General features: G+C 37.5%; 34 protein-coding genes. 15 read left to right on the top strand and 19 right to left on the bottom strand.

The annotated features are described in order from the left end of the window. Nucleotides 1-553: 553 nt before the first annotated feature. The 3 genes from G530_RS0114985 to G530_RS0114975 form a co-directional block, all read right to left on the bottom strand. Nucleotides 554-2,527 carry a putative porin gene (locus G530_RS0114985; protein ID WP_026935304.1) on the bottom strand — a complete coding sequence of 658 codons (1,974 nt, stop codon included), beginning with the start codon at nucleotides 2,525-2,527 and terminating at the stop codon, nucleotides 554-556. A 112-nt stretch (nucleotides 2,528-2,639) separates the two neighbouring features. Continuing rightward, on the bottom strand, nucleotides 2,640-4,034 hold the full coding sequence (locus G530_RS0114980) for a RagB/SusD family nutrient uptake outer membrane protein (RefSeq protein ID WP_026935303.1): 1,395 nt from the start codon (nucleotides 4,032-4,034) through the stop codon (nucleotides 2,640-2,642). Between the two features lie 11 nt (nucleotides 4,035-4,045). Continuing rightward, nucleotides 4,046-7,024 (bottom strand): SusC/RagA family TonB-linked outer membrane protein, encoded by a 2,979-nt coding sequence (locus tag G530_RS0114975; RefSeq protein ID WP_035716580.1) that lies wholly within the window; start codon nucleotides 7,022-7,024, stop codon nucleotides 4,046-4,048. Between the two features lie 171 nt (nucleotides 7,025-7,195). Here G530_RS0114975 and G530_RS0114970 point away from each other — a divergent pair, with 171 nt between their 5' ends. From G530_RS0114970 to G530_RS0114960, 3 genes are all read left to right on the top strand, one after another. Next, complete coding sequence (locus G530_RS0114970; RefSeq protein ID WP_026935301.1) at nucleotides 7,196-7,792, top strand: ribonuclease HII; 597 nt, start codon at nucleotides 7,196-7,198, stop codon at nucleotides 7,790-7,792. 37 nt (nucleotides 7,793-7,829) lie between these two features. Further along, nucleotides 7,830-10,265, top strand: coding sequence for a DUF3352 domain-containing protein (locus G530_RS0114965; RefSeq protein ID WP_026935300.1), 2,436 nt, complete (start codon nucleotides 7,830-7,832; stop codon nucleotides 10,263-10,265). Nucleotides 10,266-10,350: 85 nt separating this feature from the next. Beyond that, nucleotides 10,351-10,752: a hypothetical protein gene (locus G530_RS0114960; RefSeq protein WP_026935299.1), complete on the top strand. Its 402-nt coding sequence runs from the start codon at nucleotides 10,351-10,353 to the stop codon at nucleotides 10,750-10,752. 22 nt (nucleotides 10,753-10,774) lie between these two features. On the opposite strand, the gene lipB is transcribed toward G530_RS0114960, so the two are convergent. Together lipB and G530_RS17555 are read right to left on the bottom strand one after the other, a co-directional pair. Further along, nucleotides 10,775-11,482: a lipoyl(octanoyl) transferase LipB gene (gene lipB / locus G530_RS0114955; protein ID WP_026935298.1), complete on the bottom strand. Its 708-nt coding sequence runs from the start codon at nucleotides 11,480-11,482 to the stop codon at nucleotides 10,775-10,777. Between the two features lie 3 nt (nucleotides 11,483-11,485). Continuing rightward, nucleotides 11,486-11,644 (bottom strand): YqaE/Pmp3 family membrane protein, encoded by a 159-nt coding sequence (locus tag G530_RS17555; RefSeq protein ID WP_084519480.1) that lies wholly within the window; start codon nucleotides 11,642-11,644, stop codon nucleotides 11,486-11,488. A 121-nt stretch (nucleotides 11,645-11,765) separates the two neighbouring features. Here G530_RS17555 and lysS point away from each other — a divergent pair, with 121 nt between their 5' ends. Continuing rightward, a complete protein-coding gene (gene lysS, locus G530_RS0114945) occupies nucleotides 11,766-13,457 on the top strand; it encodes a lysine--tRNA ligase (RefSeq protein WP_240472176.1) in 1,692 nt (563 codons plus the stop codon). A gap of 87 nt (nucleotides 13,458-13,544) precedes the next feature. Here lysS and G530_RS0114940 read toward each other — a convergent pair whose 3' ends face one another. After that, nucleotides 13,545-13,754, bottom strand: a complete 210-nt coding sequence (locus G530_RS0114940) for a DUF2267 domain-containing protein (protein WP_026935296.1) — start codon at nucleotides 13,752-13,754, stop codon at nucleotides 13,545-13,547. Nucleotides 13,755-13,958: 204 nt separating this feature from the next. On the opposite strand from G530_RS0114940, the gene G530_RS0114935 reads away from it, so the two are divergent. The 3 genes from G530_RS0114935 (at nucleotide 13,959) to G530_RS0114925 (ending at nucleotide 17,594) form a co-directional block, all read left to right on the top strand. Next, nucleotides 13,959-16,457 carry a zinc-dependent metalloprotease gene (locus tag G530_RS0114935; RefSeq protein WP_026935295.1) on the top strand — a complete coding sequence of 833 codons (2,499 nt, stop codon included), beginning with the start codon at nucleotides 13,959-13,961 and terminating at the stop codon, nucleotides 16,455-16,457. Between the two features lie 130 nt (nucleotides 16,458-16,587). Continuing rightward, complete coding sequence (locus G530_RS0114930; protein ID WP_026935294.1) at nucleotides 16,588-17,082, top strand: hypothetical protein; 495 nt, start codon at nucleotides 16,588-16,590, stop codon at nucleotides 17,080-17,082. 107 nt (nucleotides 17,083-17,189) lie between these two features. Continuing rightward, on the top strand, nucleotides 17,190-17,594 hold the full coding sequence (locus tag G530_RS0114925) for a hypothetical protein (RefSeq protein WP_026935293.1): 405 nt from the start codon (nucleotides 17,190-17,192) through the stop codon (nucleotides 17,592-17,594). A gap of 106 nt (nucleotides 17,595-17,700) precedes the next feature. Here the strand turns inward: G530_RS0114925 and G530_RS0114920 are convergent, their stop codons facing one another. The 10 genes from G530_RS0114920 to G530_RS0114875 all read right to left on the bottom strand — a co-directional run bounded on the left by G530_RS0114920 (nucleotide 17,701) and on the right by G530_RS0114875 (nucleotide 31,090). Further along, complete coding sequence (locus tag G530_RS0114920; RefSeq protein WP_026935292.1) at nucleotides 17,701-20,433, bottom strand: heavy metal translocating P-type ATPase; 2,733 nt, start codon at nucleotides 20,431-20,433, stop codon at nucleotides 17,701-17,703. A gap of 158 nt (nucleotides 20,434-20,591) precedes the next feature. Next, entirely contained in the window at nucleotides 20,592-20,912 is a 321-nt protein-coding gene (locus tag G530_RS0114915; RefSeq protein WP_026935291.1) for a four-helix bundle copper-binding protein, read from the bottom strand. Between the two features lie 115 nt (nucleotides 20,913-21,027). Next, nucleotides 21,028-22,032 carry a potassium channel family protein gene (locus G530_RS0114910; protein ID WP_026935290.1) on the bottom strand — a complete coding sequence of 335 codons (1,005 nt, stop codon included), beginning with the start codon at nucleotides 22,030-22,032 and terminating at the stop codon, nucleotides 21,028-21,030. A gap of 82 nt (nucleotides 22,033-22,114) precedes the next feature. After that, entirely contained in the window at nucleotides 22,115-22,681 is a 567-nt protein-coding gene (locus tag G530_RS0114905; RefSeq protein ID WP_026935289.1) for a helix-turn-helix domain-containing protein, read from the bottom strand. Nucleotides 22,682-22,742: 61 nt separating this feature from the next. Continuing rightward, nucleotides 22,743-23,312, bottom strand: a complete 570-nt coding sequence (locus G530_RS0114900) for a DUF3347 domain-containing protein (RefSeq protein ID WP_084519478.1) — start codon at nucleotides 23,310-23,312, stop codon at nucleotides 22,743-22,745. A gap of 47 nt (nucleotides 23,313-23,359) precedes the next feature. Then, a complete protein-coding gene (locus tag G530_RS0114895; RefSeq protein WP_026935287.1) occupies nucleotides 23,360-23,848 on the bottom strand; it encodes a DUF305 domain-containing protein in 489 nt (162 codons plus the stop codon). A gap of 33 nt (nucleotides 23,849-23,881) precedes the next feature. Further along, nucleotides 23,882-25,570 (bottom strand): efflux RND transporter periplasmic adaptor subunit, encoded by a 1,689-nt coding sequence (locus G530_RS0114890; protein WP_026935286.1) that lies wholly within the window; start codon nucleotides 25,568-25,570, stop codon nucleotides 23,882-23,884. A 4-nt stretch (nucleotides 25,571-25,574) separates the two neighbouring features. Further along, nucleotides 25,575-26,780: a TolC family protein gene (locus tag G530_RS0114885; protein WP_035716574.1), complete on the bottom strand. Its 1,206-nt coding sequence runs from the start codon at nucleotides 26,778-26,780 to the stop codon at nucleotides 25,575-25,577. A gap of 82 nt (nucleotides 26,781-26,862) precedes the next feature. Beyond that, nucleotides 26,863-30,609, bottom strand: a complete 3,747-nt coding sequence (locus G530_RS0114880; RefSeq protein ID WP_026935284.1) for an efflux RND transporter permease subunit — start codon at nucleotides 30,607-30,609, stop codon at nucleotides 26,863-26,865. A gap of 88 nt (nucleotides 30,610-30,697) precedes the next feature. After that, nucleotides 30,698-31,090, bottom strand: coding sequence for an HYC_CC_PP family protein (locus G530_RS0114875; protein ID WP_026935283.1), 393 nt, complete (start codon nucleotides 31,088-31,090; stop codon nucleotides 30,698-30,700). Nucleotides 31,091-31,275: 185 nt separating this feature from the next. On the opposite strand from G530_RS0114875, the gene G530_RS0114870 reads away from it, so the two are divergent. After that, a complete protein-coding gene (locus G530_RS0114870; protein WP_026935282.1) occupies nucleotides 31,276-32,223 on the top strand; it encodes an NmrA/HSCARG family protein in 948 nt (315 codons plus the stop codon). Here the strand turns inward: G530_RS0114870 and G530_RS0114865 are convergent. Beyond that, nucleotides 32,220-32,681, bottom strand: a complete 462-nt coding sequence (locus tag G530_RS0114865) for an exosortase F system-associated membrane protein (RefSeq protein ID WP_026935281.1) — start codon at nucleotides 32,679-32,681, stop codon at nucleotides 32,220-32,222. The genes G530_RS0114870 and G530_RS0114865 overlap by 4 nt on opposite strands. Continuing rightward, nucleotides 32,666-33,214 carry an exosortase family protein XrtF gene (gene xrtF / locus G530_RS0114860; RefSeq protein ID WP_026935280.1) on the bottom strand — a complete coding sequence of 183 codons (549 nt, stop codon included), beginning with the start codon at nucleotides 33,212-33,214 and terminating at the stop codon, nucleotides 32,666-32,668. The genes G530_RS0114865 and xrtF overlap by 16 nt, the downstream gene beginning before the upstream one ends. Nucleotides 33,215-33,301: 87 nt before the next feature. On the opposite strand from xrtF, the gene G530_RS0114855 reads away from it, so the two are divergent. Further along, complete coding sequence (locus tag G530_RS0114855; RefSeq protein WP_026935279.1) at nucleotides 33,302-33,757, top strand: GAF domain-containing protein; 456 nt, start codon at nucleotides 33,302-33,304, stop codon at nucleotides 33,755-33,757. 319 nt (nucleotides 33,758-34,076) lie between these two features. Here G530_RS0114855 and G530_RS0114845 read toward each other — a convergent pair whose 3' ends face one another. Next, nucleotides 34,077-35,333 carry an ABC transporter permease gene (locus G530_RS0114845; RefSeq protein ID WP_026935278.1) on the bottom strand — a complete coding sequence of 419 codons (1,257 nt, stop codon included), beginning with the start codon at nucleotides 35,331-35,333 and terminating at the stop codon, nucleotides 34,077-34,079. A 231-nt stretch (nucleotides 35,334-35,564) separates the two neighbouring features. Between G530_RS0114845 and purH the strand changes: the two genes are divergently transcribed. Genes purH through rodA form a run of 6 tightly spaced genes read left to right on the top strand, consistent with a single transcriptional unit; the run spans nucleotide 35,565 to nucleotide 42,615 of the window. Beyond that, entirely contained in the window at nucleotides 35,565-37,097 is a 1,533-nt protein-coding gene (gene purH, locus G530_RS0114840) for a bifunctional phosphoribosylaminoimidazolecarboxamide formyltransferase/IMP cyclohydrolase (protein ID WP_026935277.1), read from the top strand. A gap of 41 nt (nucleotides 37,098-37,138) precedes the next feature. Then, nucleotides 37,139-38,167 (top strand): rod shape-determining protein, encoded by a 1,029-nt coding sequence (locus G530_RS0114835; protein WP_026935276.1) that lies wholly within the window; start codon nucleotides 37,139-37,141, stop codon nucleotides 38,165-38,167. Nucleotides 38,168-38,181: 14 nt separating this feature from the next. After that, on the top strand, nucleotides 38,182-39,006 hold the full coding sequence (gene mreC / locus G530_RS0114830; protein WP_026935275.1) for a rod shape-determining protein MreC: 825 nt from the start codon (nucleotides 38,182-38,184) through the stop codon (nucleotides 39,004-39,006). Further along, nucleotides 38,996-39,502, top strand: a complete 507-nt coding sequence (locus G530_RS0114825) for a hypothetical protein (RefSeq protein WP_026935274.1) — start codon at nucleotides 38,996-38,998, stop codon at nucleotides 39,500-39,502. The genes mreC and G530_RS0114825 overlap by 11 nt, the downstream gene beginning before the upstream one ends. Further along, a complete protein-coding gene (mrdA, locus tag G530_RS0114820) occupies nucleotides 39,499-41,367 on the top strand; it encodes a penicillin-binding protein 2 (protein WP_026935273.1) in 1,869 nt (622 codons plus the stop codon). The genes G530_RS0114825 and mrdA overlap by 4 nt, the downstream gene beginning before the upstream one ends. Continuing rightward, nucleotides 41,368-42,615 carry a rod shape-determining protein RodA gene (rodA, locus tag G530_RS0114815; RefSeq protein WP_026935272.1) on the top strand — a complete coding sequence of 416 codons (1,248 nt, stop codon included), beginning with the start codon at nucleotides 41,368-41,370 and terminating at the stop codon, nucleotides 42,613-42,615. Nucleotides 42,616-42,721 lie beyond the last annotated feature (106 nt).

The raw sequence follows: 42,721 nt of genomic DNA, 5'->3' as shown, positions 1-42,721 counted from the left end.
AACTTTTTTGATAAAAATTTTAGTTTCTTTTAAAAGCCTTAAAGTCAATTTGATAACTCCTCTTCTTTAAATGAACATCGCTTCGTTTCCAAAGCGGGTGCAAATATAAAACGACTTATCCTCTCCAACCAAATAAAAAACAATCTTTTTTTATTTAATTCTCGAAGGACGTTTCTACCTGTATCCCCCATCTCCAGTACTTCCAGTGAACGTATCGCCTTGCTCTCAAAGCGGGTGCAAACATACAACGACTTTTCCTCTCCAACCAAATTAAAAGTGAATTATTTTAATTTAATTTTTGAAGGCCGTTTTATGCGGTATCCCCCTCTATCAGTAGCCTCAGTGAACATACGCCTCGTTTCCTAAGCGGCTGCAAATATACACCTGTATTTTGATTGCACAATAGTTTTCTTAAACTTTAGTTACTTTTATGTTAATTCGATCTTTGCAGTCAAAAAACTTCTGAATCGATACCATTTACTCCAGAAGGTTACAGAATAATTCATCTAAAAAGAGAATAAGAAAAGAATCCAGCAATGGATAACTCCAGAATTTAAAGAAAAAGATCCCAAACAATACCAAAACGGACTAAAAAATCGGTGTATGGATAGCCGGGAGCAGAAAAATTATTGTTCCCATCTATAAGATCATTCAAGTGTTGAAGCTTAAAAAAGATCCTCGCCTTATCTACTTTCGCATTAAAGAAATAGTCGACAACGGGAAATCCTCCCAGCTCTTGTGTATTCTGAACATAAAATTCAGCCAATACTGGATCATATGCATTCATCTCATATTTGGTGAAATATTTAAAAGTAAATCCTGTTTGCAGATAAAGTGCCTTATCAAACCAATGGTCTTTATAATATATGGAGTTTCTGGTAGTGAACTCTGGGAGATTCAAAACCCCTGCTCCTTCCAACACATTTTGATACATTATGGTATTATATGAACCAAACAACCCAAAGTCGAACTCCTTTTCAGCTTTTAGCTTTAAGTATCTAACCTGATTCCCCGCTTGAAATGGCTTTACAGCTCCACCTTCATTAAATGCGAAATAGGTGTAATTTTCAATTTGGGACAGGCTTGCATATAAATCGAATATCTTTTCAGATCTAAAATCAGCAAATAATTGCTGGGCAATTTCATTATCGAAATTATTCTGCCAGTTATAATTTAAATAATCACTTTGATAAAGAAGAAAATTAAAATTTGGAGCACTACTATTCTGATTTATCCCGAAGCGAATCCAATTCTGCTGATCAAATTCATAAGAAGCTGTTGCGGCAAGATAATTCCCGGTAAAATCATCGGCCAGGTTTAATCTTGCATCAGCTTCAACCCTGAAACCTCCAATTTGTTTTATATAAGAACCACCTACGTGAAGAAAATTTCCATTTAAACGATTACCAATGGTGTCCCCGGGACGTATATATACCGAGTTATAACCGTAATCATAATTAGTATGACCTGCTTTAAAGGAAATTTCGCCAGCTAAACTATTTGCATATTTAACTGAAGCTTCATTATATAAAACTTCCAGCCTGGTTTGATCCCTTAATTGTGTAGCTTCAAAAGATTGCCCGAAAATTTCATTTTCCGCCGACTCCTGTTTAAAATCAAATTTCTTATAACTATAATCAAACGTATGACCAATACTTAAACTATTTGTAGAGTCTGAAGGCCTGGTTAGTTTAAACTCATGATCCAGGAAAAACCGTTTTCCAAAAAGAGTACTCTCTGAATTTTCAAAATTCACGTCGAGAACAGATCTATCATCAAACTCTGGCTCCTTATTAATATATTGAGTGATGGATAAACTATCCAGGCCACCATTTTCCTCATTAAGGAGATCCTGAGAAACAAAATGAGCCTTTGCATGATACCTATTATTATCTGAATCATAACTGAAGCCCATTCTCAAATTACCAGTACTGGTTAGAATATTCTGATACCTACCCAAAGCTCTAGTCCCTTTATAAGCTATGAACATGTTAAGATTTTTAGAAGTATTGATAGTAAAAGATGCGTCAAGCTGCTGACCCTGCTCAGGTACGGTTTTAAAATATAACTGAGTCCACGGAGTAGGAACATGATAATAATCTACATCCTCTATTTCCATAAAATTGAAATGTCTTGCTCTGGCACCAAATCCAGGAAAGGCCCTACGATAATCTTTTCTAAGACTAAGTTCATTATAGGTTTGTGCGGTATTGGAAAATGGCAATAACTCGAAATTATCTTTTCTAAGGTAATTGAAATTATAGTCTTTTAGAATCGTAAGTGTCGTATCTAAATAGGTAGTATCATTCTTAACAGATATGATCTTATAAAGATCTATATCTGGCATACTATCCTTTTCCTTTGAATTCAGTGATTCACTCCTATCATCACTTCTTTCTCCACTTTCTGAAGGCGAAGGTCTATTTGGCCTTTCTGAAGGTAATGGTTTTTGAGGCCTATCGGGCTCCTGACTAAACGCATTAAAAGTACAGCCTAAGATTAATACCAGAAAAAATAAGTTTTTCATATAAGAAGTAATTCCCAACAAAAATATAATAATTAAACAAAGGGCGCAGAAGTTTCTAAAAACAAAAAAACCACCCGAATTGGGTGGTTTTTCTATTTAAAGACTAAAAAAATTAGTATCCAGGATTCTGAGTTAAATTCTCATTTAAATCAATCTCTCTACTTGGAATAGGGAAAATTGTTTTTTGATCACCAGGATTTGATTTTTCTACGTTTGGCATACCAGGTCTTCTAAGAGGTAATTGAATCCTTAAAAGATCCATTCTTCTATGACCTTCAAAAGCTAATTCTTTTCTTCTTTCTTCAAGAATTTGATCTACAGAAGAAATAGAATTTAGTTCAGATAAACCAGCTCGCTTTCTTAGTTCATTAATATCATTAAGTGGCGTATCACCAATTGAAGTACCTTCTCTAAAGTTCGATTCTGCACGAGTTAAATACATTTCTGTAATACGAAGCACTGGAGCATTATCAGCATTTGTAATCCCGTCAGGATACTTACTTGTAAATATTCTTTCATCTCCGTTGGCATCGTTTCCAATCTGAGTTAATTCAGTAAATCTTTTATCAGAAGTATCCATACCACCATAAGCTTCAATTAGATTATCTGTGAAAGGAGCATCACCTCTACCATCTGGTACTGGATTATACAGACCTGAAAAACCTTCACCAGAATCCTGTCCATCAGCAGCTGAATTCAATAGAGTAAACATAAATTCACTATCTGTTGTATTGTAAAAAGAATAATCTGAAGCTAAAGAATATGCTGAATTTTGAATTACATTATCTGCATATTCAGCAGCTAGATCATACTGACCTTTATATAAATAAAGTCTAGATAAAAGTCCTTCAGCAGCTCCTTTAGTAGCTCTTGAATTGTCCGAATCGCCTAGAACAGCTGCTGCGTCTAAAAGATCTGCCTCAACTTGATCGTAAACTGCACCTAAAGTAGCTCTAGATGGAAATTGCACCTCTGCATCAAACGGTTCAGTTACTAAAGGCACCGCAGGAGTATCTCCGTTAGTAATACTATAAGGCTGAGCATAAATATTAGCCATGTTAAAATAGATCAAAGCTCTTAGAAATTTAGCTTCAGCAACTGCTATAGCTTTCTCTTCATCAGTAAAAGCTACATCCTCAACAGTTGGAATATACTTTATCACAAGGTTTGTTGCTCCGATGGTTTCATAATTATCATCCCAACCAGCTTCAATTGAAGTGTTATTAGAAAGTTGATTGAATTGGCTTATAGCCTGGAAAGTTGGGAAAGAACCAACAAAATCAACATTGTCTGCCATATAATCTGCATACGCCTGTCTGGTTCCGTTCAACACATCATCTTGCTGTGCAGCACTATATGCACCCGTAAGAACCCCTAAAGAAGTTTCTTTATTTGAAAATGAAACATCCAGGGTAAGCTGATCTTCTGGCTGTAAATTCAGCTCGTCGTCGCAAGAGACAACGAAAACTGAAAGAAAAATTAAAATTAGTTTATTATATATTTTCATTGCGCTTTTTTTTAAAAGTTAAATCTAACACCAAATAAATATGTTTTAGACTGCGGAGGCGTAAAGAAGGTTTCACCCTGTCCTAGGGCTCCTACAGTATCTGTTACTTCAGGATCGATTCCATCTAGATCATCACCTTTAATAGTAAGTAGATTATTTGCAGTTGCATAAATTCTTACTCCATCAAGGAAACCGATCTGGTCAAGAACACCCTCTCCAAATGTATATCCTAATGTAAGATTTTTCAATCTAGCAAAAGAACCATCTCTCAACTGTAGGGTAGACCTTTGTGCAAATGTTGCAAAAGTAGGACTGTCAAAACCTGGGACATAAGCATTATCTCCTGGTTGTCTCCATACATCTAGCAAATCAGTTCGAAGATTGAAGTTACCATTTGGATTATCTGTAAATCTTAATCCTTCAATCATAATGTCATTTCCATAACTAAAGTTAAAGAATACATTCAAATCGAAATTCTTATACTTAAAAGTATTTCTTAAACCTCCAACAAAATCAGGGTTTGCATCTCCAACAATTACCCTGTCATTAGCGGTAGGAGAAGTAGTTCTTTCTCCGTCTGCAGTTAACCATTCAGCATCACCAGTTTCTGGATTTACACCTGCATATCTTATTAGGTAAAAAGTATTTACAGATTCGCCTACAATTGCTCTCTGCGCCGGAGATCCTTCAACAAATTGTCTTCCCTGATTATCCACACTAGCTCCAGGAAGAGATAATACTTCGTTTTCGTTTATACCAACATTTAAATTGGTACTCCAAGAAAAATCTCCTGAAGCAATATTGATTGTATTTAGAGAGATATCGAAACCTCTGTTCTCCATAGAACCAACATTAGAGGTAATAGAATTAATACCACCATTAGTATAAGGAATTGGCACATTTAGAATAAGATCATCTGTCTGTTTTTTATAGTATTCTACAGTTAATGCCACACGGTCATTAAAGAAACCTGTATTTAACCCAAGATTGAAAGCTTTTGATCTCTCCCATTTAAGATCTGGGTTTGGAGCTGATAATTGTCTAAGACCAGAAGCCCCATTGTAGTTAGAAATAGCACCACCTTCAAAACTCTCTAAAGATGCAAAGTTTCCAATCCTATCGTTACCAGAAGTACCATAAGAAGCAGTTAACTTAAGTAAACTTAACCAATCTCCAGTACCACCCATAAAGGCTTCATCACTTACAACCCAACCTCCGGCCACAGACCAGAAAGTACCATATTGATTGTTCAAACCAAATCTAGAAGATCCATCTCTTCTTACAGACCCTTCAACTATGTATCTTTGGTCATAATTATAACCTGCTCTACCAAAAACCCCAAATAATCTACTTCCAGCTCCTTCTGAACTTGTAGTAGAGAATTCTGATGCAGAAGTTACGTTAATAAGATCATCAGATAAAAATCCTGTTCCTTCTACGTCAATTCCCCTAGTATCAGTTTGCTCGTAGCTCATACCAGCTACAGCATTTATATTATGTACATCATTAAAAGAACGATTAAATTTCAGACTATTCGTTAAAATCCATTTGTTCTGCTGATCTACTGAATTATATGCATAACCACCTGGTGAGTTGATCTCAAATGATCTTTCTTGCTGCTCTAGAAGATATCTATCTGCACCGAAATCTGTTCTAAAAGTCAAACCTTCAAGGCCTAGTTTTGCTTCAGCATAAACATTACCAATAAACCTTGAAGTCTTTGCATCATTAATATCAAGATCTTCGATTGCAATTACGTTGGCAATGAAACCAGTATTACGGTAATTCCCATTTTCATCATAAGGCTCCACCCAGGGAGACTGAAGATAAGCTGAAGTTAGTGGAGCAAAAGTTGAGTTTTCAGCTCCAACTCTATCATTATTGATATAAGAATATTGGATTGAAGCTCCAACATTAAGCCAGTCAGTAGCTTCATGATTAAGATTCAATCTAACACTTCTTCTTTCTAATTCGTTTCCAATAATGAAACCTTCCTGATCAGAAAATGTAGTACCTAAATAAAAACCAGTTTTTTCACTACCTCCTCTCACAGAAGCGTCAACATTTTGAGAATATCCAGTTCTCACCACAGCATCAGGCCAGTTGAAACTTCCCTGAGGAAGATCTGTAACCGAATCTACGCGACCTTTCTCTACGCTAAACTGTCTAAGCTGGTCTGCGTTCATCATATTAAACCTATCGGTGCTTTCACTAAAAGACGTCGAAAGATCTAAAGAAACTCTAGTAGCTTCACCTTTCTTACCAGTTTTTGTAGTAATAAGCACAACACCATTTGAACCTCTAGAACCGTACACCGCAGTAGCCGCCGCATCCTTAAGCACAGTCATTGACTCAATATCATTTGGGTTTATATCATTCAAAGGGTTAAGTGCCTGCCCACCTTGTGCTGTTGTTTGGTTAGCATCATTCAATGGCACACCATCTACTACGAATAAAGGTCTACTTCCAGAAGAAATAGAATTTACACCACGAATTTTCACTGTAGGCGCAGAACCTAGAATCCCAGAAGAATTTACTACCTGCACACCGGCAGCCTGACCTTGTAAAAGATCTTGCGGGCCTGCTGCTGGAATATCCTCTAATTGCTCAGAGTCTACCTTAGATAAACTTTGAAGTAAAGTTTTCTTATTCTGAGTACCATAAGCTACAACTACCACTTCATCAAGCGCTGCTGCATCTACAGTCATAGTTACATCTATAACACTTGATGCACCTACTGTAATTTCGTTTGGCACAAAACCTACATAACTAAAAGTTAGCACAGCTCCCTGACTAGTACGTATAGAATAGTTACCATCAAAATCAGTTTGTGTACCATTATTAGTTCCTTTTTCAATCACATTTACCCCTGGTAGAGGTAAACCTTCTTGATCCACCACCGTTCCTGTAACGATTTTTTCCTGTGCAAAAGCAATCTGCACCACTAACACCAGTAAAAGTGTCAGCATTTTTTGTAATCTTCTTTTCATTATTTCGTTAAATTTGAATTAGCCAGCGCCAAAAATCATAATAAAATCTAAATAAACCAAACGTATATTGACTTTAACCCATTAATTCTTTAACAGAATAAACAGATTCCTTAAAATTTAACTATTGTTAGGGTTAAAAAAGTACTTTTAAAATCTTAAACTGCCCCAGAAATGTTAAGCTTTTATAATCCCAAAATTATCATCGCCGGCACAGATGAAGCCGGAAGAGGTTGCCTCGCAGGACCTGTTACTGCAGCCGCTGTAATACTCCCCCGTCATTTTAAAAATAAAATTTTAAATGATTCTAAAATCTTAAGTCTCAGGAATAGAAATGAGTTAAAGGCATTTATTGAACATAACGCCACCGCATATGGAATTGAACATATCTTTATGGAAGAGATAGATAAAATAAATATTTTGAATGCTTCGATCTTAGGAATGCATAAAGCTTTGGATAAATTACGTACTACTCCCCAGTGTATTATCGTAGATGGCAATAAATTTAAAGAGTATAAAGGAATCCCGCATGAATGTATAATTAAAGGAGATGGTAAATACCAAAGTATTGCTGCTGCATCGGTATTAGCTAAAACCTACAGGGATGCGTATATGGAGGAAATCCATGAAGAATTTCCCATGTATAACTGGAAAAAAAATAAAGGCTATCCTACAAAAGAGCACCGAGCGGCAATCGAAAAGTTCGGAATTACCAAATATCATCGAAAAAGCTTTAAACTCCTTCCAGATCAATTGAAGATTGATTTCTAAGTTTTTCTATTTTTGCCCAAATCCTGAATTCTAACCAATGAAAAGATTCATATTAGTTCTACTAATAGTCACTATATCCTCCTGTTCTAAAAAAGCAGAACTAGATTTCCAGATTCAAGATCATATTCCTGAAAATTCAGAGGTATTTTTACTATCACCAGATCTTGAACAATTTCTGAGGGAAGTTCGAGGTAACAAATTTTTGAGCCAGAGCAAATTCGCTTTAAAAAAGAATATAACAGGGCAATTAGAACACCTTTCTATATTGAACTTAAAGAATGAGACTGGCATAAGTTTTTCCAACCTTTCCACTGAAACTCCTATTTATACTATAATTACCATTAGAGATTCCAGTCTAATACCACTTGATTCGGCACGAAATAGGTCGATAGAAACATTTAAAGAAGGTAATCTTAAATATAAACGAGTAAATCTCAACGAGAATAAATTCTTCCTATTAGAAACAGGGAATACGGTGATAATAAGCAATTCAAAACAAAACATTCTCAACTCCGGAAACCAGGAAAAACTTCTAAATTCTCCAACTTTTAATAAAGCCTGGAACGCATCAGACAGAAATAAAACCTCCATTTTCCTGAATCATGCTTTAATTCAAACAAAACTTTCGGATATTTTTCAGCCTTTAAAGTTTCCCGGAATTAAAAGTTTTGCAGAATGGAGTGTGCTAGACATCGATATCTCAGAATCTAACATAAAGCTAAATGGAATAAGCCTGAATAGCAACGATGATAATATTCTCAATAGATTTAAGAATATTGATCCACAGCAGTCTGAAATCGGAAAAATTTGTCCAGGTAATTTCATAAGCTTTTATTCAGTAGGATATTCAGACTTCGACATGCTTTATAAAAATGGGCGAAGTTTAAAGCAGGATTCTATTCCTTCTGATTATCCAGGTATTCTGAAACATGCGAGAGAATCAGCATCTATTGTTTTAACTAATGGAAATATTCTGGCATTAAACATTAATGAAATGGAGTCGGCAAAAGAAACCCTGGCCGGATTAGGCATTGTTTCTGAAGATTTTAGAGGATCTGCCATTATAGAACTTAATGAAGACATAAATTTTCAAAAATTCTTTCCAGGTTTAATGACACTAGAAATTGCTAAGTTCTATACAGTTCTGGAAAATTTTGTGATCTTTTCATCTAACCCCGAGGTTCTTAAATCTATGATCACTGCTTTTCAAAACAGTGACACGTTAAATAACAAACAATATTTTACAGATTTGATGACCTCTCTTTCATCAGATACCTCTATGTTATTCGTGGTGAATTCTTCGGATTTTGCAAAAAAATTGGACAATGGAGAGAGTACCCATGAATTCAAATTCAACAAGAATAGTCTCGCTGCATTACAGGTAATTAATGAAGTTGATTATGCTCATTTACATGTGGTCTTATCTAATTCAGAGAAAGCAGCGAAAAGCAATGGCGCAGAGCAAAGCTCATCCATAAAAATAGATTCGCCTATTTCAAAGGCACCGGTATTCTTTAAAAACCATAGAACAGATCAAATGGATATTGCCGTTCAAGATGAGAATAATGAGCTGTATTTAATTTCGAATAAAGGAAATGTGTTTTGGAAAAAAAGTATGGATAGCCAGATCACAAGTCCCATTTATCAGGTAGATCTTTTTAAAAATGGAAATCAGCAAATGGCATTTTCTACAGGTTATCATATGGAAGTCCTGGATAGAACCGGGAAAAAATTAAAAGGTTACCCTATAAAATTCAACCAACTACTTACCCAACCCCTGTCGGTTTTCGATTATGATAATAATCGCACATACAGGTTTGTCTTAACCCAAAACAAAAAGGTTTATATGGTAGGGCCAAAAGGGAACGCAATTAAAGGATTCAGTTTTGAAAATGCAGGAAGTGAAATAAGCAAAGCTCCAAAACATATCAGGCTGGGTACCAAAGATTATATTCTTATCGCAGAAGAGACAGGAAAACTCCATATTTTGAGCAGACAGGGTACAATACGAGTACCAGTAAGTGAAAAAATAGATTTTTCTGAGAATGAATGGTTTGGATATCAGAACAGTTTTGTTTCTACAAATCCCGAGCAAAACCTTATTAAGATCTCTCAAAACGGAACCGTATCTTCTACAGATCTTGGTCTGGCTGAGAATAACAGGATAGTAGCCAATAGGAATAATCTTGTTTACCTGAACGAGAATGAACTTTCTATAAATTCGAAAACAATAGATCTGGATTTCGGCCTGTATACAGACCCGCAACTCTTCACGGTAAGAAACCGTACTCTAATTGCCATTACTGATACTCAGACCCAGAAGGTTTATATATTTAACGATAAGGCTGAACTCCTGGAAGGCTTCCCTGTTTATGGGACTTCCCAGGTTGACATTGCCAATGCCGATCTTGATTCTAAATTAGAATTATTAGTAAAAGGTGAGGATGATGAGATCCTGCTTTATGAATTCTAAATCTTAAGTTTTACAGGCAGCCCCTTATCAAAAATCATTTAAGAGTGACCTAACTTTGTAAACTAATAACTATCAATGCGTAGTTATGTATTTAAGGTTATTCTTTCTTCTACTCTTTTTTTGCTTTTCTTCAGATCTATTTTCTCAAAAGAAGCTAAACCGACCTTCGAAAATTGTTGGATTAGAGCATATTGATTCTATTGTAACACATTCTTTTGATCTCTATGACCTACTTTTTGAATACGAAAAATGCATGGAAGGAGATGCAGTATTTTGTGAGGAAGATATTCATGCTTTAGAAAATATTCTAGCTGAGTCTCATAGTATTATTCAAAAGGCAATTGAAGCCAAAGCAACTTTTCAAAGTGAAAGTTTATTAACCCGAACCAGGGCTACCATTCAATTAGAAAAAGCAAAAAGAGCAGTTTATCACTCCAGAAAGATCAGTGAAGAAATACTTCTGGCGCAAAATGTACAAATTGAGTAATAAGGAACCGTTTAATATAACTTTATTCCGAAACTAGTAATTCTGCCTCAAACAAATCCCCAAAATGCTTCATCAGTTTTTGCTGAACTTCTTCCATTTCCACTTCTTTCTTACCTAATTCCACGTTCAATGAAGTAACAGCTTTACCTTTTATTCCGCAGGGAATGATATTATCAAAATAACCAAGATCAGCATTTACATTTAGTGCAAAACCATGCATGGTCACCCACCTGCTGGCTCTAACACCCAGTGCGCAGATCTTTCGGGCAAACGGAGTGCCAACATCAAGCCATACGCCGGTCTCTCCCGGGCTTCTTTCAGTTTTCAGGCCGTATTCAGCTAGGGTAAGTATCACTGCTTCCTCCAGAAACCGAAGGTATTTATGTATATCTGTAAAAAAATTATCAAGATCCAGAATGGGATATCCCACAAGTTGCCCAGGGCCATGATAAGTTATATCTCCACCCCTGTTTATTTTATAATAAGTGGCATTTTTTGCTTCTAGTTCAGCTTCAGAAATAAGAAGGTTTTCAATATCGCCACTTTTCCCTAAAGTATATACATGGGGGTGCTCTACAAAAAGCAGGTAATTTTCGGTTGGAATATCTAATTCTTCCCGCCGATTCCTGATCTTAAGATCCAGAGTTTTCTTAAAGAGCTCCTCCTGGTAATCCCAGGTGTCTTTATAATCTTTCACTCCTAAATTCTGTACTTCAACTTTCTTATTCATCGTCTAGGACTTTGGGTTATTAAGAATAATGAGCGCAGCTATGACTCCCGGGATCCATCCCAAAAGGGTAAGTATAAGAACTATTAAAATAGAACCGCAACCTTTATCATAAACAGCTAACGGGGGAAAAAGTACAGATAGAATAACTCTCCAAACACTCATTAAAAAGCAAATTTTGATGCAAAGATAGAATTATTATTTCGGCTTTTAATTGCGTTGTGTGGCAGGCTGATAGTCACTATATTTGCATCCGCATTTTTGTTGAATGCATAAAAAAAATTATATGCAGCAGTTATCAGAACAGGAACAGATAAGAAGAGAAAAATTAACGGCCATAAGAAAAGCCGGTATCAATCCATATCCAGCTGACCTTTACCCAGTAGATCATTTAACTTCAGAAATCAAAACGAATTTCGAAGAAGGAAAGAAAGTAGTGATCGCAGGTAGATTAATGTCCCGAAGAATCCAGGGAAAGGCCTCTTTTGCTGAATTGCAGGATTCAAAAGGCAGAATTCAGGTGTACTTTAATCGTGATGAGATCTGTACTGGTGAAGACAAAGCAAAATATAACGATGTATATAAAAAGCTACTTGATATAGGAGATTTTATTGGTATCGAAGGTGAATTATTCAAGACTCAGGTTGGAGAAATGACCGTAATGGTGAAAGACTTCCATTTATTGAGTAAGTCTATTCGTCCGCTTCCTCTTCCTAAAACTGATAAAGAAGGAAACACGCATGATGGTTTTAATGATCCTGAACAGAGATATCGCCAGCGTTATGCAGATCTTGCCGTGAATCCTAAGGTTAAAGAAGTTTTTGTAAAACGAACAAAGTTGTTCAATGCCATGCGAAATTTCTTTAATGAGAGAGAATATTTTGAGGTTGAAACACCAATTCTTCAGTCTATTCCAGGTGGTGCTGCAGCAAGACCTTTCGTAACCCATCATAATGCTCTGGACATTCCTCTATACTTAAGAATTGCCAATGAACTTTATCTAAAGAGACTTATCGTTGGTGGTTTTGATGGTGTTTATGAATTCTCCAAAAACTTCAGAAATGAAGGAATGGACAGAACTCATAACCCTGAGTTTACAGCCATGGAGATCTATGTTGCCTATAAGGATTACAACTGGATGATGGATTTCACCGAGCAATTATTAGAACATTGCGCAATGGCGGTAAATGGAACAACAGATGCCACTTTTGGTGAACATAAGATCAACTTCAAAGCACCGTATAAGCGTCTTAGTATGACAGACGCTATTATAGAATATACAGGTTTTGATATTACCGGAAAATCTGAAAAAGAACTTTACGAAGCTGCAAAAAACATGGGTATTGATGTTGATGATACCATGGGTAAAGGAAAACTGATCGATGAGATCTTTGGTGAGAAATGTGAAGGAAACTTTATTCAGCCAACCTTTATTACAGATTATCCTAAAGAGATGAGTCCGCTTTGTAAAGAGCACCGTGACAACCCTGAACTAACCGAAAGATTCGAGCTAATGGTTTGCGGTAAGGAAATCGCCAATGCTTATTCAGAGCTTAATGATCCATTAGATCAAAGAGAACGTTTTGAGGAGCAATTAAAACTTTCAGAAAAAGGAGATGATGAGGCCATGTTTATAGATAACGACTTCCTTCGTGCTCTGGAATACGGAATGCCTCCAACATCTGGCCTGGGAATAGGGATGGATAGATTGATCATGTTTTTAACCAATAAACAATCTATTCAGGAAGTATTGTTCTTCCCTCAAATGAAACCAGAAAAGAAAGCTGTTGACTTAAGCGAAGAAGAAAAAGCTGTTTTCAATTTGCTGAAAGGCGGAGAAGTTATGGAACTGGATTCGGTTAAAGAGCAATCTGGCCTTAGTAATAAGAAATGGGATAAGGCGGTAAAAGGTCTTAGAAAACATAAAATGATAGACGTTTTCAAGGAAGGTGAAATTCTAAAAATCAAAGCTTCCTAGTTTTAAATTCCAGATCATTAATTTCATTATAAAAGCCTGGATTCCTGATTGGAATTCAGGCTTTTTCCTTTGCAATACTTCGAGGTTCTATTTCTTCCCGAATATTCCGCCGAGTTTTCCCGCCATGTCGCTAAGGTTGCCGGCATCACCTTCTCCTTTAAGGTAAGAATCTACGTGACTTGCCATCGCATCTGGCATCCTGTCTTTTAAGATCCCGGAAACTACCTGTACGGCAATTTTTGCCTGTCCTTCAGTTATCCCGGCTTTTTCAGCTACCATTTTTACAATTTCATCCATTTTCTTGAAAATTTTATATTATCACATAAGATAGTAAAAATTGACGGTAAAGGAAACGGGAGAAACCAGACCGAAATATTTAAGTGAATTTTAAACCTTTTATATATTTCCCAGTCAAAGCCTTGACAAACCGGTAGTTCTTTTATTTTTACATACAATTACTACCAAATTAATTCTCTTATTAATCAAATAATTACTTTTTTTATGATCAAGAAACAAGGTCTCAGGCTTATGCTTGTAGCACTTTCTTTGTCTGTTTCCAGCTGTGCGGTATTTCAGCCGAACGCTAAAAAATCTGGAACTGCTCAAAGTGAGAAAGACGGAGACAAGAAAGACGGAGACTTAAAGCCCTACGCTAAAGTCATTACCAAAGATGCTAAATCAGACGAAGGTCTGTTTACGGTACATAGAGTAGATGATAATTATTTCTACGAAATACCAGACAGTCTTTTTAATCGCGAGATGCTTACGGTAACTCGAATTGCAAAAACAGCCAATGGTATTGGCTTTGGTGGCGGAAAACAAAATACTCAGGTTCATCGCTGGCAAAGGAAAGGTGATAAAGTACTACTACGCGTAGTATCTTATGAAGTATTTGCAGCAGATTCTTTACCAGTTCACGAGGCGGTAAGAAATTCTAATTTCGAACCAATTATTCAATCTTTTGATGTGAAAACAGTAGGTAAAGATTCTATTAACAAAACTACTGTTATTGATGTAACCGACCTTTACACAAAAGATGTTCAGGCTTTAGGTTTACCTGACGGAACAAGAAAAAGATTCAAAGTTTCCAGGTTGGATGAAAGCAGGTCTTATATAGATACCATTAGAAGTTATCCTGAAAATATCGAAATAAGACACGTAAAAACATATAATGCAGGTGAACCACCATCCAATTCAAGTACTGGTTCTATTTCATTAGAATTCAGCAACTCTATGATCCTGCTTCCAGAAGTTCCTATGGAAAGAAGATATTTTGATGAGCGTGTGGGCTGGTTTACTACAGAACAAACTGATTATGGTTTAGCTGCTCAAAAAAGTGAAACGGTTGAATTCCTTGACAGATGGAGGCTGGAAGTGAAAGATGAGGACATGGAAAAATTTAAGAACGGTGAATTGGTGGAGCCAAAAGAACCAATCATCTATTATATAGACCGTGCAACTCCAGAAAAATGGGTTCCTTTTATCAAAGAAGGTATTGAAGACTGGCAGGTAGCTTTTGAAGCTGCAGGATTTAAAAATGCTATTCTTGCTAAAGATGCTCCAACGGTAGAAGAAGATCCAGACTGGAGTCCAGAAGACGTTAGATATTCTGTAGTAAGATATCTGGCTTCTCCTATCCCTAATGCAAACGGACCTCACGTAAGTGATCCAAGATCTGGTGAGATCCTGGAATCTGATATCAACTGGTATCATAACGTAATGACCCTACTTAGAAACTGGTTTTTTGTGCAAACAGCAGCGATAAACCCTGATGCTCAAGATGTGGCTTTCAAAGATGAAGTGATGGGAAGATTAATAAGATTTGTTTCTTCTCATGAAGTTGGGCATACATTAGGTTTACCACATAATATGGGAAGTAGTGTAGCTTATTCTGTTGAGAATCTTAGAAGTCCCGAGTTTACTCAGGAATTCGGTACAGCACCTTCAATTATGGATTATGCACGTTTCAATTATGTAGCACAGCCGGAAGATGGAGATGTGGCTTTAATGCCTAATATTGGACCATACGATAAGTATGCTATAGAATGGGGTTACCGTCCTATTCCTGAAAAAGAAGGTAAAGAAGAAAAAGAAATTCTTGACGATTGGATCCTGGAACACGCAGGTGATCCAATGTATAGGTTCGGGGCTCAGCAAAGTGGTGGAGTTATAGATCCTAGTTCTCAAACTGAAGATCTTGGAGATGATGCTATGCTCGCCAGTGAATATGGAATAAAAAATCTTAAGCGAATCATTCCAAATTTGATCGAATGGACTGCTGAAGATGGTAAGGATTATGAAGATCTAGATGATCTGTATGGTCAGGTGCTTTCTCAATACAACCGTTACATGGGCCACGTGGCTGCTAACATTGGTGGTGTTTATGAGTATACTAAGACCTATGACCAGGATGGTGCGGTTTACACTCATGTAGATAAGGATACTCAGAAAAGAGCAATGAATTTCTTACAGGAGCAACTTTTTGAAACTCCGGAGTGGATGATCAATCAGGAGATCTTTAATAAGATCGAATTTGATGGTAATGTAGAGCGTATTAGAAGTATGCAGCAGAGAACCATGGATAATATTCTTGATTTTGGAAGAATGGCCAGATTAATGGAAAATGAGGAGGTTAACGGTAAAGAGGCCTATGGCCTTCTTGATATGATGACCGAGTTAAGAAAAGGGATCTGGAGCGAAGTTTATTCCGGTAAAAGAATTGATCGCTACAGAAGAAATCTACAACGTGCGTATATTGAAAGAATGGAGCACCTAATGAATGAAGAGCAGGATGAAATTCCAGCGCGATGGAGAAATTGGATCAATAGAAGTGAGGTGAATGTATCTCAAAGTGATATTAGACCTGTAGTTCGTGGAGAATTAAATTCCCTGGAAAGACAAATAAAGAGATCGTTAAACAGATCTGGGGATACTTTAACCCGTTACCATTTACAGGATATTCTTAAAAGAATTGACCTGATTCTTAATCCTATTAAGTAGACATTCTAATTATCAAATTTTAATTAAGCTATCGTTGAGAAAACGGTAGCTTTTTTTTTGTTAAAGCATATCGAATTTAGACTTACATGCCTTAATTTTAATAAGTTATTAATCTTCTAAAGCAAGCGAAATGAAAAAGATAGGTATATTATTAATTGTTATTTTTTTATCGATGGGAGCCTTTGCGCAGGTTGATAAAAAAGACAAAAAAGGAGAACATCATGCGGAAAGCCATGATAAGAGCCATGATATAGATGATGAAGCTCATGCCATAATGTATGCAGATAAAATCGCAACAAGGCTCAATCTAAGTCTTGAACAAAAAGAACAAATTCAGGAAGCTCAAATGAAAAGACTCGAAAGTCAGAAAGAATTGATGGCAGAAATGATGAGCGAAAATGAAAATATGGGTGAGTCGAATTCTGAAAAAAAAGAAGAGAAAAAAAAGATACAGGAAGATTTTAAAGAGAATATGAAAGAAATTCTAACTGCGGAACAATATAAGAATTGGGAGCCTATGCATGTAAGAGAAATGAAGATGCAGGGAAAGGATAAATACAAACAAAAAGCCAAGAATAAAAATAAAAACAAAGATAAGGCCAGGAATAAAGACGGAACAGAATAAAAGGCTTCCGTCTAATAATTACAAAACGGGACAGTATGTCCTGTTTTTGTTTTTAAACTATTTCTCTAATTAAAAGTCTAATTACTATAAACTTAAAACTTATAGTCATGAAAAAATTGATCACAGTAATGTTCTTTTTATTGAGTATTACAGTTTTTGCCCAGGAAAGAGGCGCCGGTAGATCTGAAATGTCTGATGATGAAAGGGCAGCCCGAGGAGCGAGAAACTTAGCAATGCAATTAGACCTTAATGAGAAGCAGGAAGAAGAACTAAAAGCCTGGTTCGCAGAGCGAATTGAATACCAACAAGCGCAAATCGCTCAAAAAGATAAGAGCAGGAAAAAAATGAAAAAAGAAAGGCAGGAAATGCGCAGGGATCGTATGGAGATGAATGAAGAACAGAAGGCAGATCTAAGAGAAATTCTTACTGAAGAACAGTACACAAAATGGGAAAGTCTTCAGGAAAAAAGAAGAAAAGGCCGCAAAAATCCTGAAAGAATGAAACAGAATTAAGATTAATATGATACTCTCAAAATAATCAAAAAGACCCGCTCGGGTCTTTTTTGATTTTTAAGAATTCCTTCCAATTCCGATTTCACTTTTCAGGGAAAAATGAATTCTAATCAAGTTTCGCACTTCTCAACCTAAGCGCGTTTCCTATCACAGAAACCGAACTAAAACTCATGGCGAGTGCAGCGATCATAGGCGAAAGTAATAATCCGAATACCGGATAAAGTACACCCGCGGCTATAGGCACACCTAGGGTGTTATAGATAAGGGCAAAAAATAAATTCTGCTTTATATTTTTCATCACCTTTTCACTTAACCTGATCGCTTTGAGAACTCCTTTAAGATCTCCTTTTACCAAAGTTACCTCAGCACTTTCAATAGCGACATCGGTTCCAGTTCCCATCGCAATACCTATATCTGCCTGGGCAAGTGCAGGTGCATCGTTTATACCGTCACCGGCCATAGCTACTTTTCGGCCTTCATTTTGCAGTCGCTTAACTTCATCCATTTTATTTTGCGGAATCATTCCGGCTTTAAAATCGGCCAGGTTTAATTTGTTAGCCACAGCTGCAGCGGTTTTTTCATTATCACCGGTAAGCATGATCACCTTAACTCCATCCTCCTGAAGTTTTCTCAAGGCTTCTTTACTGGTCTCTTTGATCTTATCTGAAATGGTTACAAATCCAACTACTTTCTTATCTATTGCTAAATAGGAAACCGTTTTCCCCTGCTCCTGTTCCGAAGTTACTTTTTCCAGGATTTTAGAGGAAATTTCAGCATTCTCCGCCTTCATCAGTTTTTCATTTCCAAGCGCCAAATGCATACCTTCAAATTTTGCTTCCACTCCTTTCCCGGTAACCGAATTAAAATCTGAGGCCTCCCCATATTCAATATTTTCAGCCTCAGCATATTTTATTGTCGCAGTGGCCAGAGGATGCTCGCTTTGTGCATTTACAGAAGCAATCAAACGAATGACTTCTTTTTCAGAATATTCTGAAGACACTGAAACGACTTTCTCTACAGATGGTTTTCCCTCTGTTATTGTCCCGGTCTTATCTATGATCAAAGTATCTATAGAATTCATTTGTTCCAAAGCTCGTGCATTTTTGATCAAAACTCCATTCTGGGCTCCTTTTCCCACTCCAACCATTATAGACATTGGAGTAGCAAGTCCTAAAGCGCAGGGACAGGCGATAATCAATACAGCGATAGCATTTACAAGTGCATATACATAGGATGGTTCAGGACCAAATATTGCCCATACAATAAAGGTGATTATAGATACTAAAACTACGATAGGTACGAAATAGGCAGATATCCTATCGGCCAGTTTTTGAATTGGCGCCTGTGACCTGCTTGCATCATTCACCATTTTTATGATCTGGGCCAGTAAAGTTTCATCACCAACTTTTTCAGCCTTCATAGTAAAACTCTGGTTACCGTTAATGGTTCCCGAACTTACTTTATCTCCTTCTTTTTTATCTACCGGAATAGGTTCACCGGTGATCATGGATTCATCGATACTGGATCTTCCTTTCTTTATTTCTCCGTCTACCGGAATCTTGTCCCCCGGTTTTACCCTTAGAATATCTCCCTTCTGGATCTTATCTACCGCGATAGTTTCCTCTTTACCATCTACTACTCTAACCGCAGTATTCGGAGCAAGCTTCAGTAATTCTTTTATTGCTGAATTTGTCCTGCTGTGAGCTCTTGCCTCCAATACCTGCCCCATTAATACCAGGGTAAGGATCACCGTGGCAGCTTCAAAGTAAACATGCACAGTTCCCATTTCAGTCTTGAATTGTGCAGGAAAGAAGTCTGGAAATAACATTCCAAATACGCTAAAGATCCAGGCAACACCGGCACCAATACCAATAAGCGTAAACATATTAAGGTTCCAGGTCTTTACAGATCTCCATGCTCTTTCAAAAAACATCCAGGTGGCATAAAAAACAACTGGTAAGGAAAGCACCAATTGTATCCAGTTCCAAACACGCATATCTGCCCAGTCATAAAGCGGATTATTTGGGATCATTTCAGACATTGCAATTATAAAAACTGGCAATGTAAAGCCTACTGCAATCCAGAATTTTCTAAGTAGTTTCTTATAGCTTTTCTCTTCCGCCGAAGCTTCAGGTTCCTTGGGAACCAGGTCCATTCCGCAAATAGGACAATCTCCAGGTTCATCCTTTTCAACTTCAGGATGCATAGGGCAGGTATATTTAGTTGACTGTGGAGCTGTACTTACTTCCTCAACCAGATCCATTCCGCAGACTGGACAGTCTCCCGGTTTATCATAGGTTTTATCACCTTCACAATGCATGGGGCAATACCACACCCCATTGCCTTTTTCATTCTTCTTTTTCTTCTTGGTAGACTGATTTCCTTTCTTCTGAGCCTCTCCCGGTTTATGAATATGATAGTTGCCGCCATCCTCTTGCAAAGCCTGCTCAAACACATCAATTTTGATATGATTTTGCATTTTGATCTCAGCTTCTTCTTTTTCTAAATCTACAGTTGCATTGATGACCCCTTCAACTTTATTCAGCGTATTTTCTACATGAGATCTACAACCATTACAGGTCATACCTGTGATCGCATAAGTATGTACCATGGGTTGCCCTTCCGATTTTTCTTCTGGCAACATGATCTTATATTTGCTATCAGAAAGAGCTTCCTGAAACTTTTCCAGCGGAATATGCTTTTGCATATCAATATCTGCCTTGGAATTCTCCAGATCTACAGATACCTGGTTAACCCCCTCAACATCGCTGAGAGATTTTTCTACGTGAGATCTGCAACCATTGCAGCTCATTCCGGTAATTTTATAGGTATGTTTCATTTTTGTAAGAGTAAATTTCCGGAATCGGGTATTGGGATGATTCCATAATTTACGAATTTAAGAACAGGCTAGCAGAGAGGCTTTCAGATTTCAGGAAAAGACTTTTAACTTTAAAAAAATCCGGGAACAGATATTTGTCTATTCCCGGATATTATTTTCTATGCCGCATAATTTTTGCAGGCTTCAGCACATTCCCTGCAGGCTTTCGCACAGTCCTGACAGTGCTGGTGCTCGTGTTTCCCACACTCATCTGCACAGGCAGTACAGGTTGCAATACAATAATCAATTAATCCCTGTACATCCTTATAACCGGTAGATAATACCTGGTTTAGAGTTGAACAAACCTCAGCACAAACTCTGTCGGTTCTTATACAATCTTTCATCATTTTCACATTGTCTTCATCGAGACAGGCGTCTGCACAGTAATTACAATGGTTTATGCAATTTCCAAGTGCGCTTATTAGCTTCTCATTTCTCATAACTATTTGATTTAATTGGTTTTAATTCAAATTTAAGGAGGAAGCAGGCCTTACACTTTTAAAAATTTGCTAAGATCTTTCAGTTTTAAAGCTTTTTAACGTCATAGATGGACTTTTAAGATTTTTTTGGATCGACCTCTCCCCAGGACCAACCATCAAAATATATAAGGGTACTAAAAAGTCTTCTATGTTTGGTTTCGTGATCCGGGAGTAGAATCTCCGATTTTTCAGGGATCAATTTTAATTCATAAAGCCTATTGATATTTGCCTTTTTTGGGTTAGCATCTTTAATACTGAAATGTGTAACCTGCGAAACCACTTTGAAGTAATTCTGAAACGCAATTATTAAAGGTCTAAGATCCTCTAAAGGTGGACTGGTATCTTCAGGCACCTTATATCTTATAATATGCAAAGCTTCAAACAATCTTGCCAGCTGGAGGATTACCGTAGTCTCAGGATCTATACTATGAAAATAATGTATAACGGGATATGCTCTATGCTGCTGACTGTATTTCACAATCGAATCTGAAATGCCATCAATTTTGTTAGTTAATCTTTCAAAATTATTCCCATTCCATGCATTCAAAACAATCTCCTGCGGACTATTTCCCAAAGCACTTAACTTTACACCTAGCTTACGCTGTTCAATTACCGCAGAAAGTACGGGGATAAAATAAGTTACAGACATGGTTAAAAGTATAAGGCCTGTAAAGGAATAGAAGCTAGTAAGGATTTTCACAAAATTGGAGGTAGGAATATAATCTCCCATTCCCAGCGTAGAAATACTAAAACCGGCATAATAAACCAATTGCCAGAAATCTGCAGGAATTTTTGATGAACTTGCTTCTACAGCGCCTGGGTAAGCATACAGAATAAAGGTAAAACTCGCCCAGAGAAAGAATACCCAGACAAAAACAATAGAAGTCAATAAAATATAACCCGCATGACCTAAAATTTTTGATTTCCCATTCCGGCCCGATATCAAAAGAAAGAATTTCCAGAACAAATGGGAAATCCTGCTGGTTAGCCAGCCTCCTCCTTGCATAGAAAGAGTTGTTTGTAAAATATCTATAGCGATCGAGATATATAGAAAGATCCCGATAATTAAAAAGATTTCCATATTGATATTTGGTTGATAGATTAATCTAAGCAATTCTTTTAAACCAGATATCTATAAAAATGCTAAAATTTAAAAAGGAAAGCTAAACTGAATCCAGACTTTTTCTATTTTTCTGATCCAGCTGTCTATATTCTGAAGGAGTATATCCAGTTGCTTTTTTGAATGAAGTAGACAGATATGCAGGCGTGGAATACCCCAGGTGATCGGCAATTTCTGCAATCCCAAGCTCATCATAATCCAGTAATTCCTTTGCGCGCTCTATACGAATTGCATTATAATATTTCTGAATACTCTGGCCTTCACTTTCCGTAAATATATGCGTGATATGACTGTAGTCAAAATGGAGCTGAGAAGTAAGCAAAGAAGATAATTTCTGGTTTGAGATCTTACTGGAATAAACATCTTCAATGATAAGTGACTTGATATCATTGATCAATCTCTCATCCCGATCCATGATCATTTCAAAACCTACCTTTTCAAATTCCTTCTGAACCACCTTCTTTTCAGGATCAATTAGTGGTCTTTTAAGAATCGCTTCTCCCAGATCCACCTTTATATAAGGAATTTCCAGCCGGTTCAGAATTTCGGTGACCGTCATGATGCATCTCTGGCAAACCACATTTTTGATATGTATTTTAAATTCTTCCAACTACACTAATGTAATTAAAAAAAGTCCCGGAATTTATTTAAAACCCCGGGACTATTTGATTTTATTGAATAGTTTCATCTACTCTACCACATTTAAGCATCTTATCGCCAAAATATGGATTCCTTATCTCTTCTGAAGTTGCATACCAGTAGTCTCCCTTACCTTCAAAAGCCATAGGACAAAACTGCTTATAGATCTTTCCTGAAGAGATCGCTCCCTTTAGTACGGGATCCATCGCGGCTGTTAATTCTGAAAAGATCTCTCTCTGTACATTCACATTTTTTTCAGCAGAAAGTCTTCCGGCAATCTCAGCGATCTCTGAATTTTCTTCCTGTAAGGTAATCTGCAATTCTGCCGCCGCATTCGAAGTTGCCTCCGCATCGGTTTGCACTAAAGCATCCTTTACAGAAATGTATTGCTGAAATGCCTTACTTACCTTTTCATTATTAAACTCAGCTGTTGAAGTCTGGGCCATTTCTTCAGACTTCATTTCTTCCGAAGATTCATTCATTTCATGCTTTTCCTCAGTAACAGTTTGATCCTGTTCCTTTTTGTTATCACCACAAGAATATAGAACTAAACTTCCGGCAACTAAACTCATTGTTATTAAACTTCTTAGTCTCTTTTTCATTTTAATGATTTTTGATTTATAATATTTGAATATTTAATTAACTGATTTTATTCATTTTCCAGTCTCTTGATCATTTGCTTCATTTCTGCGATCTCTTTTACCTGAGCTTTAATAATTTCATCGGCCAGCTTTCGCACTTCGGGATCATCGATATCTGCTCTTTTACTAGTTAAGATCGCTATAGAATGATGTGGGATCATAGCCTTCATATAGAGAACATCTCCAATTACCGGACTCTGTGCCCTAACCAATCCTAATGCCCCCAGAAATAGCAAAAGACTCCCTGCGTAAATAGCGATATTCTTTTTTCTATTCTTATACATTTTCAACATCATAGAAAGCATAATAACTGCCATCGCTGAAATTCCCAAACAGGTCATATAAAACCTTGTTAAACTAAAATAGACATGGTCTATTTGGTAAGTATTAAAATACATTGTGATGTACATCGCTGCAAAAGACAGGCCCAACATCCCGAAGAACTTTCCGTAACTGCTCCCGCTCATCTCGTTTTTAGAATTTGATTGATCTTTCATAATTAATTGGTTTTTGATTATTATTTATTAAGATTATTTCAATTCTGCGGTTACCTCGCCACAGGTAAGCATGGCATCGCCGTAATAAGGATTTCTCACTTCAGAAGACTGGCTTAGCCAATCTGCTCCTTTATTAGAATTTGCCATAGGGCAATGCTGCACATAAACCGATCTTTCTAACTTATCTATATTTGTAGCCAGAGCGATCATATTTTCTGAAAGAATAATAAAATGTGATCTCTGATTCTCCAGTTCATCATTTTTGGAGATCGCTTCCAGCATTTCTTTTACTTCCTCCAAATGACCGGCAGCCATGACTTGCAAACTTGAATCGGGCAATGCTTTTATTGCTGATTTTGCAGCATTAGCAGCCGAATTAGGATTAGAGTTTACAAGCGCATCTTTAAGTTCAAAATAATGGCCCAGTACATTTATAAATTCCTGCTGAAAACTTTTCGGAAGCTTCATATCCATTTTCACAGCCTCGTTCTTCTGACTATTAACATTGTTCATCATGGATCTTTTTCCCTGAAGCTGCGCTGCAGCATCTACAGTAAAGGTTCCATTGGTCACTACCTCTTCTCCGACTGAAAGCCCTTCTATTACCTGGTAAGTTTCACCTGAAGAATTCCCCAGTGTCACTTCCCGCATTTCAAAAACTGGTCGATCTGGTTGAGTTTTTACATATACCAGTGAACGTTCACCTGTCCACATAACCGCGCTTCTTGGAATTTCCAGGCTTTGCTCGGTCGTGATTTGCTTTCTACCCTGAAGCTCTGCCTGTACAAACATTCCCGGTTTTAATTTATCCTTAGAATTATTCAGCACTACTCTAACCTCCACAGTTCTGGATTGATCGTTTAAAATTGGGTCTATAAATGATATTTTACCGGAAAAATTCTCATTTGGAAGTGCATTCACCGAAATTTCCATTTCCTGCCCCTTTTCCAGATTTGCTATCTGAGACTCGTAAGCATCAAAAACGGCCCAGACAGAATTTAGGTTCGATACTTTTAAAATAGGCATCGCATCCTGAATATGTGATCCTTCCTCGACCATGATCTCGGTGACAGTTCCTGTAACATTAGCATGAACGGGCCAGGCAGTTCTCACATTCCCGGTTTCAACGATCTCATCCAGCATGGCATCGCTTATCATCCAGTTTCTAAACTTTTTTCGCACTGCCTTGTACAATTGTGGCTGTGAATTTTTCAATTTAGCAGCGGTGATCAATTCCTGTTGTGCAGCAACAAGTTCCGGAGAATAAACGCTGGCAACAACTTGCCCACGGCTAACTCTATCCCCTATCGTATTGACATAAAGCTTTTCAATTCTGCCATTAAAATGAGCCGGCATTACCGCCTTTTGATCTTCATTCACTTCTATCTTTCCGGAAAGCGTCATAATATTATTTCCGCCTCTACCTTCCCCAACAATGCTTGTCTCTATATTTGCCAATTTCATCGCATTTTCAGTCATGCTGATTTCTTCTGCGTTCAATCCTTCACTACTATTTTCGGCAGGAATAAGATCCATTCCGCAGATTGGACAATCTCCGGGTTCCTGTTGCATGATCTGCGGATGCATTGAACAGGTCCACATTGTAGAAGATTCTGCGTGTATTTCATCATGAGTTTCAGTTTCAGAATCCTTATTAAAGAACACATAACCTAGTAATAGGCCAGCCATCAAAATCAGTATATAAACAAGATATTTTTTCATCTTCTTAATTATTAACGGTGAGATACTGCACCATTGCATCCTTAGTAAACCAGGTGCTCACAGCCTCAACTAGATTCATTTGTATTTTTAATTGTATTTCCTGAATGTCCAGAACATCATCAAAATCTATGGTTCCAGTCTCATATTGTTTTAGCAATAAATCTTCCGCATCTCTTGCCTGAGATAGATTTTCAAGCTGTGTCTCAAAACTGATCCTTGCAGAGGTCCTTTCATTTAATGTCGTTTGCAGTCTGCTTTCAAGATCATTCAACGTGCTTGTACGTTCAGAGTCAATTTGTTCCAGCTTTAGATCATTTTGCCTGGTTACTGACTTGAATTTCTTATTGAAAATAGGAACCGAAAATGAAACCATAGGCATGATAATATCTTTACCATTATCGGGCATCATCATATCCTGTCTTTTCTGAACACTCACATAATCCAATCCTACTCCAAATTTAGGGGACGATTCCAATTGGTTTAACTCTTCTGACCTTAATATACTTTCTGAAAATCTATCGTAACGCTGCAATTCAGGATGCAATGCTAAATTCCTGTCTATAGATTCTTCAAAAGGAATTACAAGAGTGTCCTGAACCTTTATTTCTAATTTTTCTTCGGAGTTAAGGAGATTACTGAATTGCGTTTCTAAAGATTCAATTTGAAGTTGAAGGTTTTTCATCTTTTCAATAAGCTCATTTTGTCGCATTTTAAGTCTTAAAACCTCAACTGCTGAAGCTTTTCCAACTTCAACAGAGTTCAACGCCATGGTTCTATAAACTTCCAGTAGATCAATATTTTGTTGAAGCACTTCCTTTTTTTCCTGAAGTTCATATAACTGGAAATAAACCTGAGAAACTTCCAGGTTTAATTTTCTTCTGGCGATCTCCAGATTTATCTCCTCTACATTAACCATAGACCCGGCATAATCACGTCGTGATTGAATAGTTCCAAACCACGGAATCATTTGTCGTACAGATAATCTCAGTTTTTGTGCTCCGGTTCTGGTTTCAGGCTCACTAACAAAGTACCCCAGTCCAAATTCTGTATCGGGCAGCGTGTTTGTTTCATTGATCTTCTCTTCAGCTATACCTACACTGGATCTTAAAGCCTGTATGGAAGGGTTGTGTTCCAGCGCACGATTTTGATAAATTTTCAGCTCCTGGGCCTGAGCTGAGTGAAAAGTGAAAAGTGAAAAGTGAAAAATCATAATTAGGATTATCCAATTTTGAATACTGTAAATCGAAAGGACAACCCGGAAATCAATATTATTTAACTTTAAATTCATTTCTCTACAATTTTAGTTTTTCACTTTTAACTTCCTGCCTCCAACTGAACAATACAGGTACTACAAATAAGGTGATCAAAGCGATCAACATACCTCCAAATGCGGGTATAGCCATGGGAATCATGATGTCACTTCCTCTTCCTGTTGATGTGAGAATAGGTAATAGCGCCAGAATAGTTGTTGCTGTGGTCATCAAACATGGGCGAATTCGTTTTTCACCAGCTTCGATAACAGATTGTCTAATTTGTTTTTTATTGTCAGGAGAATTCGCATCAAAGGTTTGTGTGAGATAGGTCGCCATTACCACGCCATCGTCTGTTGCAATACCGAATAAAGCGATAAATCCTACCCAAACTGCCACACTTAAATTGATCGTTTTGATCTGGAATAACTGCCTGATATTTTCGCCAAAAAGACTGAAATCCATAAACCAATCCTGACCGTAGAACCAGATCATTAAGAATCCTCCACCAAAAGCAACTGCTATACCGGCAAAAACCATCAGGGATGTAGAAACCGATTTAAACTGAAAATAGAGAATAAGGAAAATGATTAGCAGAGATAATGGTATTACCAGAGACAAAGTTTTTTCAGCTCTAATCTGATTCTCATAATTTCCTGTGAACCTGTATTTTATTCCTGCAGGAATGGTTAACTCGCCGTTATCAATTTTCTGCTGGATAAGTTCCTGCGCATTTTCAACCACATTTACTTCAGCAAAACCATCCAGTTTATCGAATAACACATAACCCGTTAAAAAGGTGTTTTCACTTTTTATCACCTGCGGGCCCTGCTCATATCTTATTTCCACTAGATCGCCCAGCGGAACTGGAGAACCACCTTCAACCGGCACATAGATATCCTTAATATCCTGAGGATTCCCTCGCAGTTCTCTTGGATAACGTACACGAATTCCATAACGCTCACGGCCTTCCACAGTCTCACTTAATTGCATTCCTCCAACAGCAACCTGCAGGATCTGCTGAACATCGTCTATGGAAATTCCGTAACGCGCCAGTTTCTCCCTTTGTATATCAATGAGCAGGTATGGTTTCCCAACGATCCTGTCTGCAAATACGGCTTCATCTTTAACGCCTTCAGCTTCTTTCAAAATATCTTCGAGCTGCATCCCGAATTGCTGAATCTGTTTTAGATCCTGACCCTGAACCTTGATTCCCATTGGTGCGCGCATTCCTGTTTGCAGCATGATGAGCCGGGTTTCTATAGGCTGTAATTTTGGTGCTGAAGTTACTCCAGGCAATTTCGTTACCCTGGCGATCTCATTCCAGATATCATCAGGTCGTTTAATTTCCGGTCTCCAATTCCTGAAATATTCTCCGTCCTCATCTGCAATTAATTGCTCATTGGTGACTTTAAGCGGACTAGAAACAAGGATATCTCCAGACTGTTCTCGGGATAACGAGTCCTCATCAACTTCAAAGTTTGGATTTGCGGCAAGTTTCCCGCTTTTCAGAATAAAATAACCCTCTTCATTTACGCGATACTTCTGCTTTTCTCCATTTTCATTCTCCATATATTCAGTTTTATACTGAATTATATTTTCATACATAGACAGTGGAGCAGGGTCTAAAGCAGATTCGGTCCTTCCCGCCTTTCCAACTACCGTTTCAATTTCTGGAAGGCTTGCTACCGCCATATCCAGCTGTTGCAGAACCCTTTTATTCTCCTCTACTCCTGAATGTGGCAATGAAGTTGGCATGAGCAGGAATGAACCTTCATTTAAAGAGGGCATGAATTCCTTCCCGGTATTTTTCATGATAAAGAACCCCAGGATGATGATTGCAGTTGGGATTGCCAGAAAAATTGCTTTATTATCCAGGGTCCAGGTAAGAATTCTGACATAGAATTTTTTGAAATAATAGAACAGGGTCAGCAGTCCAAAACAAATCACAGAAACAAATACCAGGTTTAAAAAAACGCTATTCTGAAGTCCCAGTGGTCTCCAGTAAACGGATAATAGAAGAATTATCGCTACTACAGCGATTCCTATCTTATATAATTTACTTTTAGATTCTTCGATCTTATCAAATTTCAATAGAAGATCAATGATTCCAAAAGTGATAAGAGCAAGACCAATCCAGTATCCAAAGATGATCGCTGCGATTCCGGTCAATATCAAAACTATCGGAAAAACATAACTAATCTCCTTTCTAATTCTCCTCTTTTTGAAAAGTAAGGCTGCAAAAGGAGGGATAAGAAACAAGGCAACAAGAATCGAAGCGGCCAGAGCCATAGTTTTTGTGAAAGCCAGTGGCCTGAAGAGTTTCCCTTCGGCTCCTACCATCGTGAAAACCGGAATAAAACTGATGATCGTGGTTAGTACCGCCGTTAAGATCGCTCCGGAAACTTCCGCCGTGGCATCATATACCAGCTGATTAATTGGACGGTCATCTTTCATATCCAGATGTCTCACGATATTTTCAGAAAGAATAATACCCATATCGACCATGGTCCCAATAGCGATAGCAATTCCAGAAAGTGCCACAATATTGGCAGCTACACCAAAGATCTTCATAGCTATAAATACCATGAGAACAGCTACCGGCAATAAGCCAGAAATGAGAATTGACGCCCTTAGATTGAAAACCATAATGATGATCACTAAGACCGTGATAAGGATCTCCATGGTGAGTGCCTCATTCAAAGTTCCCAGCGTTTCCTGGATTAATTCTGTCCTGTCATAGAACGGAACTATAGTAAGTTGAGATTCTGTCCCGTCCTTTAAGGTTTTTGAAGGGAGACCTGAACTAATTTCAGCAATTTCAGCTTTCACATTATTGATGACTTCCATAGGATTCGCTCCATACCGGGCTACCACTACTCCGCCAACAACCTCAGCTCCCTCCTTGTCTAGAATACCTCTTCTGGAAGCGGGTCCCATGGAAACTTTTGCAATATTACTGATCTTTATAGAGGCGTAATCCTCTGAAGTGACCACGGCATTCTCTATATCCTCTATAGATTTCACATATCCGAGTCCTCGTACCAGGTATTCCGCCTGATTGATCTCCAGGGTTTGAGCCCCTATCTCGCGGTTACTTTCTTTAACGGCCATTATTACCTGATCCAGACCAATCCCATATTGTCGCATTAATTCAGGATTCACATCTACCTGATATTCCTGAACATACCCGCCGATACTCGCTACCTCTGAAACTCCGCTAGCACCAGAAAGCCCATATTTCACATAATAGTCCTGAATACTTCGTAGTTCCTGAAGATCCCAACCACCAGTCACATTTCCATCCTTATCACGACCTTCCAGAGTATACCAGAATATCTGACCTAATCCAGTAGCATCTGGTCCCAGGCTTGGATTCACGCCAGTGGGAAGAAGATTTTCTGGAAGGGAATTCAGTTTTTCGAGTATCCTGCTTCGGCTCCAGTAGAACTCAACATCCTCTTCAAAAATGATGTAGATGCTAGAAAATCCAAACATCGAAGAACTACGAATCGTTTTTACTCCGGGAATTCCCAATAAACTTGTAGTTAATGGATAGGTGATCTGGTCTTCAATATCCTGAGGAGAACGACCTTTCCATTCGGTGAAAATGATCTGCTGATTTTCTCCAATATCGGGAATAGCGTCTACCGCTACGGGATCTTTAGGCAACAAACCTGTGTCCCAGTTAAACGGAGAATTCATGATGCCCCATCCAACTAACACGGCCAGCAAAATAAAGGCTATGAGTTTGTTATCTATTAAATATTTTATGCTTTTATTCAGCATTATTGTATAGTTAAAAATTAGAAATTAGGCGCGTAATGCGTGAAACCACTTCAAAAATTGAGTGGATTTAAGATCTAAATTTCAACTATCAAATAAGGAATACCTGATCTTCCAATTGTATATCAGAGACCAGTAAAGGGGGAGAGTAATCTTTAAATGGAATGATCTGTTTTGGTAAACTCTCAAACAGATTCAAATAAGAATAAGTAAATGTGGTTATGAATAATTGCTGATCAAAGTCGAAAGAATCAAATGACATCTTTAATTCATCCTGACCTTCTACTTCTACCTTCTCATTAGTGCAGCAATGTGTTTCTGCATCTGCACTCATTTGCATACCACAGGTCTTCGCTTTTGAGAAGACCGCTTTATCAACCAGGTGACTTCCACAGAAATGTTTATCTACCGTAAATGACGTGGTAGACAACATCACCATAAAGGCCATGCTCAAAGAAATAATATGTTGAAAAGCTTTTTTCACTAGTTACAAAAGTACATTTTTTTTAATAATCAGCATTAATGCCTGAAATTCTGTAAAATAACTTCACAAATCTAACAAGAAAACAAGGACTATAATTTCATTTTTTTTGAAAAAACTTTCAATCTTGAATTTTGATTTAATATACGTAACTTTATGTAAATCAACCCCTTAAAACAATTATTGAAATGAAAAACAAGAAAATCATTGCTGTAGTAGGTGCAACGGGTGCACAAGGTGGCGGTTTGGTTAGAGCGATTTTAAACGATCCCAATGGAGGATTCAAACCAAGAGCTATTACCAGAAACCCATCGTCCGAAAAAGCAAAGAAATTGAAGGAAATGGGCGCCGAGGTTGTTGAAGCAAATATCGATAATAAAGAAAGTATCACCAAAGCTTTTAAAGGAGCCTATGGTGCTTTTTGCGTAACAAATTTCTGGGAACACTTTTCTCCAGAGAAAGAAATGCAGCAAGCTAAAAACATGGCCGAAGCAGGAAAAGATGCAGGCATCGAACATGTTATCTGGTCCACACTTGAAGATACCAGAAAATGGATCCCACTCGATGATGATAGGATGCCCACCTTGATGGAGAAATATAAGGTTCCGCATTTTGATGGTAAAGGAGAAGCCGACGAATATTTTTCTGATAGTGGCGTGCCCTATACTCTTTTATTCACTTCCTTTTACTGGGATAATTTTATCCATTTCGGGATGGCTCCTCAAAAAGGGGAAGATGGTGAACTTGCAATAACGTTCCCTATGGATAATAAAGTACTGCCGGGCATTGCTGCAGAAGACATTGGCAAATGCACCTATGGAATTTTCAAGGCAGGAGACACCTTTAAAAATAAGATCGTTGCTATAGCCGGGGAGCAACTTACCGGTAAAGAAATGGCAGAAATTTTTTCTGAAGTATATGGGAAGAAAGTAAAATATAATGCGGTACCTGCTGAAGTATATAGGAATTTCGACTTCCCGGGAGCCGATGACCTTGGAAATATGTTTCAATTCAAAGTTGAGGAAGAAGAATATTTTTGCACGATTAGGGATGTAAATGCAAGCAGAAAACTTAATCCCGAATTACAGACTTTTAAAAAGTGGTTAATGGAGCACAAAGATGAAATGGACATTTAGATTTCATCAGGCTTCTTAAACTCTTTTAATCTATAATAATAAAAAGCAGGTAATAGGATAAGAAGAAATAAAGGATGTATAAGAAATCTTCTCACATAGAATAATGCCAGGTAATGTTCTCTTTCAATATTTAAAACTAAAAAGATAAATACTGCTGTTGCTAAAACATAAAGAAAGGCATATAGTATAGCTGAAAACTTCAAAATATTAAGGTCTCTAAAACCTATATAGATTATAGCCAGGGAAATTGCTGTATTCAGGAAATACCTTAGGGTAAGGTTAATCATAAGCTTAGCCATATCCATTGGCGGTATGATACCTAGCAAATAATCTGATTTGAAAAAGTCTATAAGAGGGTCGTAAAAAATATCCTCCTCAAAAAAGCGTATGGCCGCAAGCATAAGGATCAAAACCCCTATTTCTGCAATACGATATCTTTTTTTTACTGTCTTTTCCATCTTGAATAAATTCTAACCCAGATCAACCAAAGAATAAAGACCGTCCCATAGATCGCAAGTGGAAAAAATATGGAATGCATAAATCCGGAATATTGCGGATACTCATAAATACCTACTGCCAGGATCACAATTCTTAGAATATTGATCGCATAGATAATTACAGAACCAGCAAATAAATATAAAAGAGTAGACCGGGTTTGCCCAAAGAATGCCAGGATAAATGAAGTAAAGAGAATTATGATACTTACCGAATTACATCCTTCAACGATTCCGGCTAAAAAATAATCATCGACCATAAGCTTCATGGACAGGCCGGTATAATGCATTACCACCTCCACATTTTCATATCCAATAGACTCCATTAGGTCTCCGCTTTGCCTGGCCACTAACTGGGTTATGGGATCGGGAACCGGATTTTCTGAATCATAAAGGATCAAGAAACCGTTGTACAGACTGGAAAACAGAAAATAACTCCCAATGAATATAAAAATGAAACGTAATACTAGACGATATTTCCGAATTAAATCGAGCAAATTCAGCGGGGTTTTTAACAAATTTATAGAAAACAGAGGCTCACATTACATTAGAAATTGAATACTTTTGCACTAAAGATTGTTAATATGACTTTTGATAAACTAAAACCACAGATTGAAGATATACTTCAAAACGAAAGTAAGGATGTTGCTGCGCGACTTACCGAAGTTTGTGAGGTTCTTGAAACCAATATTCCTTATTATGACTGGGTTGGTTTTTATTTTAGAAATGGGGACAAGGAGGAACTGAAATTAAAAGCTTTTGCCGGTGAACCTACAGATCATGAGATCATTCCATTTGGTCGTGGAATTTGCGGTCAGGTAGCAGTTTCAAATAAGAATTTTGTAGTGCCAGATGTTAAGGCACAGAACAATTATATTGCCTGTAGTATTCATGTAAAAGCAGAAATAGTTATTCCGCTTTTTGTGAATGGTGAAAATATTGGTCAAATAGACATAGACAGTCATACTGAAGACCCATTTTCTCATGAGGATGAGTTATTCCTAGAATGGATTAATGAAAATGTTTCAAAGATTCTCTAGATTTTAATTGAAATAAAAAAGAAAAGCCTTCAAATTTGAAGGCTTTTCTTTTTTATAGCGTGTAGGCAAGTTTGAACTTTATAGTTCAAATATTTTCTAGAATTGAAATGCAATAATAACTAAGAGGAATATAAAAAATCCTATTAATTGCATGATAGAAGATGCATAATCCTTTTCAATATCATTTCCCATATCGATTGCTTTTGTTCAAAAATACACCAGCTAATCATTGGCAATTAAGTATTTAACTAACTTTAAAACTTTTTAGAATAATTTATGCTAATACTTGTGGGAATTTCAGAAGAATTTAACGAAAGATTTAGAATCCGGTCCTTATAGCTTCAACAGGATCGAGTTTAGAAGCTGAAATTGCAGGAATTAATCCTGAAATCAATCCAATTACTGCCGATACCGCTGTACCAATCATCATATTAAAAGGTGAGAGCACAAATTCAAAATCACCAGTAAACTGTGAAGCTATTATTGATACGAGCCATACTAAAAACAGGCCTACCAAACCTCCAATTACAGATAGAATAACTGCTTCAAATAAGAATTGAGAAAGAATGAATTTATTCTTGGCTCCCAGGGATTTTTGAATACCAATAAGGTTTGTTCTTTCCTTTACACTCACGAACATGATATTAGCAATTCCAAACCCGCCCACGAGAAGTGAAAATCCGCTTATCACCAGGCCTATAATATTAAGCTGCCCTGTAATGTTATCTATAAAGTCTGCCACACCTTGCATTTGGTTTACAAAGAAGTTATTTATCTCACCTGTTTTTATTCCCCTTATATTTCGCAGCTGCTGCTCAACAATAGACATAAATTCATCATTGTCTACTCCATCTTCAGGTTTCATAACAATCTGTGGGAAAACTGTTCCTTTAGTAGTTCCATAGACCCTCCTGGCAAAATTAGCCGGTACAAAGGCCTGTCCATCACGAGATCCACCAAATAGAGATTGACCTTGCTTTTTAAGAATACCAATAACGGTAGCACGCCTACCAAAAATCCTGATCTCTTTACCAATACCATTAGATTCTCCAAAAAGGTTTTGAGCGATCTCATGACCTAAAACGATCACACCTGAGGCACTTACGGCTTCCGGCTCGTTAAAAAACCTGCCTTCTTCCAGTTCAAATGCTTCAATATCATAATATTCATGAGTAACCGCACCTATGTCTACACCAGTAGTGGTTACCTCCTGATATTTTAGTGCAGCTCCACCCGGAACCCCTAATGCAAAACTAATGGCCTCGAGATCGGGAAGACTTTTTTTGAGATACTGATATTCTTCATAAGTAACATCTGGAAACTGCTCTCTCTTCCAACGTGGAATATCTGAAGGTCCAAATTTAAACCTCATCACAATAACAGTACTGTTATCCAATGCACTTAAACTACCGGTAATATCTTTCTTAAGAGAATCTACTGCAGCAAGAACTGCAATTATTGAAAATATACCAATGGTAACACCCAGTAAAGAGAGGAAAGTTCGAAGCCGATTATTCTTAAGTGCGCTAATCGCAAAATTGAAGCTTTCCTTAAGTACGCGTAAATAAATTAGCATAATAGTGCCTGCCGGTTATAAATTCTAAGATATGACGCCATCACCCCAAAAGTGTTACAAATTTTAATTGTAATTCGAATTATTTGGGATTATTTGAATAAGAATTAAGCATTCTACGCCCAGGAAATCTTATCGCAAACGATATCTAGAATATTACTAATAATTCACCGCAATCGTCTTTATAGATTTGGCTTAAATAATTACTTTTGCAGCATCAACAAACACAACACAATGAGCGAATTAAAAAAAGCAAAATCTGCTTTAATTTCAGTTTTTAGCAAAGATGGCTTAGAACCTATCGTGAGAAAACTTAACGATCTGGGTATCACAATATATTCTACGGGAGGAACCGAGAAATTTATCAAAGATCTCGGAATAAATGTGATTCCGGTAGAAGATGTTACTTCCTATCCTTCAATTTTAGGCGGAAGAGTAAAAACACTACACCCAAAAGTTTTTGGCGGAATTCTGAATCGTCAGGATCATGAAGGAGATGTAAAAGAACTGGAACAGTACGAAATTCCGCAGTTGGACATTGTGATCGTGGACCTTTACCCGTTTGAAAAAACAGTTGCTTCTGGAGCTTCTGAAGAGGATATTATCGAAAAGATCGATATTGGAGGTATTTCATTAATTAGAGCCGCAGCGAAAAACTTCAAAGATGTTACCTGCGTATCATCTGTGGATGATTATCAGGAATTTCTTGATCTTTTAAATGAGAAAAACGGAGAAAGCAATATTGCCGATAGAAAAAGATTTGCTACAAAAGCATTCAACATATCTTCACATTACGATTCTGCAATCTTCAATTATTTTAATGTAGAAGGAGAAGTGAGTTCATTTAAACAAAGTGAATTAAAAGGAAAAGAACTTAGATATGGGGAGAACCCACATCAGAAAGGAACTTTTTACGGTGATTTTGAGGCTGTTTTCGATAAACTTCACGGTAAGGAACTTTCTTATAACAACTTATTAGATGTAGATGCAGCTGTAAACCTAATGAACGAGTTCAAAGGTGAAGCTCCAACTTTTGCGATTTTGAAGCATAATAATGCCTGTGGACTTGCTCAACGTGACACGATTCACCAGGCTTATGTAGATGCCCTGGCAGGAGATCCTGTTTCAGCATTTGGTGGAATTCTAATTAGCAATGTGGAAATTGACGCCGAAACTGCTGAAGAAATCCACAAACTTTTCTGTGAAGTGGTGATCGCTCCATCATATTCAGTAGAAGCTTTGGAAATCCTGAAAGGTAAAAAGAACAGAATACTGCTTGTATTGAAAGACATTGAACTTCCAGAAAGTCAGGTAAGAACCTGTCTTAATGGTGTTTTGGTCCAGTATAAGGATCAAAAAACAGATGCCCTCGAAGATCTTAAACAAGCAACCAGCAATAAAGCTTCAGATAATGAGTTATCTGACATGATATTTGCTTCTAAAATTTGCAAACACACTAAATCGAATACCATCGTTTTAGCAAAAAACAAACAACTTTGTGCGAGTGGAACAGGACAAACTTCAAGAGTTGATGCCCTTACCCAAAGTATAGAGAAAGCAAGGTCATTTGATTTTGACCTGCATGGTGCCGTTATGGCCAGTGATGCATTTTTCCCTTTTCCTGATTGTGTGGAAATTGCTGGAAATGCTGGTATCACCGCAGTAATCCAACCCGGAGGATCCATAAAAGATCAGCTGAGTATAGATTATTGTAATGAAAATAATATCGCAATGGTGATGACAGGAACACGCCATTTTAAACATTAATTTTAGTACATTTACCCGAACCTCAATACTTAAAATACACTATGGGATTTTTCGACTTTCTCATTGAAGAAATTGCAATCGACTTAGGTACAGCCAACACCCTTATAATACATAACGATAAAGTTGTTGTAGACAGCCCCTCAATAGTGGCGCGAGATAGAACTTCCGGCAAAATTACTGCCGTAGGTAAAGAAGCAGCCATGATGCAGGGGAAAACTCATGAGAACATCAAAACCATACGTCCGTTAAAAGATGGTGTAATTGCAGATTTTGACGCGAGTGAAAAGATGCTCACTATGTTCATCAAGGAAATACCCGCGCTAAAAAAGAAACTATTTACTCCGGCCTTAAGAATGGTTATTTGTATTCCTTCAGGTATTACTGAAGTAGAGATGCGTGCCGTTAAGGAAAGTGCAGAAAGGGTAAATGGTAAGGAGGTCTACCTTATTCACGAACCTATGGCCGCAGCTATAGGTATTGGTGTTGACATCATGCAACCTAAGGGTAATATGATCGTGGATATAGGTGGTGGTACTACAGAAATTGCAGTGATCGCTCTGGGAGGTATTGTTTGTGATAAATCGGTTAAAATTGCCGGTGATGTATTCACTAACGATATCGTTTATTATATGCGAACGCAACACAACCTGTATGTTGGTGAGCGTACTGCGGAAAAAATTAAAATTCAGATCGGTGCGGCTACAGAAGATCTAGAGGTTCCGCCAGACGAAATGAGCGTTCAGGGTAGAGATCTTCTTACAGGTAAACCGAAGCAGGTAAATATTTCTTACCGTGAAATTGCTAAAGCACTGGACAAATCTATTTTAAGAATTGAGGATGCCGTTATGGAAACTCTTTCTCAAACTCCACCAGAGCTAGCTGCCGATATTTATAATACCGGTATTTATTTAGCTGGTGGTGGTTCTATGTTAAGAGGTTTGGATAAAAGGTTATCTCAAAAGACAGATCTTCCGGTTTATATCGCCGAAGATCCGTTAAGGGCTGTTGTTCGTGGTACAGGAATAACCCTGAAAACCCTGAGCAGATATAAAGGGATTTTGATCAAGTAGGAGAAGCGTAATTTATGCAGCAGATTTTCAACTTTCTTATACGGAATAAGAATTCAATTTTATTCTTAATCCTGTTTGTTGTATCTGTTTACTTAACTATTCAGAATCACGCTTTTCACAAAAGCAGGTTTGTAAGTTCGGCTAATTTTGTAACTGGAGGTGTATACTCCTGGTCTAACAATATTAACACTTATCTTCACCTAGATGAATACAATGAAAGACTTCTCGAAGAAAACAATAAGCTCAGAAATATAATTTCTAATATTCACGATAGCATTTCAGTAGAAAAGCAATTGGACAGTACTTCGTTTGAAGGAGATTATCTTTTTAGAACAGCCAGAGTAATCAATAATAACTTCTCAAAACAAGACAATTATCTTACCCTGAACCGAGGAAAAGAATCTGGTATTCAACAGGAATTCGGGGTGATCACCAGTCAGGGAATTGTAGGGATTGTAGACCGTGTTAACGACGAATATTCCCGTGTAATTTCTATACTGAACAGTAGGTCCAGGATAAATGCCCAGTTAAACAATACAAACCATTTTGGAAGTTTAGTCTGGGATGGTAAAGATCCAAATATTGTCCAGCTAATAGATGTTCCTAGACAAGCGCCACTTCAAAAAGGGGACACCATAATTACCGGTGGGCGCTCGTTGATATACCCAAAAGGATTACCTATTGGTAGTATAGAGGATTTCACGCTTGACCAGACCCAGAGTTATTACACCATAAACATTAAATTGTTTAATGACATGACCAACATTGGTTATGTATACATCATAGAGAACGTTAACAAGGAGGAAATAGAAAAATTGCAGGAAGTAGATGAACAGTAAGCTCTTTTCAAATATCACCAGGTTCATCATCCTTGTATTCTTACAGGTTCTAATCCTGAACAATATCAATTTTGCCGGATATATAAATCCGTACCTATACGTATTATTCATAATCCTCTACCCATTTGCAGGGAATCAAAGCCTGTTTCTTTTCCTATCTTTTCTTTTAGGATTAAGCGTAGACATATTTGAAGACAGCGGCGGAATTAATGCTGCTGCATGTCTGGTTGCAGCCTTTGTTAGACCAAATCTATTGAGATTCTCATTCGGGATAAGCTATGATCACCAGAATATAAGACTGGCTGCTACACCGTTTGGATCAAAATTGAGCTATGTTTTTTTAATGGTTTTAATACATCATTTTGTATTATTCTCCTTGGAAATGTTTAGCATAAACCATATACTTCTTATACTGAAAAAAACATTATTTTCCAGTATATTCACAGTAACCCTAACCCTTTTAAGCCTTACCTTATTTAGTAAAAAGTATCGATGAGAAAAGTTTTACTCTACATAACTATTTTGACTACAGGTCTCATTTTCATAGGAAGATTGTTTTACCTTCAAATAGTAGATACTTCGCTAGCAATAAGATCACAGGATAATGCCATTAAAGTGGTGTATGATTACCCTCAACGGGGTTATATCTATGATAGAACTGGTGAACTTATGGTTTCCAACCAGCCTTCGTATGATGTCATGGTGATTCCCAGAAACCTGAAACCTTTTGATACCACCGAATTCTGTAATATTCTTAACCTAACCAGGGAAGATCTGGAAAAAAAATTAGATAAGGCAAGGATATATTCTCCCATGCTCCCTTCTGTAGTTATTCCGCAATTAACCAAAAGTGAATATGCAATCCTACAGGAGAAAATGAGGAAATATGAAGGCTTCTACATTCAAAAGAGATCACTTCGTGATTACCAGGTAAACCACAGCGCCAATGTTCTGGGCTATATCGCCGAAGTGAATCAGAAAATAGTTAACGAGAATCCATATTATATTTCTGGTGACCTTATTGGCCGTGCGGGTGTAGAAAGCCAGTACGAGGAATTACTACGTGGGGTAAAAGGTGTAAAGCATATTCAGAAGGATAGATTTAACCGGGATATCGGCCCATACAAGGAAGGCATCTATGATACATTACCAGAAAAAGGTAAGGATATTACGATCTCCATAGATAGTGACCTCCAGGGCTACGGAACGAAATTAATGGAAAATAAGCGTGGCGGAATCGTTGCTTTAGATCCACAAAGCGGAGAGATCCTTGCCCTCATAAGTGCTCCAACCTATGATCCAGCAATGCTTGTTGGTAGGAGCCGCTCCAGAAATTACTGGGAATTATATTCAGACTCCATAGCAAAACCATTGTATGATCGTGGTCTTCTGGCTGAATATCCTCCAGGATCACCGTTTAAAACATTAAATGCCCTTATAGGTCTTCAGGAAGGTGTGGTAGATACAGATGATAGTTTTTCATGTAATCATGGATATACCTATGGTAGAGGGAGAAAGCTCGGTTGCCATGCACACAAAAGCCCCTTATCTATGATACCTGGTATCGCACAATCATGTAATGCTTATTTCGCTAATGTTTACAGAAGAATTATTGAAAAATATCCTAGTCCGCAAGAAGGTATGGATACCTGGAACATGCACCTTAAGAGCTTCGGCCTGGGGCAATTCATGGGAAATGACCTTAGTACGGGCAGACCAGGCAAAATACCAGATTCAGATTATTATAACAGGATCTATGACTACCCCACATATAAATGGTATGCCTCCGCAACATTATCTAATGCAATAGGACAGGGTGAAGTTCTAATGACTCCAATCCAGCTAGCAAATATGACTGCGACTATAGGTAATAAAGGCTGGTATTACACTCCTCATATTCTGAAAGAAATTGACGGGCAACCTATTAAAGAAGAAAAATTCACTAAAAAGAATTATACAACTATAGACGCAAAGCATTTTGATCCTGTAGTGGAAGGAATGCATGAGGTTTATAAAAGCGGAACCGCTTCAACTTTAAGAATTCCCGGAATAGAAATAGCCGGAAAAACAGGTACCGCTGAAAATTTTGCCAAAATAGATGGCAAAAGAGTTCAGCTTACAGATCACTCTATCTTCGTTGCCTTTGCACCGGTAGACAACCCTAAAATTGCCATCGCGGTATTTGTGGAAAACGGTTATTGGGGAAGTAGATATGCTGGAAGAATGGCAAGTTTAATGATAGAGAAGTACTTAAAAGGCACCATTACCAGAACCGATATGGAAGAGTGGATCTTAAGCCACAGCCTACAGGATGAATATGCGAAACCCGTTAGTGGAGAACCTTTCAGAATTAATCAGTAAATGAGTAACAGTAACGCGGGATTCGACTGGATAAGCATTTTTATTTACCTGGCATTAATCACTTTTGGGTGGGCTAATATCTATTCAGCTTCTTTAGGATCCAGTACCGGCGATTTTTTAGATCTAAGTCAGCCTTACGGAAAACAGGCCCTTTTTATTGGTTTAAGTATATTTCTTATCGTCATAGTTCTTTCAATAGAGGCTAAATTTTACCAGCGTTTTTCAAGTGTTATTTATATAATTTCCCTGCTTTCTCTGGTAGGTCTCTTTGTCTTTGGTAAAACAATTTCCGGGGCCACATCGTGGTATTCCTTCGGGAGTTTTGGTGTTCAGCCTTCTGAATTCGCGAAATTCGCAACTGCATTGGCCTTAGCCAAATATCTAAGTGATATTCAAACAAATATTAGAAAGCTTAGCCACCAGGTTAAAGCTTTTATCATAATTGCCATTCCTGCTATATTAATTGTCCCGCAGCCTGATCCAGGTAGTGCCCTGGTATATGCCGCGTTCTTTTTTCCTCTTTACAGGGAAGGCTTGTCTGGCTTTTATCTAGTTACAGGACTATCAGCAGTAGCCGTATTCATTCTAACCCTTGTAGTTGGCCCAATATGGGTCTCTGTTGGCGTATTGGCAATTGGACTGATAATGTTCTTCAGAAAAAGAAAAAAGCGACCAGGGAGAGTACTAATAACCTTATTTGCGATAATTTCAATTGGGCTGAGCTTCTCTGTAAATTACATTTTTGAAAATGTATTCGAACAAAGGCACCGGGACAGGTTTAATATTGTACTTGGGAAAGAAGTTGACTCTCGTGGAATAGGCTACAATACCAACCAAAGTGAAATAGCTATTGGTAGTGGAGGCTGGCTGGGTAAAGGCTGGACCGAAGGAACTCAAACCAAAGGGCATTTTGTCCCAGAACAACATACAGATTATATCTTCAGCACAGTAGGAGAAGAATGGGGTTTTCTAGGTAGTTCAATTGTTGTGCTTCTATTCGTAGCTCTCCTATTAAGGCTTTTGATACTTGCCGAAAGACAACGGAATCAGTTTTATAGAGTCTATGGCTACTCGGTCATAGGAATTCTATTTATTCACTTCCTAGTAAATATAGGAATGGTAATAGGTATTTTCCCTACTGTTGGTATTCCACTACCCTTCTTTAGCTATGGAGGTTCAGGATTATGGGGATTCACAATCTTGCTATTTATCTTTATAAAGCTGGACTCAGACCGACTTTCTTACTAGGAACATTTATCGGCCATAAGAAGGATTGCTGCCACGGCCAAAATGAGCACAGGATAGATATATTTTCTTTTCATCAGGTAATATAATTATTATTGAATGTCATATT

Origin of the sequence: Christiangramia echinicola DSM 19838, assembly GCF_000423065.1 — a bacterium.
In the GTDB taxonomy this organism is placed as follows: domain Bacteria; phylum Bacteroidota; class Bacteroidia; order Flavobacteriales; family Flavobacteriaceae; genus Christiangramia; species Christiangramia echinicola.
This window is presented reverse-complemented; position numbering and strand designations above follow the sequence as displayed.

What these genes read in the sequence shown, in the direction of transcription:
- G530_RS0114985 (WP_026935304.1), bottom strand. Translation starts at nt 2,527, where the DNA reads ATGAAAAACTTATTTTTTCTGGTATTAATCTTAGGCTGTACTTTTAAT.
- G530_RS0114980 (WP_026935303.1), bottom strand. Translation starts at nt 4,034, where the DNA reads ATGAAAATATATAATAAACTAATTTTAATTTTTCTTTCAGTTTTCGTT.
- G530_RS0114975 (WP_035716580.1), bottom strand. Translation starts at nt 7,024, where the DNA reads ATGAAAAGAAGATTACAAAAAATGCTGACACTTTTACTGGTGTTAGTG.
- G530_RS0114970 (WP_026935301.1), top strand. Translation starts at nt 7,196, where the DNA reads ATGTTAAGCTTTTATAATCCCAAAATTATCATCGCCGGCACAGATGAA.
- G530_RS0114965 (WP_026935300.1), top strand. Translation starts at nt 7,830, where the DNA reads ATGAAAAGATTCATATTAGTTCTACTAATAGTCACTATATCCTCCTGT.
- G530_RS0114960 (WP_026935299.1), top strand. Translation starts at nt 10,351, where the DNA reads ATGTATTTAAGGTTATTCTTTCTTCTACTCTTTTTTTGCTTTTCTTCA.
- lipB (WP_026935298.1), bottom strand. Translation starts at nt 11,482, where the DNA reads ATGAATAAGAAAGTTGAAGTACAGAATTTAGGAGTGAAAGATTATAAA.
- G530_RS17555 (WP_084519480.1), bottom strand. Translation starts at nt 11,644, where the DNA reads ATGAGTGTTTGGAGAGTTATTCTATCTGTACTTTTTCCCCCGTTAGCT.
- lysS (WP_240472176.1), top strand. Translation starts at nt 11,766, where the DNA reads ATGCAGCAGTTATCAGAACAGGAACAGATAAGAAGAGAAAAATTAACG.
- G530_RS0114940 (WP_026935296.1), bottom strand. Translation starts at nt 13,754, where the DNA reads ATGGATGAAATTGTAAAAATGGTAGCTGAAAAAGCCGGGATAACTGAA.
- G530_RS0114935 (WP_026935295.1), top strand. Translation starts at nt 13,959, where the DNA reads ATGATCAAGAAACAAGGTCTCAGGCTTATGCTTGTAGCACTTTCTTTG.
- G530_RS0114930 (WP_026935294.1), top strand. Translation starts at nt 16,588, where the DNA reads ATGAAAAAGATAGGTATATTATTAATTGTTATTTTTTTATCGATGGGA.
- G530_RS0114925 (WP_026935293.1), top strand. Translation starts at nt 17,190, where the DNA reads ATGAAAAAATTGATCACAGTAATGTTCTTTTTATTGAGTATTACAGTT.
- G530_RS0114920 (WP_026935292.1), bottom strand. Translation starts at nt 20,433, where the DNA reads ATGAAACATACCTATAAAATTACCGGAATGAGCTGCAATGGTTGCAGA.
- G530_RS0114915 (WP_026935291.1), bottom strand. Translation starts at nt 20,912, where the DNA reads ATGAGAAATGAGAAGCTAATAAGCGCACTTGGAAATTGCATAAACCAT.
- G530_RS0114910 (WP_026935290.1), bottom strand. Translation starts at nt 22,032, where the DNA reads ATGGAAATCTTTTTAATTATCGGGATCTTTCTATATATCTCGATCGCT.
- G530_RS0114900 (WP_084519478.1), bottom strand. Translation starts at nt 23,312, where the DNA reads ATGAAAAAGAGACTAAGAAGTTTAATAACAATGAGTTTAGTTGCCGGA.
- G530_RS0114895 (WP_026935287.1), bottom strand. Translation starts at nt 23,848, where the DNA reads ATGAAAGATCAATCAAATTCTAAAAACGAGATGAGCGGGAGCAGTTAC.
- G530_RS0114890 (WP_026935286.1), bottom strand. Translation starts at nt 25,570, where the DNA reads ATGAAAAAATATCTTGTTTATATACTGATTTTGATGGCTGGCCTATTA.
- G530_RS0114885 (WP_035716574.1), bottom strand. Translation starts at nt 26,780, where the DNA reads ATGATTTTTCACTTTTCACTTTTCACTTTTCACTCAGCTCAGGCCCAG.
- G530_RS0114880 (WP_026935284.1), bottom strand. Translation starts at nt 30,609, where the DNA reads ATGCTGAATAAAAGCATAAAATATTTAATAGATAACAAACTCATAGCC.
- G530_RS0114870 (WP_026935282.1), top strand. Translation starts at nt 31,276, where the DNA reads ATGAAAAACAAGAAAATCATTGCTGTAGTAGGTGCAACGGGTGCACAA.
- G530_RS0114865 (WP_026935281.1), bottom strand. Translation starts at nt 32,681, where the DNA reads ATGGAAAAGACAGTAAAAAAAAGATATCGTATTGCAGAAATAGGGGTT.
- G530_RS0114855 (WP_026935279.1), top strand. Translation starts at nt 33,302, where the DNA reads ATGACTTTTGATAAACTAAAACCACAGATTGAAGATATACTTCAAAAC.
- G530_RS0114845 (WP_026935278.1), bottom strand. Translation starts at nt 35,333, where the DNA reads ATGCTAATTTATTTACGCGTACTTAAGGAAAGCTTCAATTTTGCGATT.
- purH (WP_026935277.1), top strand. Translation starts at nt 35,565, where the DNA reads ATGAGCGAATTAAAAAAAGCAAAATCTGCTTTAATTTCAGTTTTTAGC.
- G530_RS0114835 (WP_026935276.1), top strand. Translation starts at nt 37,139, where the DNA reads ATGGGATTTTTCGACTTTCTCATTGAAGAAATTGCAATCGACTTAGGT.
- mreC (WP_026935275.1), top strand. Translation starts at nt 38,182, where the DNA reads ATGCAGCAGATTTTCAACTTTCTTATACGGAATAAGAATTCAATTTTA.
- G530_RS0114825 (WP_026935274.1), top strand. Translation starts at nt 38,996, where the DNA reads ATGAACAGTAAGCTCTTTTCAAATATCACCAGGTTCATCATCCTTGTA.
- mrdA (WP_026935273.1), top strand. Translation starts at nt 39,499, where the DNA reads ATGAGAAAAGTTTTACTCTACATAACTATTTTGACTACAGGTCTCATT.
- rodA (WP_026935272.1), top strand. Translation starts at nt 41,368, where the DNA reads ATGAGTAACAGTAACGCGGGATTCGACTGGATAAGCATTTTTATTTAC.